This window comes from Pseudomonas sp. B23(2017), assembly GCF_002113725.1.
Lineage (GTDB): Bacteria > Pseudomonadota > Gammaproteobacteria > Pseudomonadales > Pseudomonadaceae > Aquipseudomonas > Aquipseudomonas putida_Z.
On sequence record NZ_NEJM01000010.1, the window covers coordinates 1 to 56197 of the forward strand.

53 protein-coding genes (1 of these 53 cut by a window edge) are annotated in these 56197 nt (G+C 64.6%); 28 read left to right on the plus strand and 25 right to left on the minus strand.

What is annotated here, in order from left to right:
- From bamA to CAG46_RS16745, 17 genes are all read left to right on the plus strand, one after another.
- Window positions 1-1096: outer membrane protein assembly factor BamA (gene bamA, locus CAG46_RS16665; protein WP_085616398.1), on the plus strand; the 1096-nt coding region annotated here is incomplete at its 5' end.
- A gap of 121 nt (window positions 1097-1217) precedes the next feature.
- On the plus strand, window positions 1218-1601 hold the full coding sequence (locus CAG46_RS16670; RefSeq protein WP_025339227.1) for a hypothetical protein: 384 nt from the start codon (window positions 1218-1220) through the stop codon (window positions 1599-1601).
- 14 nt (window positions 1602-1615) lie between these two features.
- Window positions 1616-2581, plus strand: coding sequence for an endonuclease (locus CAG46_RS16675; RefSeq protein ID WP_085616401.1), 966 nt, complete (start codon window positions 1616-1618; stop codon window positions 2579-2581).
- A gap of 146 nt (window positions 2582-2727) precedes the next feature.
- The gene (locus tag CAG46_RS16680) at window positions 2728-3036 is read left to right on the plus strand and encodes a hypothetical protein (protein ID WP_075045285.1); all 309 of its coding nucleotides are present in this window, start codon (window positions 2728-2730) and stop codon (window positions 3034-3036) included.
- Between the two features lie 48 nt (window positions 3037-3084).
- Window positions 3085-3636, plus strand: a complete 552-nt coding sequence (locus tag CAG46_RS16685) for a YbhB/YbcL family Raf kinase inhibitor-like protein (protein ID WP_025339230.1) — start codon at window positions 3085-3087, stop codon at window positions 3634-3636.
- A 555-nt stretch (window positions 3637-4191) separates the two neighbouring features.
- Window positions 4192-5247, plus strand: a complete 1056-nt coding sequence (locus CAG46_RS16690) for a 3-deoxy-7-phosphoheptulonate synthase (protein WP_025339231.1) — start codon at window positions 4192-4194, stop codon at window positions 5245-5247.
- A gap of 79 nt (window positions 5248-5326) precedes the next feature.
- Window positions 5327-5608, plus strand: coding sequence for a peptidylprolyl isomerase (locus CAG46_RS16695; RefSeq protein WP_016715592.1), 282 nt, complete (start codon window positions 5327-5329; stop codon window positions 5606-5608).
- An 11-nt stretch (window positions 5609-5619) separates the two neighbouring features.
- Complete coding sequence (locus tag CAG46_RS16700; RefSeq protein WP_085616403.1) at window positions 5620-7548, plus strand: extracellular solute-binding protein; 1929 nt, start codon at window positions 5620-5622, stop codon at window positions 7546-7548.
- Window positions 7545-8603 carry a microcin C ABC transporter permease YejB gene (locus CAG46_RS16705; RefSeq protein WP_025339233.1) on the plus strand — a complete coding sequence of 353 codons (1059 nt, stop codon included), beginning with the start codon at window positions 7545-7547 and terminating at the stop codon, window positions 8601-8603. Before CAG46_RS16700 ends, CAG46_RS16705 begins: the two co-directional genes overlap by 4 nt.
- Window positions 8603-9619 (plus strand): ABC transporter permease, encoded by a 1017-nt coding sequence (locus tag CAG46_RS16710; protein WP_025339234.1) that lies wholly within the window; start codon window positions 8603-8605, stop codon window positions 9617-9619. The genes CAG46_RS16705 and CAG46_RS16710 overlap by 1 nt, the downstream gene beginning before the upstream one ends.
- A gap of 140 nt (window positions 9620-9759) precedes the next feature.
- Window positions 9760-11154, plus strand: a complete 1395-nt coding sequence (locus tag CAG46_RS16715) for a sigma-54-dependent Fis family transcriptional regulator (RefSeq protein WP_085616407.1) — start codon at window positions 9760-9762, stop codon at window positions 11152-11154.
- Window positions 11155-11439: 285 nt separating this feature from the next.
- The gene (locus CAG46_RS16720) at window positions 11440-12831 is read left to right on the plus strand and encodes a GntP family permease (protein ID WP_085616410.1); all 1392 of its coding nucleotides are present in this window, start codon (window positions 11440-11442) and stop codon (window positions 12829-12831) included.
- A 10-nt stretch (window positions 12832-12841) separates the two neighbouring features.
- Window positions 12842-13612 (plus strand): 3-hydroxybutyrate dehydrogenase, encoded by a 771-nt coding sequence (gene hbdH / locus CAG46_RS16725; protein WP_085616413.1) that lies wholly within the window; start codon window positions 12842-12844, stop codon window positions 13610-13612.
- Between the two features lie 55 nt (window positions 13613-13667).
- Window positions 13668-14147: a serine protease inhibitor ecotin gene (gene eco, locus CAG46_RS16730; protein WP_015270251.1), complete on the plus strand. Its 480-nt coding sequence runs from the start codon at window positions 13668-13670 to the stop codon at window positions 14145-14147.
- A 143-nt stretch (window positions 14148-14290) separates the two neighbouring features.
- On the plus strand, window positions 14291-16246 hold the full coding sequence (locus CAG46_RS16735) for an acetoacetate--CoA ligase (RefSeq protein ID WP_085616416.1): 1956 nt from the start codon (window positions 14291-14293) through the stop codon (window positions 16244-16246).
- A gap of 202 nt (window positions 16247-16448) precedes the next feature.
- Window positions 16449-16724, plus strand: coding sequence for a peptidylprolyl isomerase (locus tag CAG46_RS16740; protein WP_013972552.1), 276 nt, complete (start codon window positions 16449-16451; stop codon window positions 16722-16724).
- Window positions 16725-16816: 92 nt separating this feature from the next.
- Window positions 16817-19243, plus strand: a complete 2427-nt coding sequence (locus tag CAG46_RS16745; protein WP_085616419.1) for an autotransporter outer membrane beta-barrel domain-containing protein — start codon at window positions 16817-16819, stop codon at window positions 19241-19243.
- Here the strand turns inward: CAG46_RS16745 and CAG46_RS16750 are convergent.
- Window positions 19240-19863, minus strand: coding sequence for a LysE family translocator (locus CAG46_RS16750; protein ID WP_046616681.1), 624 nt, complete (start codon window positions 19861-19863; stop codon window positions 19240-19242). The two genes, CAG46_RS16745 and CAG46_RS16750, sit on opposite strands and share 4 nt — an antisense overlap.
- 131 nt (window positions 19864-19994) lie before the next feature.
- Between CAG46_RS16750 and CAG46_RS16755 the strand changes: the two genes are divergently transcribed.
- Window positions 19995-20813 (plus strand): AraC family transcriptional regulator, encoded by an 819-nt coding sequence (locus CAG46_RS16755; RefSeq protein ID WP_085616422.1) that lies wholly within the window; start codon window positions 19995-19997, stop codon window positions 20811-20813.
- A 198-nt stretch (window positions 20814-21011) separates the two neighbouring features.
- Window positions 21012-21626 carry a LysE family translocator gene (locus CAG46_RS16760; protein ID WP_085616424.1) on the plus strand — a complete coding sequence of 205 codons (615 nt, stop codon included), beginning with the start codon at window positions 21012-21014 and terminating at the stop codon, window positions 21624-21626.
- On the opposite strand, the gene CAG46_RS16765 is transcribed toward CAG46_RS16760, so the two are convergent.
- Entirely contained in the window at window positions 21574-22299 is a 726-nt protein-coding gene (locus CAG46_RS16765; RefSeq protein WP_085616426.1) for a metallophosphoesterase, read from the minus strand. The genes CAG46_RS16760 and CAG46_RS16765 overlap by 53 nt on opposite strands.
- 75 nt (window positions 22300-22374) lie before the next feature.
- Between CAG46_RS16765 and CAG46_RS16770 the strand changes: the two genes are divergently transcribed.
- From CAG46_RS16770 to CAG46_RS16780, 3 genes are all read left to right on the plus strand, one after another.
- On the plus strand, window positions 22375-22890 hold the full coding sequence (locus CAG46_RS16770; RefSeq protein WP_085616428.1) for a DUF3016 domain-containing protein: 516 nt from the start codon (window positions 22375-22377) through the stop codon (window positions 22888-22890).
- Between the two features lie 76 nt (window positions 22891-22966).
- On the plus strand, window positions 22967-23710 hold the full coding sequence (locus tag CAG46_RS16775) for a carbon-nitrogen hydrolase family protein (RefSeq protein WP_085616431.1): 744 nt from the start codon (window positions 22967-22969) through the stop codon (window positions 23708-23710).
- Window positions 23707-23949, plus strand: a complete 243-nt coding sequence (locus tag CAG46_RS16780; RefSeq protein ID WP_085616434.1) for a hypothetical protein — start codon at window positions 23707-23709, stop codon at window positions 23947-23949. The genes CAG46_RS16775 and CAG46_RS16780 overlap by 4 nt, the downstream gene beginning before the upstream one ends.
- 4 nt (window positions 23950-23953) lie before the next feature.
- On the opposite strand, the gene CAG46_RS16785 is transcribed toward CAG46_RS16780, so the two are convergent.
- The 8 genes from CAG46_RS16785 to CAG46_RS16835 form a co-directional block, all read right to left on the minus strand.
- Window positions 23954-24454 carry a methylated-DNA--[protein]-cysteine S-methyltransferase gene (locus tag CAG46_RS16785; RefSeq protein WP_085616436.1) on the minus strand — a complete coding sequence of 167 codons (501 nt, stop codon included), beginning with the start codon at window positions 24452-24454 and terminating at the stop codon, window positions 23954-23956.
- Window positions 24455-25666: 1212 nt separating this feature from the next.
- Complete coding sequence (locus CAG46_RS16805) at window positions 25667-27307, minus strand: fatty acid--CoA ligase (protein WP_085616683.1); 1641 nt, start codon at window positions 27305-27307, stop codon at window positions 25667-25669.
- Between the two features lie 11 nt (window positions 27308-27318).
- Window positions 27319-29097 (minus strand): acyl-CoA dehydrogenase C-terminal domain-containing protein, encoded by a 1779-nt coding sequence (locus CAG46_RS16810; protein ID WP_085616452.1) that lies wholly within the window; start codon window positions 29095-29097, stop codon window positions 27319-27321.
- Window positions 29090-31555 carry an RND family transporter gene (locus CAG46_RS16815; RefSeq protein WP_085616454.1) on the minus strand — a complete coding sequence of 822 codons (2466 nt, stop codon included), beginning with the start codon at window positions 31553-31555 and terminating at the stop codon, window positions 29090-29092. Before CAG46_RS16815 ends, CAG46_RS16810 begins: the two co-directional genes overlap by 8 nt.
- Before the next feature lie 15 nt (window positions 31556-31570).
- Window positions 31571-32566: a YCF48-related protein gene (locus CAG46_RS16820; protein WP_085616457.1), complete on the minus strand. Its 996-nt coding sequence runs from the start codon at window positions 32564-32566 to the stop codon at window positions 31571-31573.
- 21 nt (window positions 32567-32587) lie between these two features.
- Window positions 32588-33946 (minus strand): DUF1329 domain-containing protein, encoded by a 1359-nt coding sequence (locus CAG46_RS16825; protein ID WP_003258795.1) that lies wholly within the window; start codon window positions 33944-33946, stop codon window positions 32588-32590.
- 38 nt (window positions 33947-33984) lie between these two features.
- Window positions 33985-35940 carry a DUF1302 domain-containing protein gene (locus tag CAG46_RS16830; RefSeq protein ID WP_085616459.1) on the minus strand — a complete coding sequence of 652 codons (1956 nt, stop codon included), beginning with the start codon at window positions 35938-35940 and terminating at the stop codon, window positions 33985-33987.
- 74 nt (window positions 35941-36014) lie between these two features.
- On the minus strand, window positions 36015-36593 hold the full coding sequence (locus tag CAG46_RS16835) for an alpha/beta hydrolase (RefSeq protein ID WP_085616461.1): 579 nt from the start codon (window positions 36591-36593) through the stop codon (window positions 36015-36017).
- 207 nt (window positions 36594-36800) lie between these two features.
- Between CAG46_RS16835 and CAG46_RS16840 the strand changes: the two genes are divergently transcribed.
- Window positions 36801-37859, plus strand: a complete 1059-nt coding sequence (locus tag CAG46_RS16840) for an AraC family transcriptional regulator (protein ID WP_085616463.1) — start codon at window positions 36801-36803, stop codon at window positions 37857-37859.
- A gap of 152 nt (window positions 37860-38011) precedes the next feature.
- Here the strand turns inward: CAG46_RS16840 and CAG46_RS16845 are convergent, their stop codons facing one another.
- From CAG46_RS16845 to CAG46_RS16875, 7 genes are all read right to left on the minus strand, one after another.
- Entirely contained in the window at window positions 38012-39022 is a 1011-nt protein-coding gene (locus CAG46_RS16845) for a YeiH family protein (RefSeq protein WP_085616466.1), read from the minus strand.
- A complete protein-coding gene (locus tag CAG46_RS16850) occupies window positions 39019-39345 on the minus strand; it encodes a Rieske 2Fe-2S domain-containing protein (RefSeq protein WP_025338995.1) in 327 nt (108 codons plus the stop codon). Before CAG46_RS16850 ends, CAG46_RS16845 begins: the two co-directional genes overlap by 4 nt.
- Window positions 39342-39995 (minus strand): DsbA family protein, encoded by a 654-nt coding sequence (locus tag CAG46_RS16855; protein WP_085616469.1) that lies wholly within the window; start codon window positions 39993-39995, stop codon window positions 39342-39344. Before CAG46_RS16855 ends, CAG46_RS16850 begins: the two co-directional genes overlap by 4 nt.
- Window positions 39992-41308: an MFS transporter gene (locus CAG46_RS16860; protein ID WP_085616472.1), complete on the minus strand. Its 1317-nt coding sequence runs from the start codon at window positions 41306-41308 to the stop codon at window positions 39992-39994. The genes CAG46_RS16855 and CAG46_RS16860 overlap by 4 nt, the downstream gene beginning before the upstream one ends.
- Before the next feature lie 194 nt (window positions 41309-41502).
- A complete protein-coding gene (locus CAG46_RS16865) occupies window positions 41503-42552 on the minus strand; it encodes a 3-keto-5-aminohexanoate cleavage protein (protein WP_085616475.1) in 1050 nt (349 codons plus the stop codon).
- A 54-nt stretch (window positions 42553-42606) separates the two neighbouring features.
- Window positions 42607-43455, minus strand: coding sequence for a TauD/TfdA family dioxygenase (locus tag CAG46_RS16870; protein WP_085616477.1), 849 nt, complete (start codon window positions 43453-43455; stop codon window positions 42607-42609).
- 13 nt (window positions 43456-43468) lie between these two features.
- Window positions 43469-44449: a quinone oxidoreductase gene (locus CAG46_RS16875; protein WP_013972529.1), complete on the minus strand. Its 981-nt coding sequence runs from the start codon at window positions 44447-44449 to the stop codon at window positions 43469-43471.
- Window positions 44450-44678: 229 nt separating this feature from the next.
- On the opposite strand from CAG46_RS16875, the gene CAG46_RS16880 reads away from it, so the two are divergent.
- Window positions 44679-44885, plus strand: a complete 207-nt coding sequence (locus CAG46_RS16880; RefSeq protein WP_085616480.1) for a hypothetical protein — start codon at window positions 44679-44681, stop codon at window positions 44883-44885.
- Window positions 44886-45036: 151 nt separating this feature from the next.
- On the opposite strand, the gene CAG46_RS16890 is transcribed toward CAG46_RS16880, so the two are convergent.
- Window positions 45037-45456: a MerR family transcriptional regulator gene (locus CAG46_RS16890; RefSeq protein ID WP_085616485.1), complete on the minus strand. Its 420-nt coding sequence runs from the start codon at window positions 45454-45456 to the stop codon at window positions 45037-45039.
- 111 nt (window positions 45457-45567) lie between these two features.
- Between CAG46_RS16890 and CAG46_RS16895 the strand changes: the two genes are divergently transcribed.
- Together CAG46_RS16895 and osmE are read left to right on the plus strand one after the other, a co-directional pair.
- Window positions 45568-46803, plus strand: a complete 1236-nt coding sequence (locus CAG46_RS16895) for an NADH:flavin oxidoreductase/NADH oxidase family protein (RefSeq protein WP_085616487.1) — start codon at window positions 45568-45570, stop codon at window positions 46801-46803.
- A gap of 81 nt (window positions 46804-46884) precedes the next feature.
- Window positions 46885-47241: an osmotically-inducible lipoprotein OsmE gene (gene osmE, locus CAG46_RS16900; protein WP_085616490.1), complete on the plus strand. Its 357-nt coding sequence runs from the start codon at window positions 46885-46887 to the stop codon at window positions 47239-47241.
- Window position 47242: 1 nt separating this feature from the next.
- Here osmE and CAG46_RS16905 read toward each other — a convergent pair whose 3' ends face one another.
- The gene (locus tag CAG46_RS16905) at window positions 47243-47602 is read right to left on the minus strand and encodes a hypothetical protein (protein WP_085616492.1); all 360 of its coding nucleotides are present in this window, start codon (window positions 47600-47602) and stop codon (window positions 47243-47245) included.
- 134 nt (window positions 47603-47736) lie between these two features.
- On the opposite strand from CAG46_RS16905, the gene CAG46_RS16910 reads away from it, so the two are divergent.
- Window positions 47737-47937 (plus strand): hypothetical protein, encoded by a 201-nt coding sequence (locus CAG46_RS16910; RefSeq protein WP_085616494.1) that lies wholly within the window; start codon window positions 47737-47739, stop codon window positions 47935-47937.
- Window positions 47938-48384: 447 nt separating this feature from the next.
- Here CAG46_RS16910 and CAG46_RS16920 read toward each other — a convergent pair whose 3' ends face one another.
- The 3 genes from CAG46_RS16920 to CAG46_RS16930 form a co-directional block, all read right to left on the minus strand.
- The gene (locus CAG46_RS16920; RefSeq protein WP_013972524.1) at window positions 48385-48807 is read right to left on the minus strand and encodes an anti-virulence regulator CigR family protein; all 423 of its coding nucleotides are present in this window, start codon (window positions 48805-48807) and stop codon (window positions 48385-48387) included.
- A 257-nt stretch (window positions 48808-49064) separates the two neighbouring features.
- Complete coding sequence (locus tag CAG46_RS16925; RefSeq protein WP_085616498.1) at window positions 49065-50333, minus strand: cation:dicarboxylate symporter family transporter; 1269 nt, start codon at window positions 50331-50333, stop codon at window positions 49065-49067.
- 27 nt (window positions 50334-50360) lie between these two features.
- Window positions 50361-50774 carry a VOC family protein gene (locus CAG46_RS16930; RefSeq protein WP_025338983.1) on the minus strand — a complete coding sequence of 138 codons (414 nt, stop codon included), beginning with the start codon at window positions 50772-50774 and terminating at the stop codon, window positions 50361-50363.
- A gap of 90 nt (window positions 50775-50864) precedes the next feature.
- Between CAG46_RS16930 and CAG46_RS16935 the strand changes: the two genes are divergently transcribed.
- Window positions 50865-51722 carry a LysR family transcriptional regulator gene (locus CAG46_RS16935; protein ID WP_085616500.1) on the plus strand — a complete coding sequence of 286 codons (858 nt, stop codon included), beginning with the start codon at window positions 50865-50867 and terminating at the stop codon, window positions 51720-51722.
- A gap of 9 nt (window positions 51723-51731) precedes the next feature.
- Here the strand turns inward: CAG46_RS16935 and CAG46_RS16940 are convergent, their stop codons facing one another.
- The 3 genes in view from CAG46_RS16940 to CAG46_RS16950 are tightly spaced (each overlapping or abutting the next) and all read right to left on the minus strand, a layout consistent with a single transcriptional unit that may run on beyond the window.
- Window positions 51732-52919: an HlyD family efflux transporter periplasmic adaptor subunit gene (locus CAG46_RS16940; protein WP_085616502.1), complete on the minus strand. Its 1188-nt coding sequence runs from the start codon at window positions 52917-52919 to the stop codon at window positions 51732-51734.
- Entirely contained in the window at window positions 52909-55071 is a 2163-nt protein-coding gene (locus CAG46_RS16945) for a type I secretion system permease/ATPase (protein ID WP_085616504.1), read from the minus strand. The genes CAG46_RS16940 and CAG46_RS16945 overlap by 11 nt, the downstream gene beginning before the upstream one ends.
- Window positions 55061-56197, minus strand: the 3' portion of a protein-coding gene (locus CAG46_RS16950; protein WP_085616506.1) for a TolC family protein. 135 nt of this gene lie beyond the right edge of the window; the window shows 1137 of its 1272 coding nt (coding positions 136-1272); its start codon lies off the right edge, out of view; its stop codon occupies window positions 55061-55063. Before CAG46_RS16950 ends, CAG46_RS16945 begins: the two co-directional genes overlap by 11 nt.

Sequence of the window (56197 nt, forward strand, 5' to 3'; positions counted from 1 at the left end):
CTCGATCACCGCCAGCGTCGGTTTCGCCCAGAGCGCCGGCCTGATCCTCGGTGGCTCGATCAGCCAGAGCAACTTCCTCGGTACCGGTAACAAGGTGTCCATCGGCCTGACCCGCAGTGAGTACCAGACCAAGTACAACTTCGGCTTCACCGACCCCTACTTCACCGCCGATGGCGTCAGCCTGGGCTACAACCTGTTCTACAACAGCACCGACTACAGCGATTACTACGACGACGGCGTGTCCTATTATGCGATCGACAGCTACGGTGCCGGGGTCAGCTTTGGCTACCCGATCAACGAAACCTCGCGCCTGACCTATGGCCTGACCCTGCAGCACGACAATATCTCGCCCGGTACCTACAGCGCCGACGAGATCTACGACTTCATCGCCCGCGAAGGCAAGAGTTTCAACAACCTCAAGGCCTCGATCGGCTGGTCGGAATCGACCTTGAACAAAGGCGTGCTGGCTACCCGCGGCCACTCGCAGAGCCTTACGCTGATGGCCACCACCCCTGGCAGCGACCTGTCGTTCTACAAGCTGGACTACAGCGGCCAGACCTACCTGCCGCTAACCAGCAACACCTCGCTGCGCCTGCATACCAGCCTGGGCTACGGCAACGGCTACGGTTCCACCGACGGGCTGCCGTTCTATGAAAGCTACACCGCAGGTGGGCTGGGTTCGGTGCGCGGGTTCAAGGACGGTAGCCTCGGCCCGCGCAATACCCCGGCCACCGGCACCTACGCCAGCGCAGGACAAGCCTATTACTCCGACCGTGACACCGACGTGCTGGGCGGCAACATCCTGATTGCCGGCGGCGCCGAATACATCTTCCCGTTGCCGTTCGTGAAGGACCAGAGCCAGCTGCGCAGCTCGGTGTTCGTCGATGCCGGCAACGTGTACGCCGACACCTGCTACCTGTCGACCACCCAGGGCTGCGGCAGCGTGGACCTGGCACAGATGGCCGTGTCGCTGGGGGTTGGCGTGACCTGGTACAGCCCAATGGGGCCGTTGAGTTTCAGCCTGGCGGCACCGCTGAAGAAGCCGGATGGGGCAGAAACCCAGATCTTCCAGTTCTCGCTGGGGCAGACCTTCTGATGCCTGATGCCGTAACGCGCTGGCGTTGAGCATTACCCGCTTTTACCCCTGCTTAACCCAAGTTGACAGTGACCTTGCTTAAGCTGGCCAGGACTCGTACCCCGCCCAGCAGGACATGCCCATGCCTCCCTTCACACCATGCTTCCCCACTTCACTGCGCCCCGACGAAGTCCCGGTCGCGCTACTCGACCTGGTCCAGCAACGCCTGGCCGGGCTGCTCGGCCCGCGCTTCACCGTGGTGCTGGGCGGCAGTGGCAACGGTGCCGGGGTCAGCCACTACCACCTGGCAATCCAGCACAACCAGAGCGGTGTTTCCCTGGAGGACACCGGCGCCGTCGGCACCGGCTTCATCGAGCGCCTGCTGCGCATGGCCACCCAACTCAAGGCCATGCTCGACTCGGCCACGTTCAGCAGCATGGGCAGCGACGACCCGCGCCGCCCACTGGTGTGGATCAGCGAGCTGGCCAGCCCCAAGGAAATGATTACAATGCACGCCCCAACCTGAAATATGTTTTCCCCATGAAATCACTGCTTTACGCCGTATCCTTACTGTTTTCCTTTACCCTGCCCGCCCTTGCCAGCCCACCGGCGACCTTCACCGAGGCCAAGGTGGTGGCCAAGCAGAAGGTGTACATGGACCAGGCCAGCAGTGCCATGGGCGACCTGTACTGCGGTTGCAAATGGGCCTGGGTGGGCAAGTCTGGCGGGCGTATCGATGCCGCCTCTTGCGGCTATCAGACACGCAAGCAGCAGAACCGCGCCGAACGCACCGAATGGGAGCACATCGTGCCGGCCTACACCTTCGGCAACCAGCGCCAGTGCTGGAAGAACGGTGGCCGCGAGCATTGCGTGGATGACGACCCGGTGTTCCGCGCCATGGAGGCCGACCTGTTCAACCTGTACCCGGCAGTGGGCGAGGTCAACGGCGACCGCAGCAATTTCAACTACGGCATGGTTGCTGGCAATGCAGGGCAATACGGGCAGTGCTCCACCAAGGTCGACTTCGTGCAGCGTGCTGCCGAACCGCGTGACGAAGTGAAAGGCCTGGTCGCCCGCACCACCTTCTACATGTACGACCGTTACAAGCTGAGCATGTCGCGCCAACAGCAGCAGTTGCTGATGGCCTGGGACAAACAGCACCCGGTGTCGGCCTGGGAGAAAGAGCGTGACAGGCGCATTGCCGCGATCATGGGCCATGCCAACCCCTTCGTGACCGGGGAACGCAAATGGACCGCCAACTACAAGCCAGTCGGCAGTGGCGTGGTGCAAGCGGTGCCGGCGAAGGCTGCCAAGCCAGAGGCCAAGCCGAGCCTGGCCAGTGCCGGGTCGGTGGGGGCGGTGCTTGGCAACCGCAACAGCCACGTCTATCACCTTTCCGTCGGCTGCCCGGGCTATACCCAGGTTACCGCGAAGAACCAGGTCACCTTCGCCACAGAGGGTGAGGCGCAGGCAGCGGGTTATCGCAAGGCGGGCAACTGCCGCTGATCGCCTTCCTCGGGGCCTGCGCGGCCCCCTTGCAATCGAGCGGGCTGCACGGCAGCCCGCAACAATGACCATCCGTCGCCCAGACGGCACCCCACTCCCCGCCCCCAGCCCAACGAATGACAGATCATCCGCAAAGGAGACGTTCCATGATCCGCATTCGCCCACTCTCACTGTGCCTTGCCCTTGCCCTTGCCAGCGTCACTGGCACCAGCTTCGCCGCCACCGACACAGACACCGACAGCCGCCCGCAAACCGACCAGTACGGTGGCAAGACCGCCGGTGAAGACAGCAGCGTCAACAGCCCAGGCAGCAGCAAGGCCAACGACAGCAGCGACACCGGCAGCAACAGCGATGCCGCCGACGGCGCCGCTGGTGGCTCCAACAGCACCGGCGAAGCCACCGGCTCCGGCGCCGGGCACTCGGGTGGCACCGCCGAGGACCAGGACAGCCATTGAGGCCGGCCTGGGCTACACTGCGCCGGAACGCCCTGCCAAGGATTCACCATGAACCTCAAACCCTGGCTGCTCGCCGCCCTGCTGCCGTGCAGCGCCCTGGCCGTCGCTGGCGGCCAGGGCGCACTGTCGATCAGCTCTTCGTCGTTCACCGATGGCGGCGTGATCGCCTTGCAACAGGTTGGCCCGGACCCGGCCTGTGGTGCCGGCGAAGAGCGCACCCCGCAACTGAGCTGGGACAACCTCCCCGCAGGCACCCAGTCGCTGGCCCTGATCATGTTCGACCCGGACGGCGGCAAGGGCATTGGCGTGGTCCACTGGATCGCCTACAACATCGACCCGGCCCAGGATGGGCTGAAGGAAGGCGTCGCCGGGCTGACCGGGCAAGGCGTGACCGTGGGGCGCAACTCGCGGGGCACGCTCAGCTACCGCGGCCCCTGCCCACCCGCCGGCGACAACCCGCACCACTACGCACTGACGCTGATCGCCACCGACCTGCCATTGGGCACCCTGCCCGAAGGCCTGGACCGCAGCGGCCTGCTGCAACTGCTGCAAGGTCACGCGCTAGGGGCGCAGAGCCTGGTCGGGCGCTATGGCCATTGAACCGTGCGGTACAAAAACAATTGATCACCCCCATAACATTTATCCATTGAATGGCCCGGCCGAACTGAAGTAAGCTCGGGCTCATTCACTGGAGAGCAACATGCCGAAACACACCCGCAACCACGCCAACCACACCGGTCGCAGCCTGCGCCCTGTGCTGGCCGTTGCCGGCTGCGTGGCACCTGCCAGCTATTACTTTGGGTATTGGTTTAGCCACTAGGCGCCGATACCCACACGGCGCCCACCTTCGAGGGGCCGCCGAACATGAGAATACTCAAACCCCCGGTCGGCTCCCCGACCGGGGGTTTTGCTTTTCAGGCCTTTGAACAACACCGATTCACATTGAGGACAGATTCATGAACTACGCCACTTATTACTACGCAAACACCTACGCCTGGCGATTTAGCCAATCCCGTTCGGGCCAGCCTGCCGCCTCCGTTCGGTCTTCCACAGGTGGCAATGCAGCAGCCAATACGAATTCAACGATCTGTCGAACACCTCGATAGGGCCGACCACGCGGGCCAGAACCCGCCGTCCGCCCAGGGAAAAAACGCCATGCAAGCTTCCAGCCTCGCCCTGACCCAGCCGCAAGCGGCCAACACCACCGTCAGCCAGCGCCTGCCCAGCCCGCACCTGCTCAAACAGCAAATGCCGCTGTCCAGCGAACTTACCCAGCAAGTCCATGCCCACCGCCAGGCCATCCGCGACATCCTCGAAGGCCGCGACCAGCGCCTGCTGGTGATCGTTGGCCCGTGCTCGATCCACGACCCGCGCTCGGCCCTGGAATACGCCGACCGCCTGGCCGCCCTCAGCCGCGAAGTCGACGACAAGCTGCTGCTGGTGATGCGCGCCTACGTCGAAAAACCCCGCACCACGGTCGGCTGGAAAGGCCTTGCCTACGACCCGCACCTCGATGGCAGCGACGACATGCACGCCGGCATCGCCCTGTCCCGCGGGCTGATGCTGAACATGATCGAACGCGGCCTGCCGGTTGCCACCGAACTGCTGCAGCCAATGGCCGCCGGCTACTTCGATGACCTTCTGGCCTGGGCCGCGATTGGCGCGCGCACCACCGAGTCGCAGATCCACCGCGAAATGGTCAGTGGCCTGGAGCTGCCGGTCGGCTTCAAGAACGGCACCGACGGCGGCATCGCCATCGCCAGCGACGCCATGCGCAGCGCCGCCCATCCGCACCGCCACTTCGGCATGGATGCGCAGGGCTACCCGGCCATCATCGAGACCTTGGGCAACGCGGACACCCACCTGGTGCTGCGCGGCGGCCACAAGGGCCCGAACTTTGACGCCAACAGCATCGCCATGGCCCGCCAGGCGCTGGCCAAGGCCGGGTTGCAGGCGCGGATCATGGTCGATTGCAGCCATGCCAACAGCGGCAAGGACCCGGCGCGCCAGCCGGCGGTTTTCAACGATGTGCTGGAGCAGCGCCTGGCCGGCGACCGTTCGATCGTCGGCGTGATGATCGAAGGGCACCTGTTCGACGGCTGCCAGGCGCTGGGCAAGGGCGCGCTGAAATACGGCGTGTCGATCACCGACGGTTGCCTGGGCTGGGCCTCGACCGAAACCCTGTTGCGCGAGGCGGCACAAAAACTCTAGGTAGCGGGACGCAAGCCTGGCGAGACATACCCCGGACAAGTGCGCTAGGCTTGCCTTTTTCCCCCAAGGAGCAGTACCCATGGCCCGTGCAACCGCCCGCCACATCCTGGTCAGCAGCATCGATAAATGCAACGAACTGAAAGCCCAGATCGAAGCAGGCGCCGACTTCGCCGAAATCGCCAAAGCCAACTCCACCTGCCCGTCCAGCCGCCAGGGCGGTGACCTGGGCTCGTTCGGCCCGGGCCAGATGGTCAAGGAGTTCGACACCGTGGTGTTCAGCGCCCCGGTCAATACCGTGCAAGGCCCGGTGAAGACCCAGTTCGGCTACCACCTGCTGGAAGTGACCAGCCGCCAGGACTAAGTAGCCAGTAGCTGCTCATGTCCCCTGTGGGAGCGGGTTTACCCGCGAATGCGTCCGTTCACGCAACGTCGTTGCCTGATCTGGCGCTTTCGCGGGTGAACCCGCTCCCACAGGCCCTGTGTTACCTTTTTCTGCTTTGTTTTTCCTTCAATAGCCAGGCTGCACCCACCCACGCCCTCACCGTCTACGGCGAAGCCCCCCGCTACAACGCCAGCTTCCAGCATTTCGACTACGTCAACCCCGACGCCCGCAAAGGCGGCATCCTGCGCCGCTCGGCCATCGAGATCGGCCAGTTCGACCATATCCTGCCGTACATCGACAAAGGCATCGGTGTCAGCGAGGTCGATGGCCTGCTGTACGCGCCACTGGCCGTGCGCTCGTTCGATGAACCCTACACCGTCTACGGCCTGATCGCCCGGCGCATGGAGCGCGGCCCGGAGGATGCCTGGCTGCGTTTCGAGATCGACCCGCGCGCCACCTTCGCCGATGGCAAGCCGGTGCGCGCCGAGGATGTACGCTTTACCTTCGAGCTGCTGATGAGCAAGGGCAGCCTCAAGTACCGCACCCAGTTCGCCGATGTCGCCGCCGTCATCGTGGAAAGCCCGCACAGCGTGCGCTTCGACTTCAAGCCCGACCACAGCCGCACCCTGCCGCTGGACCTCGCCAGCCTGCCGGTACTGCCCGAACACGACTGGCAGCAGCGCGATTTTGCCAACGGCGCCGGCTTCGACAAGCCGGTCGGCAGCGGGCCGTACCGTATCGGGCGCATCGACAACGGCCGCAGCATCACCTTCGAGCGCGACGCCAACTGGTGGGCGCGCGATCTGCCGGTCAGCCGTGGCCGCTACAATTTCGACAAGCTGCGCATCGAGTACTTCGGTGATACCGAAGTGGCGCGGCAGGTGCTCAAAGGCGGCGGCTACGACTACAACCGCGAATTCTCCGCCACCGCCTACACCCTGGGCTACAACGGCGCACAACTTGACGACGGCCGCCTGCAGCGCGCCCACCTGGGCCCGGCCAAACCGCAGGTGGCCCAAGGCTTCGTGTTCAACCTCGACCGGCCGCAGTTCAAGGACCGTCGCGTGCGCCAGGCGCTGGGCATGCTGTGGGACTACGAGTGGAGCAACCGGCAGATGATGCGCAACATGTACATCCGCCAGCAGAGCGTGTTCTCCAATACCCCGCTGGCCGCCCGCCAACTGCCGGATGCCGGCGAGTTGAAACTGCTCGAACCGTTGCGCGGCAAGGTGCCGGACGAAGTCTTCAGCACCGTGTTCACCGCCCCGGTCACCGATGGTTCGGGGATCATCCGCAAGCAGCAGCTGCAGGCACTGGCGCTGCTCGAACAAGCCGGCTGGCGCCCCGAAGGCGACCGCCTGGTGAACAGCCAGGGCACGCCGCTGGCGTTCACCTTCCTCAACGGCCAGGCAGGCATGGAGCGCCTGCTGCTGCCGTGGAAGCGCAACCTGGCCCAGATTGGCGTGACCCTGGACATCCGCAACGTCGATTCGGCCCAGTACGTCAACCGCCTGATGGCGCGTGACTACGACATGATCGTCACCGGCTACCCGGTCACCCTGTCGCCCGGCGCCGAGCTGTACAACTATTTTGGCTCGGCAGCGGCCCACGACCCTGGGTCGAGCAACCTGATGGTGCTGCAGGACCCTGCCGTGGACCACCTGATCGACGGCCTGGTGCGCGCCGACACCCAGGCCGACATGCTGCACCACGCCCATGCCCTGGACCGGGTGCTGCAATGGAACTACTACTGGATCCCCAACTACTACCCACCGGGCAGTTCCACTGCCTGGTGGAACCGCTTCGGCCTGCCCAAGGTCCAGGCTGCCTATGACGAAGGCCTGGACACCTGGTGGGAAGTCAGCCCCACCGCGCTGACCAACGCGCAAATGGCCGAACGCCGGAAATCCTCGCCATGACCACCTACATCCTGCGCCGCCTGTTGCTGATCATTCCCACCCTGCTGGCGATCCTGCTGGTCAACTTTGCCATTGTCCAGGCCGCGCCGGGTGGCCCGGTGGAGCAGGCGGTGGCACGCCTGCAGGGCATCGGCGGCGGCGCTCCCGGTGCCCGGGCCGAGGTGGTGCACGGTGAGTCACGGGCCACCCGTGGCCTGGACCCGAAACTGATCGAGGAGATCAAGCGCCAGTACGGCTTCGACAAGTCCGCCCCCGAGCGCCTGTGGTTGATGCTGGGCCAATACGCCCGGCTGGACTTCGGCAACAGCTTCTTCCGCGGCGCCAAGGTCACCGACCTGATCCTCGACAAGTTGCCGGTCACCCTGTCGCTGGGCTTCTGGGCCACGCTGATCACCTACCTGGTGTCGATCCCGCTGGGCATCCGCAAGGCAGTGCGCCACGGCAGCCGCTTCGATGCCTGGAGCAGTGCACTGATCGTGGTCGGCTATGCCCTGCCCTCGTTCCTGTTCGCCCTGTTGCTGATCGTGCTGTTCGCCGGCGGCACCTCGCTCAGCTGGTTCCCGGTGCGCGGCCTGGTCTCGGACAACTTCGACGAGCTCAGCCTGCTGGGCAAGGTCGCTGACTACTTCTGGCACCTGGTGCTGCCGGTCGGCGCCCTGGTGATCGGCGGCTTCGCCACCCTGACGCTGCTGACAAAAAACGCCTTCCTCGACGAGATTTCCCGGCAATACGTGGTTACCGCCCGCGCCAAGGGCCTGAGCGAGCGCCGGGTGCTGTATGGCCACGTGCTGCGCAATGCCATGCTGCTGGTGGTGGCCGGGTTGCCGCAGGCGTTGATCACGGTGTTCTTCGCCGGCTCGTTGCTGATCGAGGTGATCTTCTCGCTCGATGGCCTGGGCCGCATGAGTTACGAGGCGGCCGTGTCGCGGGATTACCCGGTGGTGTTCGGCACGCTGTTCATCTTCACCCTGGCGGGCCTGCTGATCCGCCTGATCGGTGACCTGTCGTACACCCTGCTCGACCCGCGTATCGACTTCGACACGAGGGCGCGCTGATGCTTTCACCGATCTCGCGTCGTCGCCTGCAACGCTTTCGCCGCAACCGCCTCGGCTGGGTTTCGCTGTGGCTGTTCGCCGCCCTTCTGCTGCTGAGCTTGTGTGCCGAGCTGGTGGCCAACGACAAACCGCTGCTGCTGGGCTACAAGGGCGACCTGTACGTGCCGGCGCTAAAGCGCTACACCGAGCAGCAGTTCGGCGGCCAGCTGCCGTTCCAGCCAGACTACCGCAGCGCCTATGTACGCCAGCTGATCGAGCAGCAAGGTGGCTGGATGCTGTTCGCCCCCATCCCGTTCAGCGCCGATACCCCCAACTACGACCTGCAGGTACCCACCCCCAGCCCGCCAAGCGCGAGCAACTGGCTGGGTACCGACGACCAGGGCCGCGACGTGCTGGCCCGGGTGCTGTATGGCACCCGGGTATCCTTGCTGTTCGCCTTCGCCCTGACCGTGGTCAGCGTGCTGATAGGGGTGGCGGCCGGTGCCCTGCAGGGCTACCACGGCGGCTGGGTCGACCTGGTCGGCCAGCGCCTGCTGGAGGTGTGGTCGGGGTTGCCGGTGCTGTACCTGCTGATCATCCTCAGCGGGTTCGTCGAGCCGGACTTCTGGTGGCTGCTGGGCATCATGGCGCTGTTCTCCTGGCTGACCCTGGTCGATGTGGTGCGCGCCGAGTTCCTGCGCGGTCGCAACCTGGAGTACGTGAAGGCCGCAAGGGCGCTGGGGTTGCCAGACAGCCAGGTAATGCTGCGGCACATCCTGCCCAATGCCATGAACGCAACGCTGACCTATGTGCCGTTCATGCTGACCGGGGCGATCACCACCCTGACTGCGCTGGATTTTCTTGGTTTCGGCATGCCGGCCGGGAGTGCTTCGCTGGGAGAGCTGGTGACCCAGGGCAAACAGCACCTGGAGGCGCCGTGGCTGGGCTTTACCGCATTCTTTGCGCTGGCGGTGATTCTGTCGCTGCTGGTGTTTATCGGGGATGCCTTGCGCGAGGCGTTCGACCCCAGGGGATAGGTTTTCAGGTCTGGCCTCTTCGCGGGTAAACCCGCTCCCACAGGGTCACCACAAACCTTGAGGACTGTGGGGTACCTGTGGGAGCGGGTTTACCCGCGAAGAGGCCGGCCCTGCTTTTACAGATTTCAGGATTTCTACCCATGCACGACAGCGACAGCCTCAAGGACTACCCCCAGGTACGGCAACTGGCGATCCGCTCGTTGTTCGAGATCATCGAGCAGTCCAGCGAGGGCACGGTAATCGTCGATCGCCAGGCGCGCATCGTCTGGATGAACGAGCGCTACGCCCGGCGCTTTGGCCTGGCCGACGCCGCCAGTGCCATCGGCCAGCCATGCGAGGCGGTGATCCCGGGCAGCCTGATGCGCGAAGTAGTGAGCAATGGCCGGCCAATCCTGCTGGACATGCTCGACACCCCGAACGAGCCGCTGGTGGTAATGCGCCTGCCCATCCACGACGACCAGGGCGCGCTGATCGGCGCCATCGGCTTTGCCCTGTTCGATGAGTTGCGCAGCCTGTCGCCGCTGCTCAAACGCTACTCCAGCATGCAGCAGGAACTGGCCTCGACCCGCTCGCAATTGCGCGCCCGCCAGGCCAAGTACAGCTTCGCCCAGTTCGTCGGCAGCAGCGCCGCCAGCCTGGAGGCCAAGCGCCGCGCCCGGCGTGGCGCAAGCAGTGATTCGCCGGTGCTGCTGCTGGGCGAAACCGGCACCGGCAAGGAACTGCTGGCCCATGCCATCCATGCGGCGTCGGCGCGGGCGCACAAGGCGTTTGTCAGCATCAACAGTGCGGCCATCCCCGAGACGCTGCTGGAAGCCGAATTCTTCGGCACCGCCCCCGGCGCCTTTACCGGCGCCGATCGCAAGGGCCGCAGCGGCAAGCTGCAACTGGCCGAAGGCGGCACGCTGTTCCTCGACGAGATCGGCGACATGCCGCTGGCCCTGCAGAGCAAGCTGTTGCGGGTGCTGCAGGAGAAGGAGTACGAGCCGGTAGGCTCGAACCAGATGCTGCGCAGTGATGTACGCATCATTGCCGCCACCTCCATCGACCTGCAGGCCGCCATCGCCCGCGGGGCATTCCGCGCCGACCTGTATTACCGGCTGAATGTGCTGCCGATCGAGGTGCCGCCACTGCGGCAACGGCTGGAGGACCTGCCGGCGCTGTGCGAGGCCATCCTGGGCGAACTGGGCAGCCAGTATGAGCTCGAGGCCGAAGCGCAGCAGCTATTGGCGCGGCATGCATGGCCGGGGAACATTCGCGAGCTGCGCAATGTGCTGGAGCGGGCCACGCTGCTGGCGGATCAACCGCGTCTGGGGGTGGCGGATCTACGGGCGGCATTGGGGCCGTTGAGCCCAGTGGCGGCTGCGCCTGTGCGCCAGACTTACCGTGAGGCGTGTGAAGAGTTTGAGCGTGAGCTGATTGTTGGGGCATTGGCCGAGTATGCGGGAAATGTGCCGCAGGCCGCGCAGGCATTGGGGTTGGGGCGGTCGACGTTGTACAAGAAGATGGTAGCGCTGGGGATTTCGTCTCTAACTTGAGACTTATGTTTCTGATTTGAGATCGCTGCGAGGGCTTCGCCCTCGATCGCCGGCAAGCCAGCTCCCACAAGGTATTGCACCGCTTTCAGAACTTTTGGATAACCCTGTGGGAGCTGGCTTGCCGGCGATGGGCTGCAAAGCAGCCCCCTACAGTCTCAAAATGTAGACAAGATTATTAGAAAAACAAAATTAATCATTTAAAATCATCAACTTACAGATCTGGCACGATTCCCGCTATCTCCTGCTCACCAATAAAAACAAGACTCACCCAGGAGACCCACCCCGATGACCGTGTTCATCGCCCTAGCCGCTCTGGCCCTGCTGATGCTGGCTGCCTACCGCGGTTACAGCGTAATCCTCTTCGCCCCCATCGCCGCCCTCGGGGCGGTACTGCTCACCGACCCGTCCGCCGTGGCCCCCGCATTCACCGGGGTGTTCATGGAGAAAATGGTCGGCTTCATCAAGCTCTACTTCCCGGTGTTCCTGCTGGGGGCCGTGTTCGGCAAGCTGATCGAGTTGTCCGGCTTCTCGCGCTCGATCGTCGCCGCCGCCATCCGCGTGCTCGGCACCCGCCAGGCGATGCTGGTGATCGTGCTGGTCTGCGCCCTGCTCACCTACGGCGGCGTGTCGCTGTTCGTGGTGGTGTTCGCGGTGTACCCGTTCGCCGCCGAGATGTTCCGCCAGAGCAATATCCCCAAGCGCCTGATCCCGGCAACCATCGCCCTGGGCGCGTTCTCGTTCACCATGGATGCCCTGCCCGGCACCCCGCAGATCCAGAACATCATCCCCAGCACCTTCTTCAACACCACCGCCTGGGCCGCACCCTGGCTGGGCCTGATCGGCACGCTGTTCGTGTTCTGCACCGGCATGGCCTACCTGCAGCGCCAGCGCAACAAGGCCCAGCGCGCCGGTGAAGGCTATGGCAGCGACTTGCGCAACGAACCGGAAACCGCTGCCGACCTGGCGCTGCCCAACCCTTGGCTGGCCCTGTCGCCGCTGCTGCTGGTGGGGGTGATGAACCTGCTGTTCACCCACTGGATCCCGCAGTGGTACGGCCCCAGCCACAGCCTGCAACTGCCCGGCATGAGCGCGCCGGTGCAAAGCGATGTGGCCAAGCTCACGGCCATCTGGGCAGTGCAGGCGGCGTTGCTGGTGGGCATCCTGATGGTGCTTGTGTGTGCCTTCGGCGCCATCCGCACCCGCTTGGCCGAAGGCACCAAAAGCGCCGTGGGCGGCGCCTTGCTGGCGGCCATGAACACCGCCTCGGAATACGGCTTTGGCGCGGTGATCGCCTCGCTGCCGGGCTTCCTGGTATTGGCCGATGCCCTGCGCGGCATCCCCAACCCACTGGTCAACGAAGCCATCACCGTGACCTTGCTGGCCGGCATCACCGGCTCTGCCTCGGGCGGCATGAGCATCGCCCTGGCGGCCATGGGCGACAGCTTCATCGCCGCCGCCAATGCCGCCAACATCCCGCTCGAAGTGCTGCACCGGGTGGCCGCCATGGCCAGCGGGGGCATGGACACCCTGCCGCACAACGGTGCGGTCATCACCCTGCTGGCCGTGACCGGGCTGACCCACCGCGAGGCCTACAAGGACATTTTCGGTATTACCCTGATCAAGACCCTGGCGGTGTTCGTGGTCATCGCCACGTTCTACGCCACCGGCATCGTCTAAGGAGCTTTGCATGACCCTCAAAGGCAAGACCGCACTCATCACCGGTTCCACCAGCGGCATCGGCCTGGGCATTGCCCAGGTGCTGGCCCGCGCAGGCGCCAACATCGTGCTCAACGGCTTCGGCGACCCTGCCCCGGCGCTGGCCGAGATCGCCCGGCACGGGGTGAAGGCAGTCCATCACCCGGCCGACCTGTCGGACGTGGCCCAGATCGAAGCGCTGTTCGCCCTGGCCGAGCGCGAGTTCGGCGGCGTCGACATCCTGGTCAACAACGCCGGTATACAGCACGTGGCGCCGGTGGAGCAGTTCCCGCTGGAAAGCTGGGACAAGATCATCGCCCTCAACCTGTCGGCCGTATTCCATGGTACGCGCCTGGCCCTGCCCGGCATGCGAGCGCGCAACTGGGGGCGCATCATCAACATCGCCTCGGTGCACGGCCTGGTCGGCTCCACCGGCAAGGCGGCCTATGTGGCGGCCAAGCACGGCGTGGTCGGCCTGACCAAGGTGGTGGGCCTGGAAACCGCCACCAGCAACGTCACCTGCAATGCCATCTGCCCTGGCTGGGTGTTGACCCCGCTGGTGCAGAAGCAGATCGACGATCGTGCAGCCAACGGTGGCGATCCGCTGCAAGCGCAGCACGATCTGCTGGCAGAAAAACAGCCATCGTTGGCCTTCGTCACCCCCGAACACCTGGGTGAGCTGGTACTATTCCTGTGCAGCGAGGCCGGTAGCCAGGTTCGCGGTGCCGCCTGGAACGTCGATGGTGGCTGGTTGGCCCAGTGACGGGCGGCCTGGGCCTGGCGACGGTCTTGCATTCGTTTATCTGCAAGGAGGCCCTATGCGCCCAACCCCGATGACCGCGATCCTGGCCCTGACCCTGGCTGCCGCCGCACCCGCGATGGCAGCCAGCCTGAAGGACGTCGCGCCCTACCCCGAGGCGGAAAAAGGCTTCACCCGGCAGGTCATCCACCTGCCGGCCCAGGCTGATGAGTCGGCCTATCAACTGGAAATCCTCGCCGGCAAGACCCTGAAGGTGGACTGCAATCGCCAGCGCCTGGGCGGCAGCCTGGAGGAACGTACCCTGGAAGGCTGGGGCTACAGCTACTACCGCCTGGACAAGGTCAGCGGCCCGGCCAGCACGCTGATGGCCTGCCCCGATGGCAAGAAGACCGAGGCCTTCGTGCCAGTGGTCGGTGAAGGCTTCATGCTGCGCTACAACAGCAAGCTGCCGGTGGTGGTGTACGTGCCCAAGGACGTCGAAGTGCGCTACCGCGTCTGGACCGCGTCGCAGGACGTGCAAAAGGCTAAAGTAGAGTAAAACGCAAGCCTTTGGCCTTGATGATGCCTTCATCGCCGGCAAGCCGGCTCCCACAGGTTGGTCACTGCACTCAAGACCTGTGAGGTTCCTGTGGGAGCCGGCTTGCCGGCGATGGGGCCCTTGCAGGCAACAGGAGGTTCGGCATGAACGATGTGCTCTGGCGCCCCTCCACGGCGCAGATCGAGGCCAGCCGGATGGATGCCTTCCGCCGCCGGGTCAACCTGCGCTACAACCTGCAACTCGACGACTACCAGGCGCTGCACCGCTGGAGCATCGAGCAGCGCCCTGCCTTCTGGCAAACCCTTGCCGACTATTTTCACGTTCACTGGCATACCCCGCCGAGCCAGGTGCTCAGCGAAGGGCCGCAGATGCCCGATGCCCAGTGGTTCAGCAACGCCACTCTCAACTTCGCCGAACACCTGCTGCGCCGCCGCGACGACCGCCCGGCCCTGGTCGCCGTGCGCGAAGACGGCCAACGCCAGCTGTTCACCCATGCCCAGCTGGCGGCCCAGGTGGCCGGCCTGCAAACAGCCTTCAAGGCCGCCGGTGTCGTCCCCGGCGACCGGGTCGCCGCCATCATGCCTAATACCTGGCAGACGCTGGTCGCCATGCTCGCCTGCACCAGCCTCGGTGCGGTGTGGTCCAGCTCCTCGCCCGAGTTTGGCGTACACGGCATCATCGACCGCTTCGGCCAGATCGAGCCCAAGCTGCTGATCGCCTGTGCCGGGTACCAGTACGCCGGCAAGGCCATCGACCAGGTGGACAAGGTCAACCAGGTGTGCGCGCAGCTGCCCGGGCTGCAACGGCTGATCGTGGTGCCCCATACCCGCAGCGGGACGCGCGCCGACGAATTCCAGGCCGCCAACGTCAGCCTGTGGGACGAGTTCTTTCAGCCCGGCGGCGAGCCCCGCTTCACCCCGCTGCCCTTCGACCACCCGCTGTACATCCTGTATTCCAGCGGCACCACCGGTGTGCCCAAGTGCATCGTCCACCGCGCCGGCGGCGTGTTGTTGCAGCACCTGAAGGAACATGGCCTGCACAACGACCTGAAGGCCGATGACGTACTGTTCTACTACACCACTTGCGGCTGGATGATGTGGAACTGGCTGGCCAGCGGCCTGGCGGTGGGCGCCACGCTGGTGCTGTACGACGGCTCGCCGTTCCATCCCGGCCCCGAGCGCCTGCTGGACCTGATCGACGCCGAGGGCATCCAGGCCTTCGGTACCAGCGCCAAGTACCTGGCGGCACTGGAGCAGGCGGGCCTCGAACCTGCGGCAAGTCACCGCCTGGAACGCTTGCGCCTGCTGCTGTCCACCGGCTCGCCGCTGTCACCACACAGCTACGACTACGTGTACCGCAAGATCAAGGCCGACCTGTGCCTGGCGTCGATGTCCGGCGGCACCGATATCGTCTCCTGCTTCGTGCTGGGCAACCCGACCCTGCCAGTGCGCCGTGGCGAGATCCAGTGCAAGGGCCTGGGCATGGCGGTGGAAGTGTGGAACGAGCATGGCCAGCTGGTGCAGGGCGAAAAAGGCGAGCTGGTGTGCACGCGCAACTTCCCGTCCATGCCGCTGGGGTTCTGGAAGGATACGGACGGCAGCCGCTATCACGACGCCTACTTCAGCCAGTTCCCGGGGGTGTGGGCCCAGGGCGACTATGCCGAACAGCGTGCCGACGGCGGGCTGGTGATTCATGGCCGCTCCGATGCCGTGCTCAACCCCGGCGGGGTGCGCATTGGCACGGCGGAGATCTACCGCCAGGTGGAAAAGGTCGAGCAGGTGCTGGAAAGCGTGGCCATCGGCCAGGACTGGCAAGGCGACGTGCGGGTGGTGCTGTTCGTTCGCCTGCGTGATGGCCTGCAGCTGGATGAGGCCCTGCGCCAGCACATCCGCCAGGTGATCCGCCAGTACACCACCCCCCGCCATGTACCGGCGGTGATCGCCCAGGTCGATGACATTCCGCGTACCATCAGCGGCAAGCTGGTGGAGTTGGCGATTCGCAATGTGGTGCATGGCTTGCCGGTGAAGAACACCGACGCCCTGGCCAACCCCGAGGCGCTGGAGCAGTTCCGGGATCGCGAGGAGTTGCGCACCCCGTAATGAAGGTATTCACCGTCATTGTGGGAGCGGCCTTGCGTCGCGAAAGGGCTGCAAAGCAGCCCCGGGATTTCAGCAGCGAAGCATAGATTTCTGGGGCCGCTTTGCGGCCCTTTCGCGACGCAAGGCCGCACCCACAATGGCCTCAACCCGACCCGTTAAGGCATAATGCCCACCTTTTTCGCCCCCGAAGCACAGGTAACCCATGAAAGCCCAAGCCCGCCACATCCTGGTCAAGACCGCTGACGAAGCCGAAAAGCTCAAGCAGCGCATCGCCAATGGCGAGGCTTTCGACGTGCTCGCAAAAAAGTTCTCCACCTGCCCTTCGGGCAAGCGTGGCGGCGACCTGGGTGAAATCCGCCCCGGGCAGATGGTCGGCGCCATTGACCAGGTGATCTTCAAGAAGCCCCTGCGCGTGGTGCACGGGCCGATCAAGAGCAAGTTCGGTTATCACCTGGTGCAGACGTTCTACCGCGACTGATAGCCCCGGGCCACCTGACATTTTTGCCAGTTGTCCCCCTACCATACAAAACATACAACTCAGGCAGTGGCCCCTCTAATGGAGACCTGCCTATGCGCTGCCCTCGTCTGCTTTTGCCTGCCGCACTCCCTCTGCTCACTTTGCCTTTGCTGTCTCATGCCCAATCCCTGACCGTTGCAGCAGGCGACGATCTGGACGCCATCGTTCAGACGTCAGCTGCAGATCAGTTCATCATCACCGGCGGTGAGGCCAAGTCGTTGAAACAAGGCGAGGGGCAAGACACGTTCAACATGTCTGGTGGCAAGCTAGGGTCGCTCAATCAAGGCGGTGCCATGGACGAGTTCGTCATGACCGGGGGTACCATCACGGATGCCTTCGAAGATGGCGACAAGGCCTGGTTCAAGGGCGGCAGCATTGGCCGTATCGACCTCAAGATGGCTGATAACTTCCTCGAAATGTCCGAAAACCTTGGTGTGGAAACCATCGTTGTTGCCAACGTGGTCAGCGGCCTTGGTGACGATACTTACATCCTGACTGGCGGCACCATCGGTGGAGACCTCCGTACCAGCAGCGGCGACGACGAGATCAATGTCAAAGGCGTCGATCTGAAAGGCGAGATACGTGCCGGCCAGGGCAAGGATAAACTCAACTGGACGAGCGGCAAGATCGGCAAGAAAGTCGACATGGGCGCCCACAACGACATGACCACTGTCAGCACACTCGACTTGAGCAGTTCAACAGTGCTGTTGGACGGTGGTACAGGCACGGATACCCTGACGTTTCAGCAAGCCAAGGTCGGTCAGGGTGCCTTGTATGTCAACTGGGAGTCCATCAACCTGAACCAGGGCAGCCAGTTGACCCTGAACGACAGCTTGGCCCTGGGTGACCTGGGCTCCGATCAGTCACCGATAGCCGCAGCCACGGGGACCGGTACCCTGCAAATTGACGCGACCAGCACACTGATCAGTCGCCACGGCAGCATTGTCAGCATCCAGAATGGCAACAAGGCATCCGTGGTAAACGCCGGCACCATAGACCTGAGCCGCGGCAACGACGCTCAGGGCCGCCTGACCATCCAGGGCGACTACACCGGCAACAACGGCACCCTGCGCCTGAACAGCGTGCTGGCCGGCGACGGCGCCGCCTCCGATCGCCTGGTGGTCAGCCGTGGTGCGATTGGCGGCTCTACCCAGTTGCTTATCAACAACCTCGATGGCGCCGGTGCAATAACCGCGCAGAACGGCATTCAAGTCGTTGAAGCGCGTGACGGCGCGGTCAGCACGGCCACCGCATTTGTCCAGACCCAGACCCTTTCAGCCGGCGCCTACGACTACCGGTTGTTCAAAGGCGGCGTGACTGCAGGCAGTGAAAACAGCTGGTACCTGCGCTCCACCCTGGTTGCGCCACCCGCTCCGGCCCCTGCGCCGGAACCGGGCGAGCCGACACAGCCAACGCAACCGGGCGAGCCAGTGGTGATCGCACCCGCCGCTACCCCGCCTGTCGTGGCCCCGGCGCCCGGCCAGGTCGACCTGCCAGCACCGGTGCAAGGCGAAAGCCTGCCGCTGTATCGCCCGGAAGTTGCGGTGTATGCCGCAGCGCCACGGGGCGCCGCGATCATCGCCCGCCAGGCACTGGGCACGTTCCACCAGCGTCAGGGCGACCAGCAGCTGCTGCAGGGTGACGGCGCCCTGCCCGCCAGTTGGGGGCAAGCCTACGGCGGCGCGTTACGTCAGCAATGGAGCGGCACGGTCAGCCCGAGCCTGAATGGCGACCTGTACGGCTTCAAGGTGGGCCAGGACCTGTACGCCAAGGTTGGCGACAGCGGATACCGCCAGCATGTCGGTATCTATGTCAGCCATAGCCGCCTGGACGCCGACGTCAAAGGCTTCGCCCTCGCCGTGGAGAACCGCAGCGTCGGTGACCTGGAGCTTGATGGCGACAGCGTCGGCGCCTACTGGACTCTGGTCGGACCGCAAGGCGGCTACCTCGACGCCGTGCTGCAGTACACCCACCTGGATGGCCGGGCGCGTTCGGATCGGGGTGACAAGCTGAACATCGACGGCCACGCCTGGACCGCTTCACTGGAATCCGGCTATCCCATTGCCCTGTCCGACCGCTGGGTACTGGAGCCGCAGGCTCAGTTGATCGCGCAAAAGGTCTCGCTCGACAGCGCCAGCGATAGCGTCTCGCACATCAACCACGACGCCCAGGTCGAACTGACCGGCCGACTGGGGGCTCGGCTCGAGGGGGCCTTCAAAAGCAGCAGCGACCGCCTGTTGCAACCCTATGCGCAAGTCAACCTGTGGCACGGCGACGGTGGCCGCGATACCTTGACCTTCGATGGCGTCGACAAGATCAAGACCGATTACCGCTATACCTCGGTGCAACTTGAAAGCGGCGTGGTAGCGCAGGTCAACGAAGCGCTGAGCCTGCATGGCGGCGTGCAGTACACCGCCAACCTGGACAGCCGCCAGCAGGAAGCCAGCGGCGTGAACCTGGGTGTGCGCTGGCAGTTCTAGCGCCGCGCAGCCAGCAGCCCGAGGCCGGCGCAGCCCAGCAATGAGGCGCTGACCCGGTTGAACAGCCGGCGTGGGCCGGGCTGGCTGAACCAACGCTGCAGGTACGCCCCCAGGCCGGCGTAGATGGCGATGGCGGCCCATTCCAGCAACAGGAACAACACACCCAGCCAGAGGAACTGCTCGCTTACCGGGGTGGCGCTGCCGACCGAGACGAACTGCGGCAGGAAGGCGGTGAAGATCAGGATTGCCTTCGGGTTACCAGCGGCCACCCAGAACTCCTGACGTGCCAGGCGCCAGGTGCCGCGTGGGTGATCGCTTGCCACCACCGCCTCGCCCACCGGTGCCCGCCACAGTTGCCAGGCGATATAGAACAGATACGCCGCCCCCACCACCTTGATGGCCAGGAACAGGTATTCGCTGGTGTGCAGCACCACTGCCAGGCCCATGGCCGCCAGGGCGATCATGCCGCTGAAGGCGACGATGCGCCCGCCGCCGGCCACGCAGGCCGTGCGCAGGCCGTAACGGCTGGCATTGTGCAGCGACAGCAGGTTGTTCGGCCCCGGCGCCATGTTCAGGGCGAAGCAGGCAGGAATGAAAAGCAGCAGGCTTGAGAGGTCCATTATTGTTTTCCTTTGGCAACAGGCGTCTATTTCGGCGGGTAGCGGGCCTTGCGGTCAAGTTACAGCCAGCGGAAAAAACTGTATGGGTGCGCGGCGCCTGATAAGCTGCCGCGCATACCGAGGACCCTGTGATGCCCCGTTCCCATGCCGCGCTGTGGCGCGACCCGGCCCTGCCGCATGTCGAAAGCCGCCGCGCCTGCCATAGCCGCGCCTGCTACAAGCCCCACAGCCACCCGACATTTTCCATCGGTGTGGTGGACGCCGGGTACAGTCATTTCACCGGTGCCGGCAACGGCCAGCAACGCCTGACACCCGGCACGCTGGTGCTGGTCCCGGCCCGCCGGGTACATGCCTGCAACCCAGAGCCCGGGCAGGCGTGGAGCTACCAGATGCTGCACGTGGATGCCGACTGGCTGGCACAGCTGCACCTGGAGTCAGGGCTGGAGGGTGCCGGGCCCGACGAGCCGGCACGTATCTGCCAGGTGCCGGAGGTGTATCGGCAGTTCTGCGAAATGAACAGTCTGCTGTTCTCCAACGCCAGCAGTGGTGAGAAGGATGCGGCGCTGATTGCCTTTCTGGGTGACCTGGACTTTGCCAGGCACGCGCCGCTGGCACCGGCACCGGCCCTGGGGGCGACCGCGTTGAGTGGGCTGATTGCGCACATCGAAGGCCAGGACCCGGCGCAGTTGAGCCTGGCGGTACTGGCCCGGCAGGCCGGGCTTGGGCGTTACCAGTTGATTCGCGCATTTCGCGCGGCCACCGGGTTTACACCGCATGCCTACCTGCTCAATGCCCGGGTCAACCGTGGGCGGCAATTGTTGGGTGAAGGGCAGGCACTGGCGGAGGTGGCCTATCGGCTCGGGTTTGCCGACCAAAGCCATTTCCAGCGGGTGTTCAAGGCCCATGTGGGGGTGACACCGGGGCAGTATCGGGATTTGCACAGCCTCTGAGACCATGGGGGCGCTGTGCGCCCCTTTCGCGACACAAGGCCGCTCCCACAAGGTGCTGCGTACGCCGTTCAATGTGGGAGCGGCCTTGTGTCGCGAAAGGGCTGCGCAGCAGCCCCGGCAATGGGCCTGCAATATTGTTCAATACGGCATGAGCGCCGAGGGGCAGAGTCAGGCTTTACGCCAGAGCAACCTCACCCAATGCAACAGTTCCTGATCATCGCCCTCGCCCACTTCCTCGCCCTGCTCTCTCCCGGCCCGGACTTCTTCCTGGTCGCACGCACCTCGGTCAGCGCCGGCTGGCGTGTCGCGAGCGGCGCCTGCCTGGGTATCGCCCTGGCCAATGGCGTGTTCATCGCCATGGCTTTCACCGGCCTGTCGGTACTGCAGGAAGGCAGCCTCCTGTTCACAACCCTGCAACTGGCCGGCGCCGGCTACCTGCTGTACATCGGCACCCTGTTCCTGCGCCATGCCGGGCAAACCAGCCTGGGCGCAGTCGCTGGCAAGCAGACCGCCCAAGGGTGGTGGCGGGGATTGGGCATGGGGTTCCTGTCTGGCATCCTCAACCCCAAGAATGCGCTGTTCTATGCCAGCCTGGTCAGCATGGTCGCCAGCGCCAGCTTTGCCTGGAAAGTAACCTGTGCCCTGTGGATGTTCAGCATCGTGCTGCTGTGGGACCTGCTGGTTGCGGTAGCCATCGGCAACCCGCTGGTGCTGGGGCGCTTCGCCCGCTGCCTGCCATGGCTGGAGCGGGCCTCCGGGGTCATGCTGGTGCTATTGGCTGCGGCACTGTTGTTTCACCTGGCCTGGGGCTGACCAGTTGCAGGGTCCGCATGTCCATCAAGGTGAAATGGCCACTGGCCCAACCCCCGGTATCCAGGTGCCAGACATTGCCCAGCAGCTTGGCTTCCAGTACCGGCGTGTGGCCCACCAACAAGGCGCGCAGGCCCTGCACGGGCTCGGTATCACCTACCTTCAACCGCCGCCGCGACCATTGGCACACTTCCCGTACTTGCGGGTCGTCATCCAGTTCCAGCCAGGTCCTCAACACCGCCCAGTCGGCATACGGGCTGTCGGCATGCAGCAGGCCTACCAGGCCCGCTGCACTTTCAACCTCTATCGCAATCGGCAACTGCTCGAAGCGCTCCACGAAACGCAACTGCTCGCCCCGCGGCAGGTCAAGAAACCAGCCACCCCCGGCGGCGCGATACATGTCCAGATCGAGCCGCCCACCACGTACGCGGGTAATTGCCAGGGCCTCATGATTGCCCTGCACGGCATGGAACCAGGGCTGCGCCAGCCATTCCAGCGCCGCCTCGCTGTCCGGGCCACGGTCGACCAGGTCCCCCACGCTGAACAGGCGGTCCACGGCCGGATCGAACCCCACCCCATCCAGGCATTGCTGCAGGCGCTGGAAGTGACCATGGATATCGCCCACCGCCAGGTCACGCCCCCGCAGGTTGGCAATCAGACGCCGAAACCGTGCCATTACAATCTTCCTCTGCTGGTAGCGCCCTGCCAGGGGTAAAATGGAGGCACACGCAATCTGCCCCGGAGGTGCATCATGCGTACCGCCCTCGTGTGTGCCGTGCTCATGGCGCTGTCACTGGACAGCATGGCACAAGGTGCCCCGGCCGCGCAGGTCGAGGTACGTTTCGAGCATCCGGAAAAATTCCGCGATGCCAGCCTCGACAGCCACGGGTACGAGCGTGGCGCCGACACCTATGTGATGAAAACCCTGACCCAGTACCTGCAGAAGCTTGGCCAACGCTACCTGCAACCTGGCCAGCAACTGGTCATCGACATTCGCGACATCGACCTGGCCGGGCGTTTCGAGCCCTGGCACAGCCAGGCCTACGATGTACGTTACATGCGCGAAATCACCTGGCCGACCATCGACCTCAGCTACACCCTCAGCCAACCGGGCAAACCCAACCAGCAGGCGCAGGAACGGGTCAGCGACAAGATGTACCTCAGCCGCCCGGGCCGGGTCACGAGCAGCAGCGACCGCCTGTATGCCGAAAAGGCCATGCTCAACGACTGGTTCCGCCAACGCTTCGCCGTCCACCCGGCATCCTGAAAATCCCTTCACTGGTACAGGCGTTGGTGCCGGTAGTATGCTCGGCCCTTCAACCTATACCAGGGAAGGGTTTTTCATGAAGTTGTGCGCCGTGCAACTGGCGTCGCTCAAGGGCGATGTGCAAGCCAACCTCGAACGCCACCTGGCCTGCATCGAACAGGCCGTGGCCCTTGGCGCCGAACTGGTGGTATTTCCCGAACTGTCACTGACCGGCTATGAGCCAACCCTCGCGCGCCAGGCCGCCCTGCCCGTCAGTTCGACGCGGCTGGACCCGCTGCAGGCAGCCTGCGACCGGCTTGGTATCACCGTCGCCGCAGGCCTGCCACTGCCGACCCCTGATGGCATTCGTATAGGCATGCCAATCCTGAGCCCCGGTGCACCGCGTCAGGCCTATGCCAAGCGGCGTCTGCATGATGATGAACTGCCCTGGTTCACCCCAGGCGATCAAGCCTTGTTGCTGCAGGTAGGCGCGCACCGGGTAGCGCCTGCGATCTGCTACGAATCGATGTTCATGGCGCATGCGGCAGCCGCACGGGAACACGGCGCCGACCTGTACCTGGTCAGCGTGGCGAAAACCGCCAAGGGCATCCGCGAGGGTTACCAGCACTACCCCGAGGTGGCTCGTGAGCTGGGCATGACGGTGTTGCTGGCCAACTGCGTGGGGCCGGCCGATACCTTCATTGGTGCCGGCGGCTCGGCGGCCTGGGACAGCCAGGGGCGCTTGCTGGCCAGCCTGGACGACCACGGCGAAGGGCTGATCGTGCTGGACACCACCAACGCCAGTGCCATGGCGGTGCCCCTGGACCCGCACCCGGCATGATCTATCTGTTTCTGGCGTTGCTGAGCTATGCCTGTACCTACTACCTGACGGGTCTTCTCGTCCAGGGGCAACTGGCCGATGTGGCCGAGGGTTTGCGCCACCGGCCCGACGCGCCGACACCTGGCGAGTACCTGCGCGCAGTCAAGCCCCATGCGCGCCGGGCCCATCGGCAGTACACCCTGATGGCCGGCACGGCGTTGGCCGTGCTGGTCTGCCTGGTCGCCAGCTGGTTCTGCTGACGCCTTACAGGTCCAGTGCCAGGCTTTGCCGGCCCTCCAGCGCCAGCAGGTACTGCTTGGCCGCCAGGCCACCGGCAAAGCCGGTGAGGCTGCCCGAAGCACCGATCACCCGATGGCACGGGGCGATGATCGAGATCGGGTTGCGGCCATTGGCGGCGCCTACCGCGCGCACCGCGCTGGGGTTGCCGATCTGCCGGGCGATGTCGCTGTAGCTGCGGGTTTCACCGAACGGTATCGCCAACAGCGCGGCCCATACCTGACGCTGGAATGCGGTACCGGCAAAATCCAGCGCCAGTTCGAAGCGCTGGCGTTTGCCGGCGAAGTACTCGCCGAGCTGGCGGGCGGTTTCCAGCAGTACCGGGCACTGGTCATCACGGTGCAGGGCGCCAAGGCGCACGCGGTTTTCCCGCTCCTCTTCCCAGAGTACGGCAGCCAGGCACTCGCCACGGGCTACCAGGGTCAAGGTGCCGACGGGCGACTGCATGAAGGTGAATGCGCTGGACATAAGCAGGCTCCTGCCAGGTTGCGATCAACCTACTGTACGCATCCACAGCCCTGCCTGCATCCGCTTTCTTGCTCAGGCAATCACGCAAGCGGAACATCGGCGTCGGCATATTGCCCGGGCCAGAGTGCCATGCACCGCGTCGCCTGCTTCGCGGGTGAACCCGCTCCCACAGGGATCCCATCAGCTGAAGGAATGCGCCATACCTGTGGGAGCGGGCGCGCCCGCGAACACCGGCGCAGCCGGTGCCATCCACCGCAATGCCTGCTTCGCGGGTGAACCCGCTCCCACAGGGTGCCCACCAGCTGAAGGAATGCGCCGTACCTGTGGGAGCGGGCGCGCCCGCGAACACCGGCGTAGCCGGTGCCATCCACCGCGTCGCCTGCTTCGCGGGCATGCCCGCTCCCACAGGGTGCCCACCAGCTGAAGGAATATGCCGTACCTGTGGGAGCGGGTTTACCCGCGAACACCGGCGCAGCCGGTGCCATACACCGTGTCGCCTGCTTCGCGGGTGAACCCGCTCCCACAGGGTGCCCACCAGCTGAAGGAATGTGCCGTACCTGTGGGAGCGGGTTTACCCGCGAACACCGGCGCAGCCGGTGCCATCCACCGCGTCGCCTGCTTCGCGGGCATGCCCGCTCCCACAGGGTGCCCACCAGCTGAAGGAATGCGCCGTACCTGTGGGAGCGGGTTTACCCGCGAACACCGGCGCAGCCGGTGCCATACACCGTGTCGCTTGCTTCGCGGGCATGCCCGCTCCCACAGGGTGCCCATCAGCCGAAGAAATGCGCCGTACCTGTGGGAGCGGGTTTACCCGCGAACACCGGCGCAGCCGGTGCCATACACCGTGTCGCTTGCTTCGCGGGCATGCCCGCTCCCACAGGGTGCCCATCAGCCGAAGAAATGCGCCGTACCTGTGGGAGCGGGTTTACCCGCGAACACCGGCGCAGCCGGTGCCATACACCGTGTCGCTTGCTTCGCGGGCATGCCCGCTCCCACAGGGTGCCCATCAGCCGAAGAAATGCGCCGTACCTGTGGGAGCGGGTTTACCCGCGAACACCGGCGCAGCCGGTGCCATCCACCGCGTCGCCTGCTTCGCGGGCATGCCCGCTCCCACAGGGTGCCCACCAGCTGAAGGAATGCGCCGTACCTGTGGAAGCGGGTTTACCCGCGAACACCGGCGAAGCCGGTGCCATCGGCCGGTGCTGCCAGCATTCAGAAAAATGCCTGCCGGATCCGCTTCTTGTCGATCTTGCCAACGCTGGTCTTGGGGATCTCGTCCACGCAACGCAACTGCCGTGGTATCGCCCATTTGTTCAGGTGCCCGCTGTCGACAAACGGCTGCAGATGCCCGGCCAATCCCGCCTGGTCGAACTGCATGCCGTCACAACAGACTACCAAGGCCAACGGTTGCTCACCCCACTGCGGGTCCGGGATGCCGATCACCGCCACCGACGCGACAGCCGGGTGCTGGCTGATCAGGTTTTCCAGCGCCACCGAGCTGACCCACTCGCCTCCGGTCTTGATCACATCCTTGATCCGGTCACGAATACGCACCACACCCGCCGGGTCGATGCAGGCCAGGTCGCCGGTATGCATCCAGCCCCCCAGCCACAACGCGGCACCCTGCTCCGGTTCATGCAGGTAGCCCTGGGTCAGCCACGGTGCACGCACCACGATTTCACCCAGGCTTTCGCCGTCACGGGGCACATCAATGCCTTCGGCGTCGACGATGCGCAGGTCCACCAGGGCAATCGGCACGCCGGCATCGATACGCAGCGGCAGCTGTTGCGCCATGGGCAGTGCCAGCAGCTCGGCGCTCAGGTGGGTGATGCTGAGCAGTGGGCAGCTTTCCGACATGCCGTAGCCACAATGCACGCTGATGCCGCGCTCGCTGGCACGCTGCGCCAGGCCCAGGGTCAGGGCGCTGCCGCCCAGCAGCATCTTCCAACCGCTCAGGTCGGCGCGGCGCCCTTCTTCGCTGTCGAGCATCATCTGCAGCACCGTGGGCACGCAATGGGAGAACGTCACGCCCTCGTCACGGTACAAGCGCACCAGGCGGTTGGGCTCGTAGCGCCCGGGATAGACCTGCTTGATACCCAGCGCCGTGGCCACATAGGGCACGCCCCAGGCATGCACGTGGAACATCGGCGTGATGGGCATGTACACGTCGCCGCTGCGTAGTAGCGGCACCTCGCCGCAGGCAGCCAGGGTGCCCTGCTCGACCAAGGTATGCAGCACCAGTTGCCGGTGGCTGAAGTACACGCCCTTGGGGTTGCCGGTGGTACCGCTGGTGTAGAACAGCGTGGCCAGTGAGTGCTCGTCGAAATCGGCGAAGTCGAACTGCGGCTCGGCAGCCGCCAGCAGTTCTTCGTACTCACCCAGCAGCGGTACATCTTGCGTTGCGGGGTCGCCTTCGCCGAGGCGAATGAAACCCTCCACCGTCGGCAAGTCATCGCGCAATTGCGCCATCAACGGCAGGAAATCGTCATGTACCAGGACCAGGCGGTCCTCGGCATGGTTCATGGTGTAGCGCACCTGCTCGGTGGACAGCCGTACGTTCACCGTGTGCAGCACCGCGCCCAGCATCGGCACGGCAAAGAAGCACTCCAGCGCCCGGTGGCTGTCCCAGTCGAGCAAGGCCACGGTGTCGCCAGGCTTGACCCCGGCGGTGGTCAGCACATTGGCTAGCCGCTGAATGCGTTCGAGCAGCGTGGTGTAGGTGTAGCGCAGCTTGTCGGCGTAGACGATTTCCTGGTTGGGCTGGTAGCGCACGCCCGACAGCAGCAGGCGCTTGATCAGCAGCGGATAGGCGTAGGCCTGCTCGGCCGCGGGCATGACGCGAGTGGTGATCATGTCGGCGGCCTTCACAGTTGCCCGGCCTCGAGCAGGTACAGGCTGTCGCTACCGGCCCTGACGGTGGCGCTCAGCGAATGAATGCGTGGCAGCAGGCGGGCAAAGTAGAACCGCGCGGTGCCCAGCTTGCTCAGGTGGAACGGCTCGGGGACCGCATGGCACTGGCATACCACGGCCATGCGTGCCCACAGGTAGGCGTAGAAGGTGTAGCCAAACACCTGCAGGTACTCCACCGCCGCCGCGCCAAGCTCGCGCGGGTTGCCCTGGGCGCGGTCGAGCACCCAGGCGGTCAGCTCGTCGAGGTTGCGCACGGCAGCCAGCAGCGGCGCGCCGAACTCGGCGCACGCCGCGGGCAGCGTCTCGACAAAGGCGGTAATTTCGTCGGACACGCTGCGATAGGCCTGGCCGCCATCGGCAAACAGTTTGCGCCCCACCAGGTCGAGGGCCTGGATGCCGTTGGTGCCCTCGTAGATCTGGGTGATGCGGCAGTCGCGGATCAACTGCTCCTGACCCCACTCGCGGATATAGCCATGGCCGCCCAGCACCTGCTGGCCGTGCACGGTGGTTTCCAGACCCATGTCGGTGAGGAAGGCCTTGGCCACCGGTGTGAGCAACGCCACCCTGGCCTCGGCCTGGGCGCGTGCGACCGGGGCCTCGCTGTATTTGGCCAGGTCCAGCTGCAGTGCCACATAGGTAGAGAAGGCCCGCCCGCCTTCGTTCAGCGCTTTCATGGTCAGCAGCATGCGCCGCACGTCCGGGTGGACGACGATCGGGTCCGCGCCTTGCCCCGGCGCTTCGGCACCGGTCGGCGCACGGCCCTGCTGGCGATCACGGGCGTAGGCGATGGCGCCCTGGTAGGAGCGTTCGCCCAGGGCCAGGCCCTGGATACCTACGCCAAGGCGCTCGTAGTTCATCATGGTGAACATCGCGTTGAGGCCCTTGTTCGGCTCGCCGACCAGGTAGCCGATTGCACCGTCGAAGTTCATCACACAGGTGGCCGAGGCCTTGATGCCCATCTTGTGCTCGATCGACCCGCAACTCACCGCATTGGCCTCGCCCAGCACGCCGTCGGCGTCAACCAGCACCTTGGGCACCAGGAACAGCGAGATGCCCTTGGGCCCGGCGGGCGCATCCGGCAGCCGCGCCAGCACCAGGTGGATGATGTTCTCGGTCAGGTCCTGCTCACCGCCAGTGATGAAGATCTTGGTCCCGCTGATGCGGTAGCGGCCATCGGCAACCGGCACGGCGCGGGTGCGAATCAGGCCCAGGTCGGTGCCAGCGTGCGGCTCGGTCAGGCACATCGAACCGGTCCAGCGCCCTTGGTACATGGGCGGCAGGAACAGCGCCTTCAACGGCTCGCTGGCATGGTTGAGCAGCGCCAGGCAGGCCCCGGCCGTGAGCATCGGGTACAGGCCGAACGACAGGTTGGCGGCATTGAGCATTTCTTCGAGCTGGGCACCGATCACTTTCGGCATGCCCATGCCGCCATATTCCGGGGCACCAGCCACACCCACCCAGCCATCTGCGGCAAATGCCCGGTAGGCATCGGCGAAGCCATCGGGGGTGTATACCTGGCCGGCCTCCCAGCGGCAGCCCTGCTCGTCGCCACAGCGGTTGAGCGGCGCCACCACCTCGGCAATCAGCCGGCCGGCCTGTTCGAGCACGGCCCGGGCAGTATCGCCATCGACCTGCTCGGCCAGCGCGGGCGTTTGCGCCCACCAGGCCGGGATGTCGAACACTTCGTTGAACAGAAAATCCATGTCGCGCAGTGGCGGAAGGTAATCAGACATGAGGCGAACACTCGGTTTCTTGGGTTTGCGGAAGCGACGTGGCCTGGGCCTCGGCAGGCGCCGGGGCGGCCTGGCCACGCAGGAGGAAATGCGACAACGCAGGGATCAACACCAACGCGCCGAGCATGTTCCACAGGAACATGAAGGTCAGCAGCAGGCCCATGTCGGCCTGGAACTTGATCGGCGACCAGGCCCAGCCGACCACGCCGGCGGCCAGGGTAATGCCGACCAGCCCGACCACCCGGCCGGTGAAGGCCACGGCTTTCTGGTAGGCCTGGGCCAGGCTCAACCCGGCGCGCTGGTAGTGCAGTTGCACGCTGAGCAGGTACAGCGCGTAGTCCACGCCGATGCCTACGCCCAGGGCGATTACCGGCAAGGTGGCGACCTTGACGCCAATGCCCATGGCTACCATCAGCGCCTCGCACAGCACCGAGGTGAGCATCAGCGGCAGGATCGCCACCAGCGTGGCGCGCCAGCTACGGAAGGTGAACAGGCAGAACAGCGTGACCGCCAGGTACACCAGCAACAGCATGCGGTGGTTGGCCTCGCGGACCACCACGTTGGTGGCAGCCTCGATACCGGCGCTGCCGGCGGCCAGCAGGAACTGCTGTTCGGCGCTGCTGTTGGCCTGGGCAAAACGCTCGGCTACGGCGGCCACCTGGGCCAGGGTGTCGGCGCGATGGTCCTTGAGGTAGGCGATTACCGGCATCAGCGAGCAGTCGTTGTTGAACAACTCTGGGGCGTTGACCGAAGCCTGCTGGGCAGCGTAGTTGAGCACGTCCTGGTTGCGCTGCAGGCTGTTCAGGCGCGGGTTGCCTTCGTAGGTGCCGGCGGTGATCTGGCGCACTGCGTTGGCCAGCGACACGGTGGTCTGCACACCCGGCAATTGCTGCAGCTCCCAGGCCAGGCGGTCGGCAAGGACCAGTGTCTGGTATTGCAGGCAGCCTTCCGGAGCGGTCTTTACCATGACCGCGAAGGTATCGCTGGACAGCGCGTAGTGCTGGGTGATGTAGGCGTTGTCGAGGTTGTAGCGGGAGTCGGCGCGCAGCTCGGGGGCACCGCTGTCGAGGTCGCCGATTTTCAGTTGCAGGCTGCCCCAGATGCCGAGGGTGCCCAGGGCCAGGGCCACCAGCAGTGCGGCGCTGGCCCATTTTCGTTCGGTGAAGCGATCGAGCAGGTCCCACAGCCGGCCGAAGCCGCGGTGCTGGGCTGCGCGGGCGTCGATATGCAGGGCCCGCTCGGCAGCCTTGCGGCCAACACCAACATAAGACAGCGCCACCGGCATCAGCAGCAGCGAGGTGAAGATCAGCACCGCCACGCCGATGCTGGCGGTGATGGCCAGGTCCTGGATCACCGGGATGTCGATCAGCATCAGCACGGCAAAGCCCACCGCATCGGCCAGCAACGCAGTCACCCCGGCCACGAACAGGCGGCGGAAGGTATAGCGCGCTGCCACCTGACGGTGGGTGCCACGGCCGATGTCCTGGAGGATGCCGTTCATCTTCTGCGCCGCGTGGGATACGCCGATGGCAAAGATCAGGAATGGCACCAGGATCGAATACGGGTCGATGGCGTAGCCCAGCCAGGCGACGATGCCCAGCTGCCACACCACCGCGGTCAGCGAACACAGCACCACCAGCAGGGTGCTGCGTACGCAACGGGTATAGCAGTAAATGATCAGCAGACTGGTCAGCACCGCCAGGGCGAAGAACGCCATCACCTGGATCAGCCCGTCGATCAGGTCGCCCATCAGCTTGGCGAAGCCGATCACATGGATGCGGTACTGGCCGCTGGCCTGATACTGGCTGCGCAGTTGTTCGAGCTTCTGCGAGAAGGCGTGGTAGTCGAGGCCCTTGCCGGTGGCCGAATCCTGGTCGAGCAGCGGCACGACCAGCATGCTCGACTTGAAGTCGCGCGCCACCAGGCTGCCGACGATGTTGGCGCGCTCGATGTTCTGCCGCAGCTGCTCGATGTCACCCGCAGCGCCCTGGTAGCCGTCGGGCATCACCGGGCCGCCCTGGAAGCCCTCCTCGGTCACCTCGGTCCAGCGCACCGCCGGGCTCCACAGCGACTTCACCCAGGCCCGGTCCACGCCCTGGCTGAGGAACAGCTCGTCGTTGATTTGGCGCAGGGTCTGCAGGTAGCCCGGGTCGAAGATATCGCCCTGGGTGTTCTCCACCACCACCCGCACCGCGTTGCCCAAGCCACGCAGTGATGGGCGGTTTTCCAGGTAGTTCTGGATGTAGGGGTGGCTCTGCGGCAGCATCTTGTCGAAACTGGGGCGCAGCTCCAGGCGGGTCAGCGCCATGTAGCCCAGCACCAGGGTCGCCAGCAGCATGCACAGCAGGAACGGCAGGCGATGGTTGAACACCAGGCGCTCCAGGCAATTGCCCGAGCGTGGGTCGAAATCGTCGAGGTTGCGGATTACCGGCAGGGTGTCTTGGCGGGTAGCGGCCATCAGGGTCTTCTCTTGTTATGGGTGCAGCGTGGGGTTACCGGCCTGGTTGCGCACGCCCCGCTCGCCCACCAGTACCAGGCCGTTGCCGGTATCGGTGGCGAGCGCGGTCACCGGGCCACGGGCGCTTTGCGGCACCGGGCTGAAGCTGGCGCCATCATCCCGGCTGAGCAGCAGGTCGCCAGCCTGGCTGGCCAGCCACAGCTGGCCGTCACGGTCGACACCGGCGGCGGTGAGGCTGGTGTTCACACCCGTGCTGACCGGTTGCCATTGCCGGCCGCCATCGGTGCTGCGGTAGGCATGCCCACGCAGGCCGTAGACCAGCAGTACGCCAGGCTTGCCGACAGCACCGAACAGTGTGCCGGCGTAGGGTGTCTCGACACGGCTGAAGCGCTCACCGTCCTGCTTCAGCAACAGGCCTTGCTCGCCGGTGATGTACAGCTCGTCACCCACCACAGCCAGGCTGGTCAGGTGCAGGCCTTGCGGGTTATCGCTGTGGTCGAGCCAGGGCTGCCAGTGCTCGCCGCCGTCAACGGTGCGCAACAGCAGGTTGAACACGCCGACCGCATAGCCATTGCGGGCATCGCTGAACCACACGTCGAGCAAGGCATTGTCGCTACCCGTGCCCGGCAGTTGTTCGGCCAGCGCCCGGCCATCCAGCTGCTTCTGCCAGTGCACGCCGCCATCACGGCTGTGCAGCACCACGCCATCGTGGCCAACCGCCCAGCCCAGCTCGGGCGTGGCGAAGCTCACGGCATTAAGGTCGGCGCTGACCGGCACTTGGGCCTGCTGCCAGTGCGCGCCATGGTCGTCGGAGTACAGGATGTGCCCTCGCGGGCCCACCGCGACCAGGCGCTGGCCGGCCAGGGTTACATCGCGCAAGGCGCTGCTGGCGACCAGGGCGCTGGGCATGGCGGGCAGGTCCAATACATCGGTGAAGGGCGCAGCCTGGGCCGCACCCTGCAGCGCGGCCAAAGCCAGAACTACCGCGCTGCATCGTTTGAAGACAGACATTGCCACCTCTGCTCCGTGCGTTCAGCGAATGCCGTTGCCGGCCAGCGACTCAGGCGACCACTGGGTTTTCGACAGCGGGTCGATGTAGCGGATGCCGCCGTAGGCACCGACCACGCCATTGAGGTTGTAGGTGCCGCCGATCAGGTCGTAGATCATGAACGGCGTGGCGTCCGGGGTCTGCTTGTCATAGCTCTGGGTGAGGAAGGCGAACGAGCCGCGGTACAGCTGGCCACGGGCGTCGTACTGGTCCGAGGCCAGGGCGATCCAGCTGTCTTCGTCGAGGTAGAAGCGGCGCTTGTGGTAGATATGGCGCGCCCCGTCCTTGAGCTTGCCTTCCACCACCCACACCCGGTGCTTCTCCCAGCGCACGAACTGCGGCGCCAGGTGGTTGGGGGTAATCACCTGCTTGACGTCGGTGTTGTAGGTCAGCTGGTAGGTGTTGTACGGCACGTACATTTCCTGCTTGCCGACCAGGGTCCAGTCGTAGCGGTCCAGCGCACCGTTGAAGACGAACACGTCATCGTAGGTACCCGAACCGGAGGTGCCCGGGTTGGGCGTGTCGTAGGCCAAGTTCGGCGCCAGCTTGACCCGGCGCTGGCCCGGCAGGTACTGCCAGGCGCTGCGTGGCTGCACCAGCGGGTTGGCGGCATCGCGCAGCATCATCGCTTCGCCGGCACGGCGTGCGGGCCCGGTGTATACCAGCTTCATCTGGTAGTAGGTGTCCTTGGCACCGATCGGCTTGGCCATGTCTTCGTAGATCGGGTAGCTGATATTGGCCTGGCCGGTGGTCGACAGCGATGGCTTGCCAGCAGCGTCGACGTTCCACGAGTCGTACTTGGCAGTCATGCTCACGCCCTGATAGCGCAGCAGGAAGTTCCACATGGCCTCGGCGCCGTTCTGCGGAATGGGGAACGGGATGCCCGGCAGCACGTTGTCTACCGCAGTGCCGCCCTCCTTGCTGTTGGCGGCAGTGGCGTTCTTGCGGGTGTTGTCGAGTACCGCTTGCGGCAGCGCCACGCTACGGTGGGTCGGGTACACATCGACGCGGTAGCTGGGGTAGCGCTTGAGCAGTTCCAGGGTGGTGGCGGTCAGCTGGCCCTTGTACTGCTCGGCGTTCTTGCCATCGATCACCAGCAGCGGCTTGTCGCTGGCGAACGGGTCGGGGCGCATGCTGGCGCCGCTCTGGTAGCTGGCTGGTGGCGTCAGCAGGCCGCCCTGGTAGGCCGGGATCGAGCCATCGGCGTTGCCGGCCTTTTCCGCGCCGATGACGGTCAGGCTGGTGCCCAGGCGCGCGGCCTGGTCAGTGGAAACGGCGGCCTGGGCAGCGTTCAGGGCGGCCAGCGACAGGCACGAGGCCAGCAGGGTACGTACGAAATTCATGATGGTTGTCTTCCTGTGTAGGCTGTAGGAAACATGACTCAGAAGGTCGTCTTGACGGTCAGGTACAGGGCGCCACGGTCCTCGGTGGTGGCACCACCGCCGGAGAAGGAGGCGTAGCCGCCGCCGTAGCAGGTGTAATCCTGTTCGCCGTCCAGGGCGTTGGGGGTGCTGCCGTCGGTCTGGCCGTCCTTGCAGGCCTTGGTCTCACCGAAACTGTCGACGTACTTGAGGTCGACGAAGTACTGGTTGTAGATCGCGGCGCTCACGCCCACCGCATAGTTGCCGGTGTTCTCGGCGCCACCACCCTGCACCGGCGACACGCCGTCGAGGCCGACGTTGACCGACAGCGGCATGCTCAGGTCCATGCCCGGCAGCACCTGGTACCAGGTAGGGGTGAAGTTGACGGCGATGCCCCAGTTGTCGCGGGTGGCCTTGTCGATGCCGCGGTAGCTGCTCTTGCCCTTGTACAAGGCCTCGTTGTGGCTATCGAGCTTGAGCAGGTTGCTGTAGAACAGCTCGCCAAGCAGGGTTGCCGAATCGAACAGCGGCGTATCACCAATGGTCATCAGGCCGTTCAAGGTCCAGTGCAAGGTGTCGCCGGTGGCGCTCAGGCCGTCGCCATCCTTGGGCACGTCGTAGATCACCCCGCTGCTGGGCAGGCGTGCCGGCAGCAGGCCGAAGCCGCCGCCAAGGCCACCCTGGCCGGGGGCGCTGACGATTGCCGGGATGCTCGCCAGCGGCATGTTGTGGCGGATGTTCAGGTCGCTGCCGACACTGATGCCGCCCACATCCTTGGACAGGCTCAGGCCATAGATGTCGATATCGTCGGAGTAGGCGAACTGGTAGGTAGTGCTTTGCAGCGAGTTGTACAGGTTGCCGACTGCGCCTTGGCGGCTGCCCGGCGGGTTGCCGAACGGGCCGTTGGCGACGGTCATGCCGCGCGCGTCGAGCCAGGCCTGCGGGAGGATCTCGGAGGTCTTGCGGTAGTAGAAGCCGAGGGTGCCGCCCAGCCACTCGGGCGACCACTTGGCCATGATGCCCCAGTCGCCGCTCTTGCCCGGGTTCAGGTCATGGCCACGGCGGATGGTGGTCAGCGCACCGCGCACCGGGATCAGCCCCGGGGTGCCGGTGTGGCCGAGCAGGAAGCTTTGGGCGCCCTCGCCTACCACGTCCGAGCCGCCATAGTAGGTACCGGCTTCGGGCAGGCGGGCGGCGTCCCAGTCGAAGAAGTATTGGGCGCCCAGGGTCAGTTCAGAGTTGACCAGGAACGAGGTCGACAGCTGGTTGCGCGGCACGAACAGCTCCTTGGCCTCGGTGCCCGGCGAGGCGGCCAGCTTGGCCAGGTCCAGGCCCGACTGGCCGTAGCTCAGCGAGTGCACCGGGTTGAGCAGGGTTTCACCCCAGAACAGGTTGTGCTGGCCCAGCTTGGCGCTGACCTGCGAAGCCTCGCCGACTTCACGGCTGAAGAACACGAAGGCATCCAGCACTTCACCGGACGGGCCGCTGTAGTAACGCTGGGCGTAGTTGCTCAGGTGCGGGCTGCCCAGCGGCACACCGGTGCCGGGCAGGCCATTGAGGCTGGGGTTGATGCCGGACTGGTCACCGTTGCCGTTGACGAACGGGTTGCTGTTGGAGCCGGTGTTGTCATAGGCCTTGTCGTACCAGCTGGCGGTGCTGACGCGGAACCCGGTGTTGCCCTGGTAGACCACATCCAGTTCGGTCAGCAGGTCGACCCGGTTGGTGATGTTGGTGCCGGCCTTGCGGAAGTTGTAGTCACCGTCGTTGCTGTTGGGCGTGCCCAGCATGCGCTTGTCGGCGCTTTCGGTGCGTACGCCGTAGTTGTACTTGACGGTGTTGTCGAAGCGCACGGCCCAGTTTTCATTACCGGTATCGACTTCGAACGCCTGGGCGGCGGGCAGCGTGAGCAGGCCGATGGCGCAGGCGAGCAGGCAGCGCTGTGGTTTCACAGCACGGTGAATGCGGTGTTCTGGCATTACGATGGCTCCACGTATTGTTATTGTTTTTTTCGCCGCCCGTCTTTTGCGAGCGTGGCTGGGGCGTCCATGCGCTATTGCAGGTTGGGCTGGTCCAGTCGCTGGATGAACGCCTCGGCCTGCGGCCAGGGGCCGAAGCCGGAGGCCGGGTTGAGGTGGCCGACAGCCCCCAGTGCGACCAGTTCGCTACCCCAGCCTTGGGCCAGGGTGCTGGCCGCGGCAAAGCTGGCCAGGTGGTCGTTGCTGCTGGCCGCGACAATGCTGGGGAACGGCAGCGGCGCCTGGGGCAATGGCGACCAGCCGTGCTCGGCCAGGCTGGTCGGGCTAGGGTAGTGGGCCGGCCATTGCGCGTTCAGGTCGGGCGGCGCCGCCAGCAATGCCCCCTTGATCGGCCGCCGGTAGCGTGCCGCCCAGTGGGCGACCATCAGCACGCCAGCGCTGTGCGCCACCAGGATCACCTCACCATCGATCTGGTCCAGTTCGCGCTGGATCGCCTCGACCCGGGCTGTGCAGCTCAGGCCGTCGACCTGTAGCGGCGGTACGCTGCGCACCTTGGCCAGGCGGCCTGCGAGCAGGGTCTGCCAGTGTTCGGCGACATGGTCGCGCAGGCCGGGGACGATCAGCACGGTGGCAGTGGTTTGCAGTTTTTCCACGGTGAACCTCGTGTGCGGTGTAGCTCTTGAGGTTCACAGTAAACAGCCCACCCACCGGGTGCTTCACATTGGGCGTCAGGGGCTTTTCATTTGATGACAATGGCCAAGACAGGGCTTTGCTTTTCAATTCATGACACGCAGGCTATAAAACACAAAACGCATGTCGGCATACCCAACAACAAGAAACCGCATGGAAAACAACCAAAGATGCCTGCCCTAGTCCGTGCCGCCAGCTTGACCAATTACCTTGAGGTGTCCCGCCACCTGGGCCTCAATCCCCATGCACTGTTGGCACAGGTTGGCCTCAGCGCCGCGTTGCTCGATGACCCCAACCGGCGTATCCCGGTTGCCAGCGTCATCACCTTGCTGGAGGCCTCCGCCAGCGCCACCCGTTGCGAAAGTTTCGGCCTGCGCATGGCCGAGTTGCGGCAACTGTCGGACTTCGGCGAAATCAGCCTGCTGCTCAGCCACCAACGCACCCTGCGCGATGCGCTGCAGGTAATCGTGCAGTACCGTCACCTGCTCAATGACGCTCTGGCCATTCATATCGAGGAAGCCGGCACGACCGTGGTCATCCGCGAGGAAGTGATCAACGAACGCGCGCCCTGCAGCCGCCAGGCCACCGAGCTGGCGATCGGCGTGATGATGCGCCTGTGCGCGGCGCTGCTAGGTGCGCATTGGCACCCGATCAGCGCCAACTTCACTCACGCGCCTCCCGCCGACCTGGCCACCCACCGGCGCATTTTCGGCTGCACGCTGGTGTTCGGCAGCGAGTTCAACGGTATCGTCTGCCCGGCCGCCGACCTCGACAGCGCCAGCCCGCAAGCCAACGAGGCCATGGCGCGCCTGGCGCAGCGCTATCTGGACAGCCTGCCGGCGGGCGGCACGCCGTCCCTGGAGCTGGAGTTGCGCAAGACCATCTACCTGCTGCTGCCCATGGGCCGCGCCACCATCGAGCAGGTGGCACAGACCCAGGGCATGAACGTGCGCACCCTGCAGCGGCGCCTGGAAGAAAGCGGGTTGACCTTCAAGGACCTGATCAACAGCGTGCGCCGTGACCTGGTGATGCGCTACCTGGAGAACCCCGGCTATTCGCTGGGGCGTATCGCCGACATGCTGGGTTATTCGATGCCCAGCTCGTTCACCCGTTGGTTCATCGCCCAGTTCGGCATGCCACCGGCCAGTTGGCGGGCACAGCGGGCTGGCCCATTGGGGCTGCCATGCAGCCCATCGCCGGCAAGCCAGCTCCCACCTCGACCGTATTGACATCAAGCCTTGCGCTATCCCTGTGGGAGCTGGCTTGCCGGCGATGAGGCCAGAACAGGTATGGTAAAAACCCTCGACCCAGCGCGGGCCCTGTGGGAGCGGGCATGCCCGCGAAGCAGGCGGCGCGGAGTGTTGTCACCCACGGTCACTTTCTAAAGGCCCCAGTGCATCAACGCCAGCACCAAAAGCACAAGAAACACGCTCTCCCCCACCATCAGCGCAATGGGTTTCAACCCGACCGAGGCCAGCGACTCGAGTTGGGTTTTCATGCCCAGGGCACTGATCGCCACCACCAGGCAGCCACGCGACAGGTCGTTGATACCGCCTTGCACCGCGGTGGGTACCCAGCCTGTGCTGTTGACGCACGCCAGCAGCAGGAAACCGACCGCGAACCATGGCAGCAAGGGCGGCCGCTGGCCACCGGCCTCGAGGCCCTGGCGCCGGGTGATCATGGCTGCGCAGACAATGACCGGCAACAGCATGGCCACCCGCATCAGCTTGACCACCGTGGCGATGTCGCCGGTCTCGGTAGACATGCTGTAACCCGCCCCCACCACCTGTGCCACGTCGTGGATGGTCGCCCCGAGGAAGATCCCGGCCTGCGCCGGGGACAGGTGCAGCCACTGGGCAATCATCGGGTACAAGATCATCGCCAGGGTCGACAGCGCCGACACGCCGATCACGGTGAACAGCGTTGCATGCTCCTTGCGCGGGTGCTGTGGCAAGGCAGCTGCCAGCGCCAGCGCCGCCGAGGCACCGCAAATGGCCGTGGCACCGCCGGTAAGCATGCCGAACAACCGTGAAAACCCCAGCACCTTGGCCACCACCACCGAGACCAGGATGGTCACCACCACCAGGGTCACGACCAGGGCCACGGGCTTCCAGCCCAGGCTGGCGATCTGGTCCAGGGTGATGCGCATGCCAAGCAGCGCCACGCCCAGGCGCAGTACCGTGCGGGCGGTGAACTCGATACCGGCCTTGCAGGGGCCGTCGACCGCGAGAAAGTTCAGCGCCATCCCCAATAGCAAGGCAAACAGCATGACCGGGGCCGCGTAATGCTCACCGAGGAAACTGGCGGCCGCGCCGACCACAAGGCTGACCACCACCCCCGGGGCAAGGGTGCGGATACGCTGATGGGTAGCGCCAAGTGCCAGTGTATTCATTGCCCCGCCTCCTCACTGTCAAACACGATGTAGACCTGCCCGCCCTGCTGCTCGACCGGGTAGCTGGCAACTTTCAAGGCCCTGGAATTGACCAGGTAGCCACTGGCCAGGTCAAAGCGCAGGCCATGCGCGCAGCACTGGATGACACGGCCTTCCAGCCGGCCGCCGCACAACGACGCGCCCTGGTGCGGGCAGCTGTCTTCGATGGCATAGAGCGAGTCGGCAACGTTGAACAGCGCCACGCTGCGCCCTTCGCAGGCCAACAGCACACGGCCGTCACGTTCCGGCACCTGATGGGGGGCCAATGCAATGCGCCGGGTCATGCCCTCTCAACCTCTTGCAGCGCTTCGGTCATGGCCGCATACAGCACCTCGGCAGGCTGTGCACCCGCAACGAGCGGCCCCTGATTGAAACGGAAGCGCGGCACGGCACTGCCAGCGCGCCCGGCCCCATCGAGGAACGGGCTACCATCGTCACGCAGGCAGTCGACTACCTGCGCGACATCCAGCCCACAACGCTGTGCGATGTCGAGCAAGGTGCGGCTATCCCCCAGGTCGCGGCCCTGGTGGAAATAGGCGATGAACAGCTGCGCCAGCAAGGCTTCCAGTTGCGCTGCTTCGAGCAACTGGGCAGCCCGTTGCAGCAGCCGATGGGCATTGCCGGTGTTGGGCATGCGGCGAATACGCGAGAAGTCGATGTCCTCGCCTACCACACGGGCAGCGGCGCGCACCTGGGCCTGGCGCTCGCGTACCGCCTCCTCGCTGCCCAGGCGTTGCAGATAGAAGGCATGGAACGGCACGCCACCGGCTGGCAAGCCAGGCAACAACTGCACACCTCGCCATTGCAGTTGTACCTGCACTTGCGGCTGTTCGCGCTGCAACAGCAACAGGGCGGCCTGCAGGTGCCGCTGGCCAATCAGGCACCACGGGCAGACGAAATCGAAGAACACTTCGACGGACAACAGCTGTTTCACGGTTTCAACTCCCGGGGTGCGTCGGCGGCGTCGTGTGCCGGTGCATGCAGACGGTCCATGTCGCGGTGGTAATGACGTTTGGCGAGGAAAAACACCGCCGCCGCGCCGATACTCATCAGCGGCACCAGCTGGAAGGCGGCATGCAGGCCGATCAGGTCGGAAACGCGCCCGGTGATCAGCGGCCCGGTGGCCAGGCCCAACAGGTTGTTGGCCAGGGTCAGGGTGGCAAACGCGGTGCCGTGCACCGAGGCGTGGGTGAGGTTGGCGACCATGGCACTGGATGGGCCGTTGGTGCCGGCGGCGATCATCATGCCCAGGCAGATCAGCACCAGTTGAGCGGTGCCGGCTGGCAGCGCGAAAGCGAGGGACAACAGCGCGCAGCTGCCCAGGCAGTAGGCGATGGCCAGGCTGATCTTGCGGTCCGGGCGCTGCCGCCCGAGGCTGTCGCAGAGCATGGCGCAGAGGATCATGCCGATGCCGCTGCACAGCACGATGACTGCGGCAATTGCCCCGGCGCGGTCGGTGCCCATGGCGTAATAGCGGTTCAGGTAGCTGGGCATCCAGACGATCACGGTGCCGCCAACGAACAGCTGCAGCCCGCTGCCGACGTAGGCCGCTATGACCGAACGGCTGCTGTACAGGGTGCGCAGCGGGCGGCCGGCCTTGCCTTGCGACTGCTGCGCGCATCGAGGCGCAATACGCGCCTCCTTGACGATCAGCGGGTACAGCATCGCCAGCACCAGGCCGAACAGCGCCATGCCGGCGAATGCCCAGCGCCAGCCCAGGTGCTGGGCCAGTACACCGCCCAGGGCCATGCCCAGCACCGAGCCGAACATGCCACCGGCCATGAACGCGCCGGCCAGGGTCGAGCGCATGTCGCGGGGGAACACGGCGACCACCACGGCGATGCCGACACTGCCGTAGGCAGCCTCGCCTACCCCGACCAGAAACCGCGCGACGAACATTTGCGGGTAGTTTTCCGCCAGGGCGCAGCCGAGGGTGGCCAGGCTCCACAGTACTGCCATCAGCACCAGGCTGCGCACCCGGCCGAAGCGGTCGGCCAGCAGCGACAGCGGGAAGGTCAGCAGGCCGACCATCAGCGCGACGATACCGCTGAGCAGGCCGAGCTGGCTGTCGCTCAACGCCCATTCGCCCTTGAGCAGCGGGAACACCGCATTGAGCACCTGGCGCGACATGTAGTCGGAGATCAACAGGCCAAAGGTCAGGGCGAAGACCACCCAGGCATAGCGCCGGGGGACGCTGTGGGCGGTGTCGGTGCCGGAATCTTCGGCACTGGCGAGATAGGTGGCCATGTTGCCTCCTTGGGGTGATGTGGGTTTTTCTTGTTCTTATGCATTGGCACGCCCCCTGTAGGAGCGGCCTTGTGTCGCGATGGGCCGCAAAGCGGCCCCCGAGTGAAGCGTCAACTCAACTATTGCCGGGGCTGCTGTGCAGCCCTGTCGCGACACAAGGCCGCTCCTACAAAGGCCAGCGCAGGCCAGTGAAGTCAGCGCTGCGGCACGCCCTTCACACCCGGCTGGCGATTCGGCGCCATGCCGTTGGCCTCGAGGGTCTGCTCAATGCTGTCGTACTGCTGCCCGATGCGGTAAATGGCGCGTGCTTCCTTGCCGCTGGCAATCTCGCGGCCCAGCTCATGGGCCACACGCACGGTCTGCTGGATCTGCTGCACCGAGGTAAAGCGCTTGCCATGCTGGTCGATGATGGTGTCTTCGTTGCCGCAGCGTGGGTGCAGGCCCATGGCCAGGGCCATGGTGTTGAACGGCAGCACGTTCTTCAGCAACGATTCGGCGGTCAGGGTGCAACCGTCCGGCGCGCGGTGGATGAAGTTGAAGAAGTTGAACGGGTTGGGGCCGTCGAAACCGCCGCCAATGCCGATCCAGGTCAGGTTCAGCGGGCCCATGTAGTCACCGCGGCGGACGATGCGCTCGAGGGTCTCCAGGGCATGCATGCCGGTCAGCTGGAAATGCGGCTGGATGTTGCTGGCCTGCAGGCGGCGCAGGTGCTCGCGGACCCAGGCCGGGCCGGCCGGCACGGTCATCTCGCTGTAGGCGGCATGAATCGCCGGGCTGGCCAGCGAGGTACCTTCCAGGTACTCGGGGTACAGCAACTCCATGATGTTCATCTGCGTGGTGTTGATGGCCACGGTCACCTGGTCGGGGCGCGGCGTGAGCTCGGCGAGCATGTGCCGGGTGTCGTCCGACAGCCACTTGGCCGCCTCGCCTTCGCCTTCCGGGGCAAAGGAAATCGACCCGCCAACCTGGATGATCATGTCCGGCACCGCTTCGCGCACACCGGCGATCAGCTCGTTGAACTTGGACAGGCGCTTGGAGCCCTTGCCGTCCAGTTCGCGCACGTGCAGGTGCAGTACGGTGGCACCTGCCTCGTAGCAGTCGACGGCCTTCTGCACCTGCTCGTCCATGGTCAGGGGAATGTCTTCAGGGAAGTCTTCGGGCATCCACTCCGGGCCATAGGGGGCCACGGTGATCACCACCTTTTCCATGTTTTCAGGGTGCAACGAATCGTCGAAGAATTGCATGCTGTAGTCCTCGCTATTGTTATTGTGCGGTTGCCGCCAGCGACGGCGACGAACTCAGAACGTGGGGCTGCCCTTGATCCCGGCGCGCTCCATCTTGCGGTGGCACGGCGGGTAGTCCATGACGGCGTAGTGCTGGGTGCTGCGGTTGTCCCAGATCGCCACGCTGTTGGGCTTCCAGCGCCAGCGCACCTGGTACTCCGGCAGGTAGGCCTGGCTGATCAGGTAACGCAGCAGGTCGCTGGCACCGGGGTTGGCGTCCTGCCCGAAGCGCACCCGCTGCGGGGTGTGGTAGTTGCTGAAATGGGTGGTGAAGGCGTTGACGAACAGCACCTGCTCACCGGTTTCCGGGTGGGTGCGCACCACCGGGTGCTCGGCATCGGGGAACTGCGCCTTCAGCGCCAGGCGCTTTTCCAGCGGCATGGCGGCGCCAAAGCTGGCCTCGATGCTGTGACGGGCGCGCAGGCCTTCGATCTTGGCCTTCACATCGCCTGGCAGGTTTTCATAGGCCAGCACCATGTTCGCCCACATCGTGTCGCCGCCCACGGGCGGGCATTCGATGCAGCGCAGCACACAGCCCATCGGCGGGGCCTCGCGCCAGGTGGCGTCGGTGTGCCAGGCATTTTCATAGCGGTCGTTGGGCTGGTCCGGGCGCTTGTAGATCTGCACCAGGCCCGGATGCACCGGGTCGCTGCCGGCCACCGGGTGGTCCTCCAGGTCGCCGAAGCGGCGGGCGAACGCCACGTGTTCGGCGCGGCTGAAGTGCTGGTCGCGCAGGAACAGCACACGGTGCCGGAGCAACTGCGCGCGAAGCTGGGCGAACAGGTCGTCGTCGTGGATCGCGTCGGCCAGGTTGACCCCACTTACCTCGGCACCGATCGCGCAGGTCAGTTGTTCGATGTGCATGCTGTTGCCCTCTTCAGATGACGAAGATCGACGAGCCGGTGGTCTTGCGCGCTTCCAGGTCACGGTGGGCCTGGACGGCATCCTGCAGTGCGTAGTGCTGGTTGATCTCGATACGGATGCGCCCGCTGCCGACGTGATCGAACAGCTCGCCGGCCAGGTCGGCCTTTTCCGCCGGGTCGGCGATGAAGTCGGCCAGTGCCGGGCGGGTGAGCTGCAGCGAGCCCTTGATCGCCAGCAACTGCGGGTCGAACGGCGGGATGGTGCCTGACGCCGTGCCGACGCAAACCATCAGGCCGCGGCGCTTGAGCGAATCGAGCGAGCCCATGAAGGTGTTCTTGCCAACGCTGTCGAACACCACGTTCACCCCTACCCCGTCGGTCAGCTCACGCACGCGCGTGGCAACGTCCTCGACGCTGTAGTTGATGACGTGGTTGCAGCCATGGGCGCGAGCCACTTCGGCCTTGGCCTCGGTGGACACCGTGCCGATCACGTTGAGCCCCAGCAGCTGCGCCCACTGCGCGACGATCAGGCCGACCCCGCCAGCGGCAGCATGCAGCAGCACGCTGTCGCCGGGTTTGAAGTCATGCAGCCGACGCAGCAGGTAGGCGGAGGTCAGGCCGCGCATGGTCATGGCGGCGGCGGTTTCGAAGGCGATGGTATCCGGCAGCTTGATCAGCGCGGCGGCAGGGATCAGGCGCTCGGTGCAATAAGCGCCCAGGGTGTTGAGGAAGCCGGTGTAGGTGACCCGGTCACCCACCGCCACCTGGGTCACGCCCTCGCCCAGCGCCTCGACCACGCCGGCCGCTTCCACGCCGATGCCATTGGGCAGCGGGATCGGGTAGGTGCCGTTGCGGAAATAGGTATCGGCGTAGTTCAGGCCCACCGCCACCTGGCGCAAGCGCACCTGCCCCGGGCCGGGCTCGCCGACCTCGGCGTCCTCGTAGCGCAGCACCTCGGGGCCACCGGTCTGATGGAAACGTACGACTTTGGACATGCTTGTCTCTCCAATCATCGATCTGGACGCATGGCGTCAGTTCTGGGTGATTGGACTGTATGCCCTTGGTGTGCGGGGTGCTTCGCATCGGACGACAGCGGGTTTTCATTTGATGACAGGACGGGCGTCGACCTGCCGATCACGAAAACCGTGTTTTATTCATGAGTCTCCTTGATGGTTATCAATGGCCAGACTAATACTTAAGTCTCTGCCTGGGGAGGCACGAAAAATGCAACCAAGATTCGTTATCGTTCCCGCTGTGCCGATCGAAAAGGAATCGTTCCGCGTGGGTAGCCGCTATTACGCCGCTACCGTTTGTGGGGGTTTCGACATTTACGATAACCAAGCGAAGGAGCGGCTCAAGCCCAGTTATCCAAGCAGGACGGATGCGCTGATGCGGTGCGAGCAGATGAACAAGCGCGGTGATGCAGGCTGATCGCGCAAGCAATAGCCTTGCTCGATCCCTGTGGGAGCGGCCTTGTGTCGCGAAAGGGGTGCGCAGCGCCCCCGAGATTTCAGCGTCAACACTCAAATTGCCGGGGCCGCTTTGCGGCCCTTTCGCGACACAAGGCCGCTCCCACAGGGGGTCACGTGGTCGTGGCCTCGCCCTGCTGCCAACCGGCAATCAGGCGCTGGGCATTCTCCTCGCAATCCATCCCCTGCGGCTTGTCTTCCATGCCTGCAATAACCGCCAGCAACTGCGCGCGGTTGTGCGCCAGCCGCTGCTGCATCGCTTCGATCTCCGCCACCTTGCGCTTGAGGCTGCCCAGCAATAGATCATGCCCTCCCGCCGCAGCCCCGGAGGCGTCGGTGAGTTTGCGCATTTCTTCCAGGCTGAACCCGGCCTGCTGGCCGCAGGTGATGACCTCCAGCGCCCGCACCACCTGCTCCGGGTAATCCCGGTAACCATTGCCCAGGCGCCGCGCAGTAATCAGTCCGCTGGCTTCGTAAAAGCGGATACGCGATGCACTAAGCCCCGTGCGTCGCGCCAGTTCACCAATTTTCATTGCGGCAGCATTCCCCTCTTGACCTTAAAGCTGACTTTAACCTTAGCCTTCTCCCGAACCTAGCCCACGCGCGCAAAAACCGATGCGTGGCAACCCTTTGCGGAGATCGCCATGACGCCGTTCCAGCCCCTGCACCTGCCCAATGGCAGTGTCATCCCCAACCGCATCGCCAAGGCGGCGATGGAGGAAAACCTGGCCAACCCGGACCAGACCCCTTCCGACCAGCTGCTGCGCCTTTACCAGGCTTGGGCCGAGGGCGGTGCCGGGCTGTTGCTGACCGGTAACGTGATGGTCGACCCTGGCGCCATGACCGGCCCGGGTGGCGTGATGCTCGATGCCAGCCAGCCACTGCAACGTTTTCGCGACTGGGCGCGCATCGGCCGCGCCCACGGCGCGCAGTTCTGGATGCAGATCAACCACCCGGGCCGGCAGATGCAGGCCAACCTCGGCCAGCCCACCGTGGCGCCTTCGGCCATTGCCCTGGACATGGGCGGTTTGTCCAAGCTGTTCCCCCTGCCCAAGGCACTGGACGAAGCCGAGATCGGCGCGTTGATCCAGCGCTTTGCCCGCACTGCGGCGCTGGCTGAAGAAGCTGGTTTCAGTGGCGTACAGATTCACGCTGCCCACGGTTACCTGCTGAGCCAGTTTCTTTCGCCTCTGAGCAACCAGCGCCAGGATCGCTGGGGTGGCAGCCTGGAAAATCGCGCGCGGTTGCTGCTGGAGGTGGTCAAGGCCGTGCGCGAGGTGGTTTCGCCCGGTTTCGCGGTGGCAGTGAAACTGAATTCGGCGGATTTCCAGCGCGGCGGTTTCGAACCGGCGGATGCGCGCCAGGTAGTGCTGTGGCTGAATGAATTGCCGGTGGACCTGGTGGAGCTGTCGGGCGGCAGCTATGAGGCACCGGCGATGCAGGGTGATGCCCGCGATGGGCGCACCCTGGCTCGCGAGGCCTATTTCCTGGAGTTTGCCCGGGAAATCGCCGCCATCGCGAAGATGCCGGTGATGGTCACCGGCGGTATCCGGCGGTTGCCGGTGGTCGAGCAGGTGCTGGCCAGCGGTGTGGCCATGGCGGGGATTGCCACGGCGTTGGCAGTCGAGCCTGCCCTGCCCCGGCGCTGGCAGCACGGCGAGCCGACGGCAACCGCCGAACTGCAGCCCATTCGCTGGAAGCGCAAGGCCTTTGCCGCACTGGCCTACATGGCCCTGGTGAAATTGCAGATGCGCCGCCTGGCGGCCGGCAGCCGGCCCAAGGCGCATGCGTCGCCCTTGGGCGCCTTGTTGCTGGAGCAAGGCTGCACGCTACTGCGGGTGCGGCAGTACAGGCGTATGATGAAAAGCCGAGCGGATTGATGGTGTGATCGCAGAGCCAGGGGTCGCACATTCGCGCGGGGAGCACCTGCCTTCATCGGCGTCCTCTACCGGAGCACTGCCATGAACAAACCCTTTCAAGCGCTGATCCTTGCACTGGCAGCGCTTTCTGCCTGCTCGTCCAACTCCGCGCTGTACCACGACCAGCCGCTGGTGGCGAAAGTCGCCAACGGCATGAGCAGAGACCAGGTCATGCAGGTCGGCGGCAAGCCCGCTGCCGAGACCGAACGCACCGTGGTGCCCGGTACCTGTTTCGACTACATGTTGACCAAAGCCGACAACCGGCAACCCTACAGCGTAAGTTTCGACGGCACCGGCAAAGTGGACAATACCGCTTTCATGACCTGCGCCGAGTGGAGCAATGCTCAGCGCAGGGCCCGCCTGCCCAGCATGGGCGGCTCTAGCGGATCGGGTTACTGAGTCAGTCCAGGCATTCCCTGGCAGCCTGGCGCAATTTGTCGCCAGACAGGAAGCTGCCCTTGTAGAAGGTCGCGCGGCTGCCCTCGCGGGAATCGACCACGTCCAATACATCATCGGATGCCACGGCGCTGGGAGCCGTCAACCGGTAGCCGTGGGCAATCGATTTCTGCGTGGCCTGTGGCGCCAGCGCTTGCCACTTGGGCAGTACGCAGGCGGCGTACTGCTGGGGCGATTTGTGGGTCAGTTTGCTGGCAGTGGGTTTGCCAGGGGTTGCGCAGCCGGCAAGGCCGGTGACCAGTACAGCGGAGAGAACGATACGAAACGTAGACATTTGCAATTGGCCATCAAGGATACGCGGCATTTTAACGGGGGTTGTATTGGCTTACCAATCAACCAAAGTCTCGCTGCACGGGCCGCAACTGATATTTCTGCCAGTGGCCTGGGTGAGTGAAGGCTGGGAAAGTGCATCTGCCAATAGCCTTCGGAGCACTAACCATGCAAAAGAACACCAACAGAATGCAACTCTTCTATCAGAATGGAAAACTGATCTCTCTGACGGTTGGTGAACAAGGTCGCAGCATTTTCCGTACTACAGATGTGCCACTCGCCGAACTGCAAACGGAAGGCACGCACTCCAGCGGCTTGCTGGCGACGAACGATAAGGGTTCAGTGCTGAACGTGCAGGAAAACTCCTGATTCTGGGGGAAAGGGCGCTATCGAGAACAGGCGCAGCCGGTATCAGCCACCGCGTCGCCTGCTTCGCGGGTGAACCCGCTCCCACAGGGACCCCATCAGCCGAAAGAATGCACCGTTCCTGTGGGAGCGGGCGCGCCCGCGAACACCGGCGTAGCCGGTGCCAACCACCGCGTCGCCTGCTTCGCGGGCATGCCCGCTCCCACAAGGACCCCACCTGCCGAAAGAATACGCTGTCCCTGTGGGAGCGGGCGCGCCCGCGAACACCGGCGCAGCCGGTGCCAGCCATCGCGTCGCCTGCTTCGCGGGCATGCCCGCTCCCACAAGAACCCCACCTGCCGAAAGAATACGCTGTCCCTGTGGGAGCGGGCGCGCCCGCGAACACCGGCGTAGCCGGTGCCAACCACCGCGTCACCTGCCGGGGGCGCTCGCTGACACCTGCGCCTGACGTCAATCCAGCGCGCCGTTCAATACCTCGTAGATGATCCCCGTAGCAACTGCCACCAGGATCAGGTCCGCACCCGCCTGCATCCATTCATAGCCATCGTAATGAGGCAGTTGCCCCAGCAGCCTGCCATCCAGCTTCTTGGCAATACCCGGCGGCAGCGGTTTGCCACGGGCCAGGTTCTTCTGAATGCCGGGGGGCAGCGCCGGCCCTGCGCTCCAGTAGCTGCGGTGCCCGTCAAGAATGCCAAGCACATCACCACGGTTTATCGACGGCCCACCATACGAGCCCCCGTGACCTTGACCATGCTGGCCCTTGTCCTTGCCATGGCCCTGCCCTTTACCATTACCCGGGTCGGCATAAGTGAGCGCCGGCCCCACTGCCAGCGCGATCGAGGTAGCGATAACTGCCCATCGACGCTTTGCCATAGCTGTTTCCTTACACCAGAGACGTCCCAGCACTGTAGACCAAAACCCGGTTCAGGGTGAAAGTCCCCAAACCCGGGTCAGGGCTTGGCACTCCGATAGAGCATGATGGCTGCCACATCGAGTGCCAACACGGCAACGGCGAAGAGAAACATGAAGTACAGATCTTCTGGAAACATGGCCGTATCCCCAAATGGGCAGGTTTTCAGGGATGCAGCAATTCCCGTTCCAAACGCCTGGCTGAACGAGCCTCCCCTCTGCTATCGAGATGATTGCTCCGTAACCACGACATCAGCCGGCAATGTTCCAGCGCGGCTTTCCCATTTTGCGACCACGATCGGCGCCAGCGCATTGCCGAGCACGTTCAGTGCCGTAACGGGCATGTCCATCAATCGATATACCCCTGCAATCAGGGCCACGCCTTCCAATGGCAAACCTGCCGCTGTCAGGGTTGCAGTCAGAATCACAAACATGAACCCGGGCACTCCGGCAGCGCCTTTGGACGTCAATACCATGATGAATACCAGCATGACCTGGTCGGCCAGGGCCAGTTCAATATTGTAGGCCTGCGCGATAAACAGCGTACCCAAGCCCGCAAACAGCGACGCGCCATCCAGATTGAATGAATAACCCAACGGGATCACAAGCGACGTGATCGCTCGCGGCACACCCCGTGCTTCGGTCTTGGCCATCAATTGTGGCATGACGGTGGCAGAACTCGCGCTGCTGAAGGCCAGTATCAGTTCATCCTTGAAGGCCTTGATGATCTCGAAGATATTCTCGCCAACAGCCCTGGCAACAAGGCCCAGCACGGCAATCGCGAAGAACAGTACCGCCACATAAGTAATGGCTATCAGCTTTGCCAGCGGCATCAGTGAATCAATCCCGAAGGTCGACACGGTGACAGCTATCAGAGCAAAGATGCCGATCGGTGAGTAGGCCATGACCATATGGGTGACCTTGAACATGGTATCCACTACCGTCTGCAGCACGGCAACCAAAGGCTGCCTCCTGGGTTCATCCAGCGTAGACAGTGCCACCCCGAACAAGATGGCGAAGAACAGTACCGACAACAGCTTCGCCTCTGCCATTGCGGCCACTACATTGTCAGGAATGATGCCTAACAATACCTTGCCGAGCCCTGCCGAACCATTTTGCACCGGTGGCACTGCTTCACTCGCCGATGAAACGGCGAAGCCCGCACCGGCGCCTGGCTGGAGCACGTTACCGACCAACAAGCCGAAAATGATTGCGACCCCGGTCACGACAAAGAAATAGACAAGGCTTTTTGTTCCCACCCGCCCCAGGGCACGCTTGCCAGAGCCGGCTACGCCTACCACCATGCAGGAAAACACCAGCGGCACGATGATCATTTTCATCAGTTTTATAAACGCATCGCCCGCCGGCTGCAGCACTTGCTCGATCCACCACCCCTTGTAATCGGGAAAATGATTCAACAACACGCCAACGCATATACCGACAGCCAGACCAATTGCAATTTGCGTGATTAAATTTATTTTTATTCTCACAGGACTGATCTCTGTTTTTATAAGACACTAGGAAGCAAAGACTGCATTCAAATTCTTGAACCCCTTGATTTCGATCGGATTACCACTTGGGTCCAGGAAAAACATTGTCCTCTGCTCGCCAGGCTCACCCTCGAAACGTACAACCGGTGGAATTTCGAACTGCACGCCCAGAACTTCAAGGCGTTCAGCCAAGGCTTGCCAGCGATCCAGAGGCAATATCACCCCGATATGAGGCATCAGTACAAGGTGCGGGCCGACCTTGCCAGTGCGGCTGGTTTCAAAGGGTTTGCCCACATGCAGAGATATCTGGTGACCAAAGAACTCGAAGTCTACCCACGTATCAGTGCTACGCCCCTCGACACAGCCAAGAACCTCTTTATAGAATTTTCTTGCTTCATCCAGGTCTTTGACATGATAAGCAACATGAAAGGGTGTCAACATGATGGTACTCCTCGAACGGAGCCACTATCCTCACACCGCCCGGCATTCATGTACACCAACTGACACTTGGCCTGAGCATAAGCATTACTTATGGATATTCAAAATCTGGAAAGCCTCATATCTGTTGTTGAATGCGGCTCCATTGCGGGTGCGGCAAAGAAAGCAAATGTTTCAGCCGCCGCAATAAGTTTGCGCATTCGAAACCTGGAGAAACACTTGGGCTGCACTCTCTTCAATAGAGAGGCACACGCGATAAGGCCGACAGAAAAGCTGCTGGCATTGGTTCCACGGATACGTTGCATCGTCGAGCATGCCAATCAGCTCAGGAACGACCTGAACGCCGATACGCTGATCGGGGAACTGCGCATTGGCGCCATATCAACCGCCCTCACTGGCCTTGTACCGGCAGCACTGGAGCATTTGTCATCCTCCGCGCCCGACCTCAAACTCACCATCACGCCCGGTGACTCGAAACTGCTTCATGACAAGCTGATCAATCAGGAACTGGATGCGGCAATTCTGGTGGCGCCACCCTTCAAGACAGCAAAATCGTTGAGAACGCTCACGTTGCGCAGCGAACCGCTGTGCTTGTTGGCACCTGCCGCGGCCTCCCGGGCTGAAGCGCAGGCAATGCTGGCCACCGGGCCCTATATCCGATATGCCGTGGACTCCTGGGGCGGCCTGATAACCCAGCGTTATCTGGACGATCTGGGCCTCGCGCCCAACGTCGCTTGCGACCTGGATGCGCTCGAGGCCATCAGCCTGTTGGTGTCGCTGGGGCAAGGCGTTTCCTTGGTACCGCAATGGCCGTCATTGCTGGAGCAATCGCCAAACGCCCGGATTCTGAGCGAAGAACCCAGGTACTGCCGCGACATAGTGCTGGCCTACAGTGCCGGCCATCACCGCACATCGGCAATCAAGCTGCTGGCATCCGTACTGATGGCCTGACACCCCAGTTCAGTACAGACGGGCCTTGATCAGCGGGCGCAGCAAGTAATTGAGCACGCTGCGCTTGCCGCTGAGGATATCCACCTCGGCAACCATGCCGGGGATGATCGGCAACACATCCTCGCCGCGCTTGAGCTGGCTGCCGTCAGTGCGGATCAGCACCTGGTAGTACGACTCCTTGCCGTGCGGCGTGTCCTCCTCGATGGTGTCGGCGCTGATTTGCTCCAGGGTGCCCTTGAGGTCGCCATAGATACTGAAGTCGTAGGCGGTGATTTTCACCTTGGCCGGCATGCCCGGTACCAGGAAGGCCACATCGCGCGGCTTGATCCTGGCCTCTACCAGCAGGCGATCCTCCACCGGGATCACTTCCATGATCGCCTCGCCGGGCTGGATCACCCCGCCACGGGTGTTGATCAGCACGGTGTTCACCCGCCCACGCACCGGCGAAACGATCCCGGTGCGGCGCAGTTGGTCCTGGCGCTGCTGGACAATCGGCTCCAGGGCACTGAGGTCGGCCTTGCGCTGTGAGCGTTCGGTATAGGCATCCTGGAAGTAGCTGCTCTTCAGCTCGGTCAGCTTGCCGTTGAGGGTAGCGATGTCCTGGCTCAGGCGCAGCGCCTCCATCTGGCTCACCGCACGCTTGGCCACCAGCGGGCGGACCAGGTCGAGCTGGCTCTGGGCCAGGCTGATCTGCCTCTGGATTGCCTGGCTGCCTTCGAGCAGCTTGTCCCGCCGCGACTTGAACAGCTCGCGCTCGGAACGCGCCAGCGGCCCTTGCGGGTCGATGTCCGGCGGGAACTCGATGGCCGCCTTGCCCAGCACTTCGGCGTCCAGCCGGGCGATGGCCGCGCGCAGCACGCCGGCCTGGTTGGCCGACTCCTGGAAATTGGTGAGAAAGCGTGTCTCGTCCAGGCGCAGCAGCGGCTGGCCGACCTCCACCAGGTCGCCCTCCTGCACCAGCAGGCGGTCGAGAATCCCCCCTTCCAGGCTCTGGATCTTCTGGATACGGCTGAACGGCACCACCCGCCCATCGCCGCGCGTCACTTCATCGAGCTCTGCCCAGGCGGCCCAGGCGACGAATAGCAAGACGCTGCCGAGCAGGGTCCAGAGCAGCGGGCGATAGACCGGGTGAGTGGTCGCCAGCAAGGGATCGGCCAGTTGCCGGCGCAGCACTACAGAACTCTTTTCAGCTGCCATGGCCGGCTCCTTCGGCGACCTGCGGCGCCTGCACCTGGTTGCCCAGCACCACCTGGTTCAGCGGGCCGTCCATGATCACCTGGCCGTTGCGCAGCACCACCGCACGGTCCACCAGCGCCAAGACGCTTTTCTTGTGGGTGGTGATGATCAGGGTACGGCGGCCCAGCCATTTCTGCAGATAGTCGATGACCTGTTTCTCGCTGTTCTGGTCGAAGGCCGCGGTCGGCTCGTCGAGCAGCAGGATCGGTGGGTCCTGCAACAATACGCGGGCCAACCCCACCGCCTGGCGCTGGCCACCGGAGAGGCTGGCGTTGCCCTGGATCGGCATGTCCAGCCCCAGCGGGTGGGCGCGCACGAAAGTACCCAGCCCCACGCCATCGAGGGCTTCCAGCAATTCCTCGTCGCCCAGCGCGGCGTTGGCCAGGTTGAGGTTTTCGCGCAGGCTGCCGTGGAACAGCGCCACGTCCTGCGGCAAGTAGCCGATGCCGCGCTGGCGGTCGGCCGGGTCGAGCTGGCTCAGGGCGATATCGTCCAGCAACAGCCGGCCGGATTGCGCGTCGAGCAGGCCGCTGAGCAGCCGCAGCAGGGTCGACTTGCCGGCGCCGTTGCCGCCAAGCAGCGCCACCCGCTCGCCGGCCTGGATGTTCAGTGCCTGCACGTCGACCACCGGTGGGCTGTCGCCGTGGGCCAGGCGCAGCGCCTCCAGGCGGTAATGCCCGTGGAGCCGGTCGCGGTGCACGAAGCGCTTGCCGGCGGGCCGCTCCTGCTCAGCCGACATCAGCTGGTCGAGGCCCTCCAGCGCCACCTTGGTGTGCTGCCAGCGGCCAAGAATGGCGGCAGCCTGGGACAGCGGTGCGATGGCCCGCGAGGCCAGGATCGAACAGGCCACCAGGGCACCGACGGTCATCGCGCCGTCGCTTATCCGGTAGACGCCGAACACCACCACCCCGACATAGCACAGCTGCTGGACGATGCTCGCCGAATAGCTGAGGGTCGAGGCCAGGGCGTGGGTCTTCATTGCGGTACCGGCCAGTTCCCCGGTGAGCGTCTCCCACTGCTGGCGGCAGCGGCCTTCGGCACGCGCGGCCTTGACCGTCTCCAGGTGTTCGAAGGCTTCCAGCAGCACGCTGTTCTTCATCGCCCCCTCGCGCAGGTTCTGCCGCGACAGGTGCCCCAGCAGGCGCTGGGTCAGTAGCCCCGGCAGCAGCATCAACACGCAGGCCACCAGCGGCACCCAGACCACATGGCCACCGATCACGGCAATGATCAACAGGAAGATCACCACGAACGGCAGGTCGCTGATCAGTGCGGCGCTGGACGAAGTGAAGAATTCGCGGACCGACTCGAACTCACGCACCTGGGTACTGAACGCCCCCATCGACGCCGGTTTGGCGGCGATCCGGGTGCTCAGCACACGCGCGAACAGCAGGCTCGACAACTGCAGGTCCAGGCGCTTGCCGAGAACGTTCAGCAGGTGCCCGCGAAGGATCCGCAATACCCCGTCGACGATGATCGCCAGGGCCACGCCGCTGGCGAGTATCCATAGGGTGTCGAAGGCAGCGTTGGGTACCACGCGGTCGTACACCTGCATGGCGAACAGCGCCGAGGCGACGGCCAGGACGTTGGCCACCAGGGCCGCCGCCGTGACTTCCGCATAAGAGCGCCAGAGCCGCTTGAGCGGCCCGAAGAACCAGTGCTCCGGCAGGCCGCTGGCGTAGTCACCCACCCGCCCGTCGGGGTGGTAGCGGCACTTGGCGAACACCGCCGTGCCGCTGTAAAGTGCCTCCAGAACGGGCAGCGCCATGCGCTCACGGCCGCCGTCGCTCTGCGGCACCAGCACCTCGTACTGCTCACCCTCGATGCCAACCAGCAGCAGGCTGCGGCCATCGTCGAGCAACAGCAGGGCCGGCAGCAGGTAGTCGTCCATCTGCCGCAACGGCAGCTCCGCAACCCTGGCAGTGATGTCGGCGCGGCGCAGGGCGCGGGCGACCAGGCGCAGCGGCAGGCGTCCGTGCTCCAGTGCCAGGCCATCGACCAGCTCGGCGTCGCCCAGCGGCCGGCCCAGTTGCCGGCACAGCAGCAGCAGGCCCTGGCGCAGCGGGTCGTCGTGGTTCAGGGTCACGACATTATCCGGGGATTGTTCAACTTCCATGATTCAACCGATTCTCCAGTAATGCCCCCAACAGCCCGACCTGCGCGGCCGCCCGGTACTCGATGCGCTTGCGCTCGATGTGCAGATTGATCAATTGCCGCTCGGCCTCGAAGCGTTCGCGCTGCACATTGAGCAAGTCGATCACGTCGCGCCGGCCGACCTCGAACTGCTCGCGGTACAGCTCGCCAACCTGCTCCGACTCTGTCACCTGCTGGCTCAGCGACTGCTCCCGCCAGCGCAGCGTGTCACCGTTGTCGAACAGCGTCTGCAACTGCCGGCGGATGTCACGCTGCATCGCATCGGCCGTCCATTGCGCCGACTCCAGACGCTGTTGCGCAGCGGTCGGCCGGCGGAAGTTGGAAAGCCCCTGGAAGGTATCCATGCGAAAGCGCAGCGACATCACCGAGTCGCTTTCCGGGCGACCGCCGATCTCCCGGCGCAACGCGGAGGCCTCCAGGTTCAACTGCGGCAGCAATGAAGCCTTGGCCTCGCGGACTTGCGCCTCGGCGACATTGGCGTCCTCCAACGCCTTGCGCTGCAACGGTGACTCGCGGATCACCCGCGTCATGTCGCTGGCAGCCAGGTAGCGCTGCAGCGACATCGGCTCGGGCTCCACCAGCTCGGAGGGGTCCTGGCCAACCAGGATCGCGTACTGGTTGCGCGCGTCCTGCAGGTTGCCCTTCTCCAGCGACAGCTGTTCCTGGGCACGCGCCAGTTCGAGGTTGGCGCGGTCCAGTTCGCTGCGGTCGGCGTAACCGTCGCTGCCGCGCGCCTGGGTCATCTCGCGGATGCCGTCGAGGCGCTGGATGTGCTGGCGCACCGTCTCCACCCGGCGCTCCGAGGCAAGCACATCGAGATAGGTCTCGACGATATCCAGCGCCGCATCGTCGCGCGCCACCAGCACCGCCTCGGACAGCTTGCGCCGGGTCGCGCTGGCGCTGTCGACCTTGCTCGTCACCCTTCCCCAGTCATACAGCATCTGCGAGACGGTGACGTCGTAGACGACCTCGCCAACGTCGAACTCCTGCGGCCCTCCGGACATGGTGACAGAGGGGTAATAGCCACCCTTGGCGATCTCCACCTCGGTGCCCGCACGGTCCGCCTCGGCCATCGCCGAACGCACCTG

Coding starts and splice junctions, on each gene's coding strand:
- CAG46_RS16670 (WP_025339227.1), top strand. CDS start 1,218: ATGCCTCCCTTCACACCATGCTTCCCCACTTCACTGCGCCCCGACGAA.
- CAG46_RS16675 (WP_085616401.1), top strand. CDS start 1,616: ATGAAATCACTGCTTTACGCCGTATCCTTACTGTTTTCCTTTACCCTG.
- CAG46_RS16680 (WP_075045285.1), top strand. CDS start 2,728: ATGATCCGCATTCGCCCACTCTCACTGTGCCTTGCCCTTGCCCTTGCC.
- CAG46_RS16685 (WP_025339230.1), top strand. CDS start 3,085: ATGAACCTCAAACCCTGGCTGCTCGCCGCCCTGCTGCCGTGCAGCGCC.
- CAG46_RS16690 (WP_025339231.1), top strand. CDS start 4,192: ATGCAAGCTTCCAGCCTCGCCCTGACCCAGCCGCAAGCGGCCAACACC.
- CAG46_RS16695 (WP_016715592.1), top strand. CDS start 5,327: ATGGCCCGTGCAACCGCCCGCCACATCCTGGTCAGCAGCATCGATAAA.
- CAG46_RS16705 (WP_025339233.1), top strand. CDS start 7,545: ATGACCACCTACATCCTGCGCCGCCTGTTGCTGATCATTCCCACCCTG.
- CAG46_RS16710 (WP_025339234.1), top strand. CDS start 8,603: ATGCTTTCACCGATCTCGCGTCGTCGCCTGCAACGCTTTCGCCGCAAC.
- CAG46_RS16715 (WP_085616407.1), top strand. CDS start 9,760: ATGCACGACAGCGACAGCCTCAAGGACTACCCCCAGGTACGGCAACTG.
- CAG46_RS16720 (WP_085616410.1), top strand. CDS start 11,440: ATGACCGTGTTCATCGCCCTAGCCGCTCTGGCCCTGCTGATGCTGGCT.
- hbdH (WP_085616413.1), top strand. CDS start 12,842: ATGACCCTCAAAGGCAAGACCGCACTCATCACCGGTTCCACCAGCGGC.
- eco (WP_015270251.1), top strand. CDS start 13,668: ATGCGCCCAACCCCGATGACCGCGATCCTGGCCCTGACCCTGGCTGCC.
- CAG46_RS16735 (WP_085616416.1), top strand. CDS start 14,291: ATGAACGATGTGCTCTGGCGCCCCTCCACGGCGCAGATCGAGGCCAGC.
- CAG46_RS16740 (WP_013972552.1), top strand. CDS start 16,449: ATGAAAGCCCAAGCCCGCCACATCCTGGTCAAGACCGCTGACGAAGCC.
- CAG46_RS16745 (WP_085616419.1), top strand. CDS start 16,817: ATGCGCTGCCCTCGTCTGCTTTTGCCTGCCGCACTCCCTCTGCTCACT.
- CAG46_RS16750 (WP_046616681.1), bottom strand. CDS start 19,863: ATGGACCTCTCAAGCCTGCTGCTTTTCATTCCTGCCTGCTTCGCCCTG.
- CAG46_RS16755 (WP_085616422.1), top strand. CDS start 19,995: ATGCCCCGTTCCCATGCCGCGCTGTGGCGCGACCCGGCCCTGCCGCAT.
- CAG46_RS16760 (WP_085616424.1), top strand. CDS start 21,012: ATGCAACAGTTCCTGATCATCGCCCTCGCCCACTTCCTCGCCCTGCTC.
- CAG46_RS16765 (WP_085616426.1), bottom strand. CDS start 22,299: ATGGCACGGTTTCGGCGTCTGATTGCCAACCTGCGGGGGCGTGACCTG.
- CAG46_RS16770 (WP_085616428.1), top strand. CDS start 22,375: ATGCGTACCGCCCTCGTGTGTGCCGTGCTCATGGCGCTGTCACTGGAC.
- CAG46_RS16775 (WP_085616431.1), top strand. CDS start 22,967: ATGAAGTTGTGCGCCGTGCAACTGGCGTCGCTCAAGGGCGATGTGCAA.
- CAG46_RS16780 (WP_085616434.1), top strand. CDS start 23,707: ATGATCTATCTGTTTCTGGCGTTGCTGAGCTATGCCTGTACCTACTAC.
- CAG46_RS16785 (WP_085616436.1), bottom strand. CDS start 24,454: ATGTCCAGCGCATTCACCTTCATGCAGTCGCCCGTCGGCACCTTGACC.
- CAG46_RS16805 (WP_085616683.1), bottom strand. CDS start 27,307: ATGATCACCACTCGCGTCATGCCCGCGGCCGAGCAGGCCTACGCCTAT.
- CAG46_RS16810 (WP_085616452.1), bottom strand. CDS start 29,097: ATGTCTGATTACCTTCCGCCACTGCGCGACATGGATTTTCTGTTCAAC.
- CAG46_RS16815 (WP_085616454.1), bottom strand. CDS start 31,555: ATGGCCGCTACCCGCCAAGACACCCTGCCGGTAATCCGCAACCTCGAC.
- CAG46_RS16820 (WP_085616457.1), bottom strand. CDS start 32,566: ATGTCTGTCTTCAAACGATGCAGCGCGGTAGTTCTGGCTTTGGCCGCG.
- CAG46_RS16825 (WP_003258795.1), bottom strand. CDS start 33,946: ATGAATTTCGTACGTACCCTGCTGGCCTCGTGCCTGTCGCTGGCCGCC.
- CAG46_RS16830 (WP_085616459.1), bottom strand. CDS start 35,940: ATGCCAGAACACCGCATTCACCGTGCTGTGAAACCACAGCGCTGCCTG.
- CAG46_RS16840 (WP_085616463.1), top strand. CDS start 36,801: ATGCCTGCCCTAGTCCGTGCCGCCAGCTTGACCAATTACCTTGAGGTG.
- CAG46_RS16845 (WP_085616466.1), bottom strand. CDS start 39,022: ATGAATACACTGGCACTTGGCGCTACCCATCAGCGTATCCGCACCCTT.
- CAG46_RS16850 (WP_025338995.1), bottom strand. CDS start 39,345: ATGACCCGGCGCATTGCATTGGCCCCCCATCAGGTGCCGGAACGTGAC.
- CAG46_RS16860 (WP_085616472.1), bottom strand. CDS start 41,308: ATGGCCACCTATCTCGCCAGTGCCGAAGATTCCGGCACCGACACCGCC.
- CAG46_RS16865 (WP_085616475.1), bottom strand. CDS start 42,552: ATGCAATTCTTCGACGATTCGTTGCACCCTGAAAACATGGAAAAGGTG.
- CAG46_RS16870 (WP_085616477.1), bottom strand. CDS start 43,455: ATGCACATCGAACAACTGACCTGCGCGATCGGTGCCGAGGTAAGTGGG.
- CAG46_RS16875 (WP_013972529.1), bottom strand. CDS start 44,449: ATGTCCAAAGTCGTACGTTTCCATCAGACCGGTGGCCCCGAGGTGCTG.
- CAG46_RS16880 (WP_085616480.1), top strand. CDS start 44,679: ATGCAACCAAGATTCGTTATCGTTCCCGCTGTGCCGATCGAAAAGGAA.
- CAG46_RS16890 (WP_085616485.1), bottom strand. CDS start 45,456: ATGAAAATTGGTGAACTGGCGCGACGCACGGGGCTTAGTGCATCGCGT.
- CAG46_RS16895 (WP_085616487.1), top strand. CDS start 45,568: ATGACGCCGTTCCAGCCCCTGCACCTGCCCAATGGCAGTGTCATCCCC.
- osmE (WP_085616490.1), top strand. CDS start 46,885: ATGAACAAACCCTTTCAAGCGCTGATCCTTGCACTGGCAGCGCTTTCT.
- CAG46_RS16905 (WP_085616492.1), bottom strand. CDS start 47,602: ATGCCGCGTATCCTTGATGGCCAATTGCAAATGTCTACGTTTCGTATC.
- CAG46_RS16910 (WP_085616494.1), top strand. CDS start 47,737: ATGCAAAAGAACACCAACAGAATGCAACTCTTCTATCAGAATGGAAAA.
- CAG46_RS16920 (WP_013972524.1), bottom strand. CDS start 48,807: ATGGCAAAGCGTCGATGGGCAGTTATCGCTACCTCGATCGCGCTGGCA.
- CAG46_RS16930 (WP_025338983.1), bottom strand. CDS start 50,774: ATGTTGACACCCTTTCATGTTGCTTATCATGTCAAAGACCTGGATGAA.
- CAG46_RS16935 (WP_085616500.1), top strand. CDS start 50,865: ATGGATATTCAAAATCTGGAAAGCCTCATATCTGTTGTTGAATGCGGC.
- CAG46_RS16940 (WP_085616502.1), bottom strand. CDS start 52,919: ATGGCAGCTGAAAAGAGTTCTGTAGTGCTGCGCCGGCAACTGGCCGAT.
- CAG46_RS16945 (WP_085616504.1), bottom strand. CDS start 55,071: ATGGAAGTTGAACAATCCCCGGATAATGTCGTGACCCTGAACCACGAC.